The organism is Clostridium tertium (genome assembly GCF_017873245.1).
GTDB lineage: Bacteria > Bacillota > Clostridia > Clostridiales > Clostridiaceae > Clostridium > Clostridium tertium.
Genome location: NZ_JAGGJY010000023.1, coordinates 1 through 42,486 on the forward strand (window position 1 = coordinate 1; position 42,486 = coordinate 42,486).

Consider the following 42,486-nt stretch of genomic DNA (forward strand, 5'->3'; position numbering starts at 1 on the left):
TACGCAATTATCCAATCACTATTCCTTAATGAATTCTTATAGTACCTCAAAAATTTTTAATTAGTCATTTTATAATTAATTACTATTTAATTATTATGTTCTTCTATATTTTTTAATTAATTATCAATATTTTACTACATTTTCAATTAATTTTTTTATTTCAACTTACATATTATTTAATTTTGCTAATTATATAATCAATTTGTTCTTTTGTTAACTCTGGATATACAGGTATAGCAAAAGTTCTATGTGATAGGTATTCAGATACAGGCATATCTCCTTCTTTGTATTCTAAATTCTTATAAACCTTTTGAAGGTGTAATGGCACTGGATAGTATACTCCTGTTGCAATTCCAGCTTCTTTTAACTTAGTTAAAATTTCTTCTCTGTTTTCAGATTGTAAGATATACATATGATATACATGATCATTGTAATCTCTTGCTACTGGAGTTACTAAATCACTATTCTGTAAAGCTTCATTATAAAGCTGAACTATTTCTCTTCTTTTTGCATTCCAGCTATCTATTTCTTTTAATTTTACACTTAATATCGCTGCTTGAATTGCATCTAATCTTGTATTATATCCTATTAAATAGTTATAGTATTTAAGTGGATTATAAACTGTATCATTTGCGCCTTCAGCAGTTTTAATTTCTTCTTCTATATTATTTAAAAGATTATATGCCTTTTGACCATTTTCCCCACTTCCATGAGTTCTTAATGCTCTTGCGATAATAGCTATTTCATCATTATCTGTTACTATCATTCCACCATCGCCAGCACAACCTAAGTTCTTTGTTGGGAAGAATGAGAAGCAAGCAACATCCCCTAATGTGCCTATCTTTCTTCCTTTATATTTTCCACCTACAGCTTGACAAGCATCTTCTATTACATATAAATTATGCTTTTTAGCAATTTCATTTATTTCATCCATATCGGCAGATTGGCCAAATATATGTACAGGCATTATTGCTTTTGTTTTTGAAGTTATTTTTTCTTCTATTTTTGTTACATCTATATTAAAAGTTTCTTTATCTACATCTACAAATACCGGAGTTGCTCCCACTGCTGAAATAGTCTCTGCTGTTGCAAAAAAAGTAAATGGAGTTGTTATTACTTCATCTCCTTCTCCTATTCCCATTGATTTAAGAGCTAATACTAAAGCATCTGTTCCATTTCCTACTGATATTGCATGTTTAACTCCTATGAAGTCTGCAAATTCTTTTTCAAAATCTGTTACTGTTTTTCCCATTATGTAATTAGCTGAAGATAATACTCCTAATGCAGCCTTATCTAAATCTTCTGCTAATGATTCATATTGAGCTTTTAAATCTATTAAAGGTATATTCATTGTTATACGCTCCTTTATATTTTTATTTAAATATAAAACTAATATTAATATTTTACCACATTTATTTATAGATACAAACTTTTTTAATTGAAATTCTTAGACTATTGTGTAACTAAATGTTAAAATTATAATAAATTATTATATTTTTAATTGTAAAAGGAGTTGAAAATTTTGAAGGTTTATCTGAATAAGTTCTATAACATTTTATCAAATAAATTTTATTTTAAGATGCTATATTTATTTGTAGCCCTATCTTTTTCTACAGTATTAAATGATTTCTATGGAATTAAGTTATTAAATAAACTTTGTTTAGCTTGGGGACTTTTACTCATTATCACTAGTATATTTGATATTATCTTTAGAAAAAATAAGGTTTATTATTTTCAGTTTTTTTTATACTTGTTTCTGATATTAACATTAGCTCTTAATCTTTTTAGGTATCCAACATCTGAAAATCTAAAAATTTGGCTAGTAAACTTAATAATACTAGAAAGTATTTTTTCTATTGATACATATAAAAGTAAAAGTGTTCTTATTAAGGAATTAAATATTTTTTCATATTTATACACATTTATTACTTTTATTTTATCTTTTATTTCATTAATTATTATATTTAGTAATAAATCCATAGAAAGAGTTCTAACCTTTAGTAATGGCATTAGTACAACTATAAGTTTTAGTGGACTATTTTCTAATGAAAATTCTCTTGGAATAGCTGCGGGAATGTCTTTTATTATAAGTTTATATATTTTATTAAGTACTCACTCAAATAAGATAAAGATTTTTTATTGCTTCAATGCAATATTGCAGTTAGTAACATTACTTATATCTGGAGGAAGAAGTGCCTTATTATTAGTGTTATCTTTAATATTCATATTGATTTTTGTAAAATTTAAAAATGTATGGATCAGATTATTAATGTTATTTTCTCCAACGCTTCTAATACCATTTTTATTTAAATTGAGTAATACTACATTACATTATATCTTTACTGGTAGAGAATATATATGGCAAGCTGCATGGCCTATAATAAAATTTTTCCCTCTAGTGGGTATTGGAAATTCAAATAAAATATCTACATTAATAGCTAACCAACAGCATGAACTAAGGGGTGTTGAAGCTGGTGGACTTCATAATATTTATATTGAAATTGCTACTGTAAACGGACTAGTTGCAACTGCTTTAATTCTTTTGTTTATATCTTGCACTTTTTTGTTTTTAATTAGAAAGATAGATAAAATAAATTCAAAAACTGAAAAATATTTTTTCTCTGTCTTATTAACTCTTGTTTTTGGAATTCCTGTAATTAATCTTATGGAAAGTAGTTTAGTTTATATAATAAGTTTTATATCTATAATATTCTGGGTTTATACTGGATATCTTGTTGCTATTTTAGATAAGGAATAACTCTATTATAACCTTTTACTATAATTTGTAGTATACATCTTATTTATATTTTAGATGAGAGTAACCACATTTATTACACATTTTGTCATAGAAGTTTCGTTATATAAAGCTTTATCATTACAAACTTCGTCTTAAAAGCTTCATCATATAAAATACTAAGTTCAAAAAAGCTAAGACTTTAAAATATAAATTTATTTTATATTTTAAAGCTTAGCTTTTTATTTTTATATCATAAAATTACTTATTCATTATGTTTTTAACTTCTTTAATTAATTCAATTGCAATATATTCCACATCACTTAATTCTAATGTACTATAAACAGGTAGGGAAATTTCATTTGCATATTGAGCATATGCATTTGGATAATCTTGTATTTTATAGCCTAGATTTCTATAAAGTGTAAACATTGGTAATGGCTTAAAATGAACGTTTGTTGAAATTCCCTTTTCTGCTAATCTTTGAATAAGTACATTTCTCTTTTCTTCATTAAATCCTTTTATTCTTAATGGATATATGTGATATGAACTTTCTGTACCTTCACCATATTCAGTAACTGGAATTATAGAAAAATCTTCTTTTTCTAATATTTTTGTATAAGTATTAAAAATTTCTTTTCTATACTTTAGCATATCTTTATATCTTGTTAATTGAACTCTACCAATGGCTGCATTTATATCTGTCATATTGCATTTAAAACCATCTGTAATTATATCATACTCCCAAGCTCCAGCCTTCATCTTGGATAATGCATCTTTTGATTGTCCATGTAATGAAGTAAATTTAAAGTCTTGAAATAAGTTTTTCCTTCCTTTGAAGTTATTATCATTATATGTTATTGCTCCCCCTTCAGCAGTTGTAAAGTTTTTAACTGCATGAAAAGAGAATGTATGGAAATCACATTGTGCTCCAACTCTTTGACCTTTATATTTTGCTCCAAAGGCATGAGCTGAATCTACAATTATTATTATATCTTCTCTATTTTTTTCTTTTAAAACTTCTTTTATTCTATCATAATCACAAGGTACTCCTGCAAAATCAACAGGCATTATAACCTTTGTTTTTTCTGTTATTAAATCCCCTATTTTATCATAGTCAATAAAGAAAGAATCCTTTGCTACATCACAAAATATAGGTTTTATACCTCTATGAACTGCTACACTTGCTGTTGCTGTATATGTGTAAGGAGTTGTTATTATCTCATCTCCTTCCTTTATATCAAAAACCTTTAATATAAGCTCCATTGCTGCTGTTGCACTATTTAATGCCACAGCTTTATTTGCTTCACAATACTGTGCTAATTCTTCTTCAAATTTAGCAAGAGTTGGTCCCGATGTTATCCATCCTGATCTTAAAACTTCTACTACTGCATTAATTTCTGCTTCAGTTATATCTGGAGGAGAAAACGGTATTTTTTTTACATTATCCATTTTTTTCAATCCTTTCATTCTATATCCCATGTATTGGATACCTTTATCAACTATTTTTAAGTATATCAGCTTTATTTACAATTATATATTTATCTACATTAAAGTTCAAGTTTGTTAAGACTGCTTATTATTATTTGACTATATTAACATATTATTAAATAAATATAAGAACTTATATCGGTATTTCTATAATTTACTTTGAATCTGTATTTTACTTATTTACCTTAAATTACATTTTCATGCTTTACTCTAAATTATATTATTCTAAATATAAAAAAAGCCTTACTATTTTAATATTAAAATAGTAAGGCTTTATACGTTACTCTTAAATCTTTTAATTAATAACTCTTAAAAATATAAATTATCATATTTTATTGAGCTGTAGCTAGTAATTGTCTAAGGCTATTTATTGCAGTCTTAGAAACTACCCCTCCAACTTGTACAATGCTGTTAGCAGTCTTTTTATCCAATACTATTTTTTGAGTACTAGTTAGTTGAGCTTCTGTTATTACTACTGGTGATTCATTAACTCCTGCAACCGGACCCGAAGTCAATGCATCTGCTAATTCTAATCCTTCTGTAACATAAACCTTATTTAGTACATTTCCATAGAATCTTTCTATAACTTTAGCATTTGTCTCATATCTATTTGCTCCGCCTAATCTATTACCAGTAATATCTTGTTTAGTCATTGAATTTATTTGATTTAAAACATTATTACTTAACACTCCAGTTCCACCAATTAAGTATGCATTATTTAACTCTTCTGACTTTAACCAGCTATTTACACTACTTGGAATACTATTTGATTCTACTAATATTATAGGCATCCTATCTCTACCTGATACTGGCGCTATTGATAGTGAATCTGCTTCTCCATATCCATTTGATATAACCACATTTTCTACATCATAAAGATTTTGATCAATGTATTTAGCAACTTGAAGAGCTGTTTCATATCTATTTATTCCACCTAATCTTGTAATTTTAGTAATACCTAAATTACGTAATTGATTTTCAACAGCTGGAGTTACTACCCCTGTTCCACCAACTATTATCACATTTTTTGCTCCAAGTCTTTTTATTTCATTTTGAGTTGCTGATGGAATTGAATTACTTTCAACTAACAACAAAGGTCCCTTATAATATGAAGCAATTGGAGTAGCTGCTAATCCATCTGGTATAGCATAACCATTTGAAATAACTATTGTCTCTGCTGAACTAAATGAACTTTTACTTAATTCCACAGCTGTTGCATATCTGTTTATTCCAGACTTAACTTCAACAGGTGGTAAATATTCATTTGTCATGCTCACATTACTTGCTAAGATATATCCTTTATCATTCCAATTATAACTTCCATGATATTTATTATCAGGTCCACCCAATCCTATTGGAGTATTTCTTTCTGGATATATTTCATAATAAGTTTTACCACTTATAGTTACTTGTTGTAAGTTTGATACTACAAATGGTGTATTTATATAACCACCATATTGATTAGTATCATTAGTTACATTATATAATAATGTTCCATCTTTCTTTATTACTGAAGTATTTGAAGTTGCAACACCAATTTGCTTAGAATTCGTATCTTTTAAGTTGCTATTTCCACCTGAAAGATACTTGTCTATTTCATAAGCAAAGCTTGTTGCTTTTTCTCCCCAGAAGGGATCTGAAGCATACTTAACATTTGTTCCTCTATTTTTATTTCCTAAGAAACCTCCAAAATATCTCCAATCTGCTGGATCTGCATATCCTCTTGAGATATAATTTTTTGTAAAGTCTATTACTGAATCTTTTGGAGTAGCAAAACTATCTGCTGATTCTCCTGGAGCTGAATCATATGCTTTTAATCCAAAAAGATTATTTTTAGTTTGAGCAATTGTTGACATTCCGTAAGCTGATTCATTAATAGAAACACCTAATGCTAATAGTGCATTTACTCCATAAGTACTTTCAGTATCTTTAAAGACTTGTCCTAAATCTTTAAGTTTTGATCCTGCTCTCTTTATGCCATCAATTTCTCCATTAATAAATGCATTTATATATCTATTTAAATCGTTTGCTGAATATACGGTTTGACTTCTAAATGGTAAATTTAAATAGTAAATATAATATGGACTTCCACTATTAATAGAATTAGATCTTACTCCTGATCTATAATCCTTTATTAAAATATCTAGTTTATTTGCTATGTCAGTTTGGCTATTATGATTGTATTGATAGAAGTACTTTCCATCGTAGCTTAGATATCTAACACCTTCTTTTAAGAAAAATGGTGCTTTTCCTAAAATCTTATTATAGCCTGTAACTCCAGTTAAATCATAACTTATGAAATGAACTAGTTCACCATTTTGAACTGTATAATAGCTTGGATTTTTTACTTGGCTTAAAGGCACTACAAGCATATCATATGTACCTGAAGCTTTGTTGTTATTTATCCAACCTTCATATCCATTTATCATTATTTTTGCTGATGTACCACTTACATCTAAAATTGGTGCATCATCCATATACCCTGGATTTACATAAGTAAATGCATTTTGCAAACTAGGTTCTGTATACATATCTACTGTTCCAGAAATCACACTATTGTTACTATATTTTATTACTCTTGCCATTTGATTTGTTGAGTAAACAACTTGTCCAGAATAATTTATTACTGCTGGATCTTGATTTTCTTTTGTAGAAGAATCCAGACTTTTAGCTGCATTAACAGCTTCATCTAAATCATCATAAGCTTCAACAAACTCATAGCTTCCATCAGAATTAGCAATGGTTAACTCGTAATTCTTATCAGTCATTGGCTCTAAAACTTCTAAGTTCTCTAAAGCCTCTTGCTTTAATTTAAACTCTTCTCTCTCTAAATTTTCTGAAGAAATTACAGAGTAACTTCTTAATGCAGGATTTATTACTTTTACTTTCTTATATTTAGTACCTTTTAAAGTATTAGCAGATTCCTTTTTATTAGCTTCTTCTTTAATAGAATCTTCCTTATTTGACGTCTCAGAATTTTCTTTAATTTCTTCTACTTTTTTATTACTTTCAGTTTTACTCTGCTCAACTGAAGTTTTTTCATCTGAAGAATTATTTAAAATACTATTTTGAGCTTCATTATCTTTAGCTGAATCTTTTTCATCAGTTAAAAGCTCTTCTCCATTGCTATTATCCTTCTTTGCATCTTCTTTCTCATTATCTTGAGAAGATTTTGTATTATTAGTTATTGAATCAGTTTTCTTATTGCTACTTTTTTCTTCAATAACTGAGCCTGGATTATTTGTTATTGCTTTTGCACTTATATTTGGGACTATAAATGCTACTATCACTAGTTGCGCCACTATCTTTTTTATTTTTTTAAATGACACCTTCTCACCTCCCCCTCACTTATATAGCTTATCAACTTATGTTATTTATTTCAACCTTTTGCTCTATAAATATACATTTTTATACTTTTTTAATAATATCTTAATATTTGAATGTCAAAACAAAAAGTTTACACTGTATTTTTTTATATTGACATTGATTACTTATTAAAATAATATTGTTTTGAGGTGGTACAATTGTTTACAAATAATAGAATAATTTCTGCAGATATTCTTAGAATTTTATCTGCTTTTCTAGTAGTTATACTACATGTTTCTGGCTTAATATGGACTATAATAGATATCAACTCTGTCAATTGGGCTATAATAAACATTTATAATTCTATTGCTAGATGTTGTGTTCAAATATTTATTATGTTAAGTGGTATGTTTATATTAAGCCCTAAAAAGAATATTACAACTAGAAATATCTATACTAAATACTTACCAAGAATGGTAGTTGCTCTTTTATTTTGGAGTAGCATATATTTAATAAGCTTTCCTTTGAACTTAGAAAATATCAAGTACATTATAATTTCAATTTTGAAAGGACAAACTAATTATCATTTATGGTTTCTTTACATGATAATAGGCTTATATATAATAACCCCAGTTTTGAGGATAATAACATCACATGGAAATAAAAAACAAATAGAGTATTTTTTAATAATTGGAGCTATTATTTCAGTTGTAGTACCAACACTATCTAATTATTTTCCTTTTAACTTTATTTCAGAAAATATAAATAAGATGTATATATTTATGCCACGAGCTTATATATTATATTTCTTGCTGGGCTTTTATTTAACTAATTATGATTTAAAAAAGACAACTAAGAAACTTATTTACTTTTTAGGTCTTTCAGGTCTCTTATTTACTATTGTAGTTACACAATATTCATCATTAAAATATTCAAAACCAATTGATTCATGGCAAGGAATATTTACTATAAATATGTTTTTTTATAGCATAGGAATATTCTTATTCTTAAAGGATATATTTGATAAGATTAAGTTTACTGATAGAAAAATCAAATTTATATCAATATTATCTTCATGCTCATTTGGCGTATTTTTAATGCATGATTTATTTATTAAGTTCTTTACTAGAATAGGTATATTAACAACTTCGATTAAATATCCAGTAATTACAGTCCCCATTGTTTCAATAATAATTTTTATAGTATGCATAATAATTTCATATTTTATAAAGAAAATTCCCGTACTAAAAAAGTATATAATCTGATACTTTTTAACATGTATCATATAAAATAATAAAGTATATATTCAAATAAAATATTTAATTAATTACTTAAATTTTTATATTACTTATATGATTAAATTAATTTTCATATTAATTTATAGGAATCAAAAAAGATGACTAATCCATTTAGCCATCTTTTTTATTTATACCTTATTCATCACTCTTAGCAACGCCAGATAATATTAATCCTTTATTATGATCTAATGCCCAACTAATACCCCAGTCATTTTGGAATATAAGGATATTTCTATCTTTAAAGTCTTTAACTTTCTTTGTATCTGAAGTTAAGTTTAGTTTTTCCATATCTACATCTTTGTTTTCTATCCATCTAACATATCTAAATGGAAGTCTATCCATCTTTATATCAACGTTGTATTCATTTTTTAATCTATATTCTAGAACTTCAAATTGAAGTACACCAACAACTCCAACTATTATTTCTTCCATTCCTATAAATAGTTCTCTAAATACTTGAATTGCTCCTTCTTGAGCTATTTGAGTAACACCTTTTACGAATTGTTTTCTCTTCATTGTATCTACTGGTCTTACTCTTGCAAAATGTTCTGGCGCAAATGTTGGAATACCTTCAAATTTAAATTTATTTGATGGTGAACATAAAGTATCTCCTATTGCGAATATACCTGGGTCAAATACCCCAATTATATCTCCTGCATATGCTTCTTCAACTATTTCTCTATCTTGAGCCATAAATTGTTGTGGTTGAGAAAGTTTAATCTTCTTACCACCTTGCATATGATATACATCTTCACCTTTTTCAAATTTACCTGAACAAATTCTCATAAATGCAATTCTATCTCTATGAGCCTTATTCATATTTGCTTGTATCTTAAATACAAAAGCAGAGAAGTTATCATCAAATGGATCTATTTCTCCTATGCTTGAGTTTCTTGGAAGTGGTGCTGTTGTCATTTCTAAGAAATGCTCTAAGAATGGCTCAACACCAAAGTTTGTTAAAGCTGATCCAAAGAATACTGGTGTTAATTCTCCAGATTTAACTTTTTCTAAATCAAGTTCATCTCCAGCTATATCTAAAAGCTCTATATCTTCCATTAACTTATCATGTAGGGCTGCTCCTAATATTTCTCTAAATTTAGGATCATCTACTGAACCTTCAACAGCATCTACTGCACTTTGACCGTGATTTCCTGCTGAGAATGCTATGATTCTATTGTTATCTCTTTCATAAACGCCTTTAAAATCCTTACCAGAACCTATTGGCCAGTTCATTGGGTATGTCTTTATTCCAAGTTCATTTTCTATTTCTTCTAATAATTCAAATGGATCTTTAGATTCTCTATCCATCTTATTAATAAATGTAAATATAGGCATTTCTCTAAGAGATGCAACATGGAATAGTTTTCTTGTTTGATCTTCTATACCTTTTGCTCCATCCACTACCATAACAGCGCTATCTGCCGCCATAAGAGTTCTATATGTATCTTCTGAGAAATCTTGGTGCCCTGGTGTATCTAATATGTTTATACAGTGGTCTTTATAGTTAAATTGCATTACTGAGGAAGTAACTGAAATCCCTCTTTGCTTTTCTATTTCCATCCAGTCTGATACTGCATGAGTAGAAGCTTTTCTTGCTTTAACTGAACCTGCAAGCCTTATTGCTCCTCCATATAACAAGAACTTTTCTGTTAAAGTTGTTTTACCTGCATCTGGGTGAGATATAATAGCAAAGGTTCTTCTTTTTTCTATTTCATTTATATAATCTGCCAAAGTAGCTTCCTCCTTAAAATTAAATTAAGTTTTATCTCTATTTCTCTAGTTATTCATTATACCCTAAAGTTTAATAATTTAAAATGAAAATTTGTTATTAATTGCAAAGCAATTTACAAATGAAAGAATGGAAAAATTAAAGAATGAAAGAATCGAGGTGGTTTTGCTATGCAAAACTTAAACTATAGGTGCTAATCACTTTCTATTCAAAAACCCCTTAGGGATTTTTTCATTAACTTTTTACTTTTTCCCCTTTCACTCTTCATTAATAATAGCTATCTTATTGTGTTTTAAAAACGTGTTGGTGGAATTTAGTTATTAGCTTTCTACTACATATAATAATTAATTCCTTATATTTATAAGATAAATATTTATAAAACTAAATTTATATTTATCTTCTTTTAGAAATTATACCAACATTATTTTAAAACAGACTCTAATAGTATTATTTCACATAATATACTCTTATTTCATCTTTCTTTTTATTAAATTCATTTCATCAACACGTTTTTAAACAGTTTTCGATAATCTTATTACATATAATATAATATAATATTATTTCGTGTTTCATTTTAAAATTATGTCACCAACATTATTTTAAAACAGATGCTGATAAACCTATTCCATATAATTTAATATTATTTCACATTTCTTTTAGTAATTATAGTACCAACACGTTTTTAAAACAGATCTATATGCTTTACTACATTATATACAGCACTCATTTAAATTCTTAAAGTTAAATAAAAAATCCATACACATAGACATTAGTCTAGTGCATGGATTTTATTTATTTTATACTTCTAAACTTGTTTCTTTTTTCTAATAAACATAGCCCCACCAATAGCAACTATTCCTATTGCTAAAACTAATACTATTGTGCTAGATACTCTTGAACCTGTTTCAGGTAACTCTGGAACATCAGAAGGATTACCAAGCTCCTTATTCATTAACTTTGTAATATTAATAAGAGAATTTAAAGCATTATCTACTTCTTCTTGTGTTGCATCTTTATCATTAATAACTTTATCTGCTATTTTTAATGCATCCTGATATTTTTTCCAGTTTTCTTTTGAATGGTTTGTTTCTTTATAATATTCTAGGATTTCTTTGTAGAATTTTTCTAACTTAGATTTATCTACCTTAGAAGCTCCTGGTTCTTCTGTTTCCACTTCTACTAGATTACCTTTAGCTGTCTTTAATGCTGATAGAGCATTATCTATTTCTATTTGTGTTGATGCTTTATCATATGCATCTTTTGCTGCTTTCAATGCATTTATAAATGCATCTTTCTCTGCTCCATCTTTATATTTATCTAAGTCAATCTTTTCATATTCTGCAATTACAATTCCTAATTCACTTCTATCAACGTTTTCTTCTCCTGGCAATTCTATTAAATTACCTTTAGCTGTCTTTAATTCTGATAGAGCATTATCTACTTCTATTTGTGTTGATGCTTTATCATATGCATCTTTTGCTGCTTTCAATGCATTTATAAATGCATCTTTCTCTGCTCCATCTTTATATTTATCTAAGTCAATCTTTTCGTATTCTGCAATCACATTGCCTAATTCACTTCTATCTACATCTTCTACATCTAGTAATTTTAATGCTGATTGCGCTTCTGTAAGAGCTTTTACTGCATTATCAATTTCATCTTGTGAAGCTGCATTATCTAGTAAAGCTTTTGCATATTCTAATGCTGCTACAAATTCATCTTTCTCTGCTCCATCTTGATATTTACTTAAATCAAGCTTTTCTGAATTTTTAATAGTCTTTTCTAATTCAGTATAGTCTAGTTTCTTCTTTTCAACAGTTACTGTAGCTTCTGCCATTAGGCCTGCTGCATTTGTTATTTTAACCTTAGCAGTTCCTGAATTTACTGCTGTTAAAAGACCATTTTGATTTACTTTTACTATCTTTTCGTCAGAAGAGCTCCATACAATACCTTTTAAAACAGTATTTTCTGCATGCTTTGGAATTAATGTAACTTTTCCACCTATATTCATTGTTACATCTTCTAAGCTTACCGTGTCTGCAACCTTGTGTAAAATAATTGGTGCAACTTCTGATATTGCTGCAAAATTACCTTGACCTTTTTCTACATAAATCTTAATTGCTTTTGCATTACGTGTTTCTTTAAATTTAGCTGTTACCCATGCTCCGCCTTGCATCTCTGAAACTAAAGCAGTAATAGAATCTGAAGTTTCTAGAACATTTCCTTCTGAATCTAATACTTCATATTTGAATTGTTGTACAATACCATTATTTGCACTTGGTCTTTGTTGGAATTTAAATCCGCCAATTTTCATTTCTTTACCTAAATCTACAGTTAGAATTGCTGGATTCTCTTTACTTACTCCACCACTCCAATTTGAGTGCCAATAAGTAGAAGAGTTTCCATCTGCAGCTGCAGAAGCTACTCCACTTCCTGCTGGCTCTCCTGATACTTGTTCAGTATTTGCACTAGAACTTATTCCACTGAATTCTTCTCTTGGAATATCTATTACAACATCGTCTATGATATTCATTTCAAATACAACTTCTTTTCCATCTGGAAGTGTTGCTGTAATAGTTGAATGTCCTGCTGATAATGCTTTTACAACATTTGCATCTTTATCTACAACTGCTACCTTTTCATCACTTGAATTCCATTCGATTTTATCTAGACCACTTCCATATATTGTAGCAGTCTCACCCTTATAAAGATTTGTACTTGATAATGTAACTGCAATAGCATCTTTATCTTCTTTAATCACAAGGTTATCTAGAACAAAATCTGTTTGTCCCATAGCACCACTGCCTGCTTTACTTGCATTTTGATAAAGACCAATCCAAGTTTGTCCACTTCCATTACCAATTACCTGCATTTTTACATGCTTTGTCTCTCCACGAGCTGCTTCAAGATATTGTTCTCCTGAAGCAGCTGTATAATTTGTTCCATCTCCAATAACCATAGCATATGCTTTATCCGGTCCTGATTGATAATCAAATTCAACATTGTATACTTTACCTGCTTCAAATCGGAAATTTTGTGGAATTGTTTGATAAATTATTCCTGTATTTGCACTATGATGTTTTAGTGACCAGTTTCCTGAAATTACATCACTAATTACTCTTCCATTCCATCCAGCTTGTGTATATGGTTCATTTAATTGTGATAAATGTGTTCCTGGATCTGATATTCCTTGTGCAGAACTTAATACAAATGGATATAATCCTTGTACTACTGTTTCAAAATCCTGATTAAATGTTCCATCTTTTTGGAAGTTATTTAGTGTTTTTTCTACTATACGAATATCATCCATATAAGTAGAGCCTTCTCCAGCTGCTCTAGCTAAAGTTAATTCAGCTGTCTCATTTTTGGCTGTGAATGAAATTTGCATACGTTGCATTTTACTTCCATTCTTTTGGTCAGATTTTACATAGTTATTTAAAATAGAACGTTCAGTGTAATTAGAAACTGTTTCTTTTCCTGTATTTACTTCTATAGTTGCCTTTTCATCACTGTTATTTTCTACATATACTTCTGCTACATAGTTTGTATTCTTTTTTAATCCTGTAATAGTTGTAGTTACAGATACATCTTCAGAAGGATTGTTAAACGCTAGTCTTTGATCTCCTGTATTTGCCTTTTCTATTACAACTGATTCATCTTCAATATCTCCTGACCACTCATTAGAAGATAATTTTTCTCCTTCAGCATATCCATTGAATCCTGGATCTACTACATAATCTGCTTCACCAAAATCATTTTTTAGTTCTTTAATTTCTGAACCTTTTGCTAATACATATGCTGTTGCTGCTTTAGCTTCTAAAGTTATAGCACCATTAGTTACAGGAACACTTATTTCATTTATACGTCCTTGGTCAGATAATTCATACATTACAACATTTCCAAGGCCTTCCCATCCTTTTGGAAGTTCCCATGTTGTTTCTCCTCCATCTAAATTCCAATGATATAATTTTTCTGTTCCATCTTCTTCTGTCCATGGCAATAAATATGTCACATCATCTAATACTACTTTTCCATTTAAAGTAATTGTACGCTCAATGTTATCATCACTTCTTTGTTCTTCATTTCTTGTTACAACAACTTCATCTCCTGCATCATTTCTCAATTTAATTTCTTTTTCATGATTTCCTACAGGTGATTGTCCTTTTTCGTAATTTTCCCAATCGGTTACAATATAATGTTGTAAGAACTTAGTAGGTAGGTTTTGATTAAATGTTTGTAAGATGTAGTTATTATAATCTTTATCTCCACCCCATCCTTCAAATCCATACAATCTGTAACCTCCAAGTAATGGATTATCTGCTGTTCCTCCAAATGCAGGATAATTTAACACTTGAGAATCTCTATGGTCATTTCTGATGAAACGGATAATATCACTATTAAATCCCTTTGAAGTTGCACCACCATAAACTGCATCTGTTGACCAGTGTTGCCATGTTGAGTCATACTCACCTTGTGCACTAAATTCTGTTGTGAATCTCCAGCCAAGAGAATTAATTTCTTTTGCAATATTTCTTGTTTCCCATGCATCTTGATACCATACATCAAGATAAATAAAGTCCATATTATTTTCACGACTTTCAGCATCTGCTTTAATTTCTTCTTTAGTCGCAGTTACTTCGCCTTCAGAATTTCCTACTGCTAATGGCCATTCTCTATTATAGAAGCTTGTTTCATTTATACGGTCATAGAATTGTACAAGACGTTTCCATCTTGCTTCACTTGATAAATCCCAAAGCTTATCAATTACATGAGATTGATCTAACCAGCCCCATCCATTTGTTAATGGCTTTTGTAACATATTTTCATTAAATGAAGGTGCTTCTGGATATATTTCTTGGGCATTAACGTGAACACCAATTTCTGTGTTATAATCGTGTGCAATTTTAATTAAATCTTGGAAATCTTCTACTCCACCTTCACGCTCTGCAATATCTGCATATTCTGAATTGGCAGAATCATGGCCTTCATTTCCATATCCTTTTAACATAACTGATTGTGGAAGTCCATCTGTTGCAAGATATACTTTCTTAATATTATCAGCTGTTGTTAAGTAAGGGTTAGATGCCATACTTGCAAAGTTCATAACAATACGATAGTTAACCATATCCTTAATTACTTCTGATCCATAAGGAATATTCATAATATCACGGAATGCAAGGGCTCCATCATTCCAATCAATATCTCCATCTCCATTTTTATCTGCTGCAATAGCAACTTTTGTACATGGTAAATCACTTACTGGATATTCTTCATATTTTGCTGCCGCCTTTTGTCCGTTTTTATCTCCTAATTCATAGTACCATGGTGCACTTGTAAGACTCATTGTATCTGCACCATTGTTCCTTACAACACGCTTATCTCCTTCAGCTTCTGAATTACTGAAAAGACCTGCGCTTAACTTGCTATTTGTAAGGAATCCATATAAATAAGAATCTGTTTTTGATGGAACAAATCCATTTTCAAAATCAATAAATACATCACCACTTGATGTTGTAGTCGTAGATGTTTGTGCTCCTGCAAAATTAGCACCTTCTTCTACAGCATCTACTGTTAAAAGATTTAATTGTGGAACATCAATAGTTGCAATCTTTGCAGATCCTTCAGCCTTATTAAGCTCTGTTACTTCCCATGTTAAATTATTTCCTTCTACACTTACTTTTATTTTCATATCTAAATTTATGTTGTTTTCAGTGTTTTCAACATGCATTGAATATACTCTAAAATCTTTTCCTTCTTCTGCAACTGTAACAGTTGGTTCAATTTTTATACCATTGATTGCTACAGTATTAAGTTTAGTTTCGTTACCACGGAAATATTGGTCTTTAACCTCTCCCCCATCTTTAAGAATTTGATATCTAGCCACAACTGGGAATGTTTTTCCAATATATACTTTCATTGTTTCTGATGCAATACTATCATATTGTGTTAAATCCAATCCAGCCTTTTCTTCTAATATAATATCTATTACATTGTTTTTATCTTCAATATTTATAACTTTAGAATATGCCTCATAACCTGGCTTTGTAACAGCCATATTATGTTCTCCAATTTCTAAGCCATCGAACTGATACCTTCCATTTACATCACTATTAGATGAGTTTGCTCCTATGCGTATAACTGCTTCAGGGATTGGATTCCCATCTTTATTTAAAACAATTCCTGATACAGGAACAAGCTTTGAATACTCTTCTTCCACTTTTTGCCCTTGACGTTCTGCTGCAAATCCCCACTTATCTTCCATAGTGTTTGTATCATTATATTTCATATCTGCAAAAGAAATTGATGTTGCTCCATTTGTTTTTACACCAAATCTTCCTTTTCCGGAAGTCTTTTCAGCAAATGAAATTAAAGCTTGATTAGTAACTCTAACTGTAGTTCCATTAACAGTTACTGATAATGTCTCACGATTTAAGGATACAGACATTTGTAATTCTTGACCCTCTACAGGCTCTGGGAGACCTGAAATCTTTGGGTAAGATTCACTACCATTTAACTTATATTGATAATACCACTTACTACTTGAATCATGTCCTATATACAGCCAATTGTTATCGTCTACATAACTGTAAAACACTCCCCAGTTATTACTTGGTTTTAATTTTAGAGAAAGTTCCCCTGCCTCTTCCATTTTTCTACTATTATTAAGTAATAAAACTGGTGCTGCTGCAGCTGGATTACCATAAGCATGTCCACCGCCATTGTTAGATCCACCTGTCAACTTAAACCACTTTTCACCTTGTTCAGATGGTTCTTCTGGATCTTCTTTATCTGTAACTACTACTGATGGTTCCCATACTTGACCTGCAAGGTTATCTTTATATAATGTCCAAGCATTGTAATTTGTATACTTATCGCTTCCAACTGTTACATCTGAAAAATAGATATCAGTGTAAGCAGTTCCATATGCAGCTGCACCAAATCCAATCTTTCCTGCTTCATTTTTTAAACTAATAAAATCAGCTGTATTAATTAGTACTTCTCCACTCTCACCACTTATCTCATTCTCTACTTTTAATTTAAGTCCATTTTCCACATATACTGCACTAATGTTTACGATATCATTTTGATTTAATCCTGGGAGCCCTGTAATTCCTGGATATCCTCCTTTATTACCATTCTTATATTCTATAAACCATCCAGTTGCTCCGTCATATGCAACATATCCCCAATGATTATCATCTACATATTTTGTTACAAAACGAAATCTTGTATCTTTTTTTTCACTTCCAACTTTCATCTGAAAGCTAATTGACTCATCTCTAATGTCCTTTTTATCTGATAATACAAATAATTCTGGGTTTGCACTCCCAAAATGCCCATTACCATTACCACTTCCAGCCTTTATATGTGCCATTGTTTTTGGTGCTGCTAAAACATGTAAAGATGGAAATATACATGTACAAAATACAGCAATGGCTATTACTCCAGCTCCAAGTCTTTTCTTACTTCCTTTTAGGATATTAACCATAAATACACCCTTCCCTTCTATTAAATTTGTAATTATTACTCTTCACCCTTCTTTTTATATTTTTACCACCTCATTACATTTTTCTTTTATTTTTTGTAATATGTAAAAACATACCATATTTGTATGTTTTTATATAAAGTATAAATCCATTATATATTAGTTTTTAATGAATATATATTAGTATCTTGCTAATTTATCTATCTATTTTGAGAACTTTGGTTCATTATTTAACATTAAAAATAGCTCTGATTGAACATAAAGCAAGTAAGTTCATGTCCAATTAGAGCTATTTTTTTAATTATCTATTACTTTATTTTAATTTATTTCTCTTACATTCCACTTAACAAACATCACAAGTACAATATTTGCTATTGCTGTTATAAGTAATATTAAGCCTATCGGCATTCCAGTATCTATTATTTGTCCATATAGCAATTGTCCTGGTGCTACACTTATTGTTGCTACTGCTGTTGAAAAAGCTGAAACTCTTCCTAGCATTTCTAGTGGTACTTCTTTTTGTATAAATGTTAGTGTTAATACATTTGATAATGAAAGTGACATCATTATTGCAAGTCCACCAATTGCAAATAGGAACGCTATTGTGTAGTTATTTGCTTTTATTCCACCTAATGTTGACATTAATATAACACCTGCAACCATTGGCAAATATGTATAGTGAACCTTTTTTATTTTAAACATATTTGGTTTTACACTTATCCAGAATCCACCTAATATCATTCCCAAGACACATATACCTTCTACTATTCCATATATTTCTGAAGGTAGCCCTAAGAAAATGTTTATGAAGTATGGTGCTAGAATTGTTAATACTGGAACTAAAAATATATTACATAATGCATATGAAGCTATGATTCCAAGAACAACTTTTTTCTCTTTTGATAAATACTTGAAAGTTTTACCCATATCTATAAATGAATTTTTTATAAACTCAATTGATAGTATCTTTTCTTCCATCTTTGCAGTTCCCTTTATATTTTCAGATGCCATTGTTGCTTTTTTATTTTCTTTTATGACTTCAGATGCTATTGCTACTTCTTTCTTTCCTCTTATATCTTCTTTTACTTTTTCAGATATAACTGTAACTTTTGCACTTTCTTTAATATCTAAGGTTGATACTGCTACTTCTGTAGTTACTATATTTTTCTCTAAAGTAACTACATCATTTAATCTTACTTTTGATTCTACTTCTGTAGGTACTGCATTTTTTTCTAAAGTAACTACATTATTTGATTCTACTTTTGATTGTAGTTTTGATTCTACATCTTCGTTTACCACTAAATCTGGAATATCTAAGAATAATTCCATTATTGCAGATGCAAAAAAGCTTATAGCATTTATTATAACTATTGCTTTTATTCCAACTATTCCATAAAGAACACCTGCAAGTATTGGTCCTGCAAAGTTTACTATTGACCCTACTTGATTTATTACACCATTAGCACTTGTTAACTTATCTTCTTCAACTATTTGAGGAATTGATGATGTAACTGCTGGTCCATATAAAGTAAAACATATAGATAGCATAAACATCACTATAGCAACAATTACTTCATGGTCTCTACCATTAAGTAGTATTATTGCATATCCTCCAATTAAGAATGAGCAGAAAAAGTCTAAGTAAACCATTATCTTTTTCTTATTTACATGATCTGATAACATTCCAGCAATAGGTGCAAATAAAATATATGGTATCGTTGATATTGCTAATATATTTGCAAAGGTAGCTGTACTACCTGTAAATTCTAGTAGATATAGAGACATACTAAATCTTTGAATTGCATTACCAAATAAAGATATAATTTGCCCTATAACTATTATTATAAAGTTTTTATTTTTCATAGTCACCCCTTAGAAGTTCATATTCCATACATATTGGGTATTCACCATTTTCACTAACTTGAAGATGTGCTTCTACCCCATATATTTCTTTCAATGATTCTTTTGTTATTACATCTATTGGTCTTCCTTCACAAATAACTTTTCCTTTTTTAAGACCAATTATATTATTTGCAAATCTACAAGCATTGTTAAGCTCATGAAGAACTATTACTACTGTAATTTGCTTTTCTTTATTTAATTTTTCTAATACTTCTAATACCTCAAGTTGATATGACATATCTAAATATGTAGTTGGCTCATCTAACATGATAATTTCTGTTTCTTGAGCCAAAGTCATGGCTATCCATGCTCTTTGTCTTTGTCCTCCAGATAAGTTTTCAACTTCTCTATCTGCAAATTCTGAAAGTCCTGTTTCTTCTATTGCCCAGTCGATAACTTCTTTATCATGTGAGTTTAATCCACCTATCATTTTTTGATGTGGAAATCTTCCATATGCTACAAGTTCTCTTACTGTAAGACCACTTGGACATACTGGTCCTTGAGGAAGAAATGCCACTTCTCTTGCTATGTCTTTTTCTTTTACCTTCTTTATATTTTTATTGTTTATAAAGATATCCCCGTTCTTTAGCTTGTTTATTCTTGCTATAGTTTTTAGAAGTGTGGATTTTCCACATCCATTTGCTCCAATTATAATACTGATTTTTCCTTTTGGGATACAAAGATTCATATTTTCAATTATTACATTGCTTTCATATGCAACACTTAAGTTCTTTACACTAATAGCTTCCATAATTATTTCTCCTTCATCATTAAATAAATAAAATATGGTACTCCAAATATTGATACTGTAATCCCAACTGGAATTTCAATTGGAGAAAATAGATTTCTTGAAACCGCATCTGCAAGAAGAATTATAATAGTACTTATAATTGCTGATATTGCAATAAAATTCTTATGATATGGTCCAACTAGCTTCCTTGCAATATGAGGTGAAACAAGACCTAAGAAACCAATGTTTCCTGAAAATGCTGTTGCAGTTCCTGCTAATATAACTACATAAGTTAAAAATTTCTTTCTTTCCTTTTCTATGTTTAATCCAAGTGATATTGATAGCTCATCAGAAAGATTTAAAACATCTAACTTTTTATAATTTAATAAAACTATTATAAATAACACTGTTATTATTGGAATTATCACTTTTGCATAACTCCAGCTTGAACCCCATAAACTTCCTGATGTCCAAACTAATACTCTATTATAATCTCCAGCACCACCTCTAAATGTAACGAAAGTTATAAATGCATTAAGTGCTACATTCATTCCTATACCAATTAAAAGAAGTCTATTCGGCTTTATTCCATTTTTGCTAGATAGCATATATAGTAAAATTGCTGATATTGCAGCTCCAACTATAGCCATAAATGGAAGTACAAATATAGAAAGTGATCCAAGTTCACTATAGTAATTTGCTGTTTTAAATGAAATAAATATTACTGCGGCAACTGCAGCTCCTGCATTTATTCCTATTATTCCAGTATCAGCTAAATCATTTTTAGTTATTGTTTGAAGTATACATCCTGCTGTTGATAATCCTATGGCAACAAATATTCCAACAAGCATTCTTGGAAGTCTTAAAGTTAAAACTGCTGTATTTTGAAGTTTTGTTCCATTACCAAGTATCGTATTTATTACTTCTAATGGAGTTACCTTATATGTACCCCAGCACAATGTAATTAAAAAGGAGACAAGTAATAATGCTATTAAAATTACTAAAACTATTTTAAATCTTTTTTTCTTCATTATCCTCTCTCCTTTCTAACTAATGATATGAAAAATGGTATTCCTATAAGTGCTGTAAATACTCCAATTGGAGTTTCATAAGGATCTAAAAGCATTCTTGCTGCTATATCTGCATATGTTAAAAGTACTGCACCAACTAAAAATGAGCATGGTATGTTTTTTCTATAATCCTCTCCTAGTATTTTTCTAACTATTTGAGGAACTATAAGCCCAACAAAGGCTATGTTTTTTCCTACTGCAACTGCTGCTGCACACATTGGTATCATAACCATAAGTGTTGCAAATCTTATTTTTTCTGGATTTTCACCAAGTCCAATTGCAACATCATCTCCAAGATTTAAAATATTTATCTTTGATGATAATAAAATTGCTATAATAAGTCCTATAACTCCAACAAAAAATACTAATTTAAAATCTGCCCATCCTGCATTTCTAAATCCTCCAGATACCCAAAATCCTATCATTTGTGATTGATTAGATAAAAGTCCAACTATTGTTGTTAATGAAATGAAGAATGTGCTTAAGGCTGTTCCTGCTAAAAGTATCTTTGCAATTGAATTATTATTTGCTTTTTTTGATATAAAAGCTAAAACTATAAGACCTGTTATAAGTGCTCCAATAAAAGATGCTATCATAACATTTCTTGTACTTATTGTTATTCCTAGTGCATAGAAAATTGCTATTACTAAAGTTGCTCCTTGGCTTACTCCTAATATTGATGGTTCTGCTATAGGATTTCTAGTAACCCCTTGTATCATTGCACCTGTTACCCCTAATATTCCCCCTGTAAATAATACTGATAATGCTCTTGGGATTCTTACATCTCTAACTAACATAAGTTCTAATGTTTCACTATAATTAAAGATACTATCCCAAATGTCTGAAAAGGAAATATGGACGGATCCTAACCTTACGGCTAGAACCAGTCCTATTACTAAGAGTAACATACTAATTATTGTAAAAATTACTGTATGTCTCTTATTTTGTTTCATTTAACATTTCACCTATTTCATCTACTAATAATTCTCTACCTATTGAGCTATATCCTTGGTTAAAGTATGGTGATGAATCTAAAACAACTACTTTACCTGCTTTAACTGCTGGTAGGTTGTTCCAAATAGCATTGCTTTGTAATTGAGCTAAATCTTCTTTTGTTGCTATTAAGAATATATAATCTGATTTTATTGCTGCTAAACCTTCGTATGTAACAACTGGTAAGCTTATATCACTTTGTGCTGGCATTCCTTCTGGTTTCTTAAGTCCCATATCTTCATATAATACGCTACCAAATCCTGCACCATCAAATATGAAGAACTGTCCACCACTAGCTAAGAATGAAAGATATGATGTATCTTCGCCATATTCTGCTTTAATCTTATCGCCTGCTTCCTTAGCCTTTGCTTCATAATCTGCAAGCCACTTATTTGCTTCTGCTTCTTTATCAAATACCTTTGCAAATGCCTTAACATCATCTTTCCAGTTTAATGCTTCTAATTGAATCATAACTGTTGGAGCAATTTCACTTAATTGATCATACATTTTTTCTTGAACTGTTGATATAACTATTAAATCTGGATTTAAGTTCATTATAGCTTCAACATCCATTGTATCTTGCATGCTATATCCTAAGATTTCAGCACCCTTTAATGTTTCTTCTAAATATGAAGGGAACTTAGTGTAATCATAAGCATCACTATTTGCAGTTCCTATTACCTTATATCCTAATATTGATAAAATATCACTGTTTCCGCTTAAATCTACTATTCTTTGAGGTTCTGCCGGAATTTCAACTTCTCCTCTAACATCTGTTACTGTTACTTTTTTATCTTCTGACTTATTTTCAGCTGTAGCACCATTTCCGCATCCTACAAGCATAAATGCAGTAACACAAGAAACTACTAATGTTTTTAATAAATTCTTCTTCATAACTTACCTCCATATATTTTAAGATTTATTAAATCATTATCTTATGATAATTTAAGAAACCTTATTATTATTTTGTTTTGTAAATCTTATTATTGCTTTTTACTACTTTTTTATTACCTTTTTGATTAGTCTTATTGATTGCTTTGATTAATTAATCTTATTTATTACATTGCCAATTGTATATGAGATTCATTCTCAATACAAGGTTTGCAACTAATTTAATAATTTTATCATCTAATAGAATAATTTTTATATAAAAATAAGCAGATTTTCTGCTATAATAATTATGAACTCTTTTAAGCTTTACGGAATACAACACCCTTAACTTTTTGCTATAAATTTTCGCTTTTAACTATAAATTACTTTTAAATTTTCACTAAATAAATTCTTTGAAAATTTATTTATATTATTACCTAAAGAAAAAGTTTTATGAAAAATTTATTTACTTTTAAATATACAAATATAACTAGGGGGATGAAAAACAAATGATATCAAAATCTACTCATGAATTTCAAAATATGGTATTAAATACTATGACCTTTTCTTCATACCCTATGAGTAACTACACTATATACAAAAATGAGGACAGGCCTGAACTTGGATATTTTATTAAATATAGTCGTGAAGGATATTATGACTTTGGAATTGGTGATTATACTATTGCTCAAGATTTTTCTCTTTCTTTTGATCATCAAGATGAGATAATTAGGCTTGGAACTGTTTATACAGGAGTGACAAAATTCAAAATAGAGAATAATCCCGTTTCATCATTTACTCCATCTTCATTTTTTGTTGTAGAAAAAAATTTGAAAGGAACTCAAGCTTGGAAGAAAGGCCAACACTTTCATGGAGCAGAAATAACAATTTATAAAAAATACTTTGATGAAGTTCTTAAACCTAATTTTTCTAATATTATTGATTTTAATAACTTTATTTTCAATTATACATATAGATATCTTCCGCTTGAAATTGCAACCATTATTCAGCAGTTAAGAAGCTTAGCCCAAGCTGATGAACTAACTCCAATATATTTAGAGAGCAAAATTTTAGAATCTATTGCATTAATATCAAAGGAAGTTCACTCTTCTCCAGAAAATGCTTTTACAAATCAATTAAATTATGGGGAAATCATTATAGGAAAAAATAGAAAAGTTACTCTAACTGCTTCAGATGCTAATGCAATACAAAGAGCTTACGAAATTTTGACAATGGAAGCTTTCAATCCTCCTACTATAAAAAGCTTAAGTAAGATGGTATTTTTAAATGAACAAAAATTAAAAGCAGGATTTTCAGCAAAATACCATATGTCAATTAGCCAATACACTAACTCAATTAGAATGACAATTGCCGAAAATTTATTATCTACAACAGATTTAAGTATTGAAGAGATTTCCAAAATGATAGGATATAATTATTGCGGAAACTTTGTAAAAATGTTTAAAAAAGTTCATGGGAAAACACCACTGGCCTTTAGAAAAATAAGAGAGCAATAAATTATAATTTGTTGCTCTCTTAGCTTCTTAAATAAGATTATTCATTTTCTTCCTCATTGTATGAGATGTGTGAAAATACATCAAGATATTCTTAACCTTACTATTATCATTTTATTTTTTATCCCAAGTATTAAGTTAAGTATATCTCTACATTTAAGTTTTTAAATCATATATAATTTTATCTTATTCTTTTTTAAAGATTATAGTTTCCTAAATTTTTATTGCATACTATTCTGTTTTAAAAACATGTTGATGATTATATTTTCATAATATATCTTCCTGTTTTAAAAGATTGTTTGTGAAATTATTTAATTAGATTTAAATTCATTAAATTCCTTTTTTGCATATTCATGATGTTTCATGCAAGCAACTAATGGCATTTCGTAACCATCTTCTGTAAAGTTTATCTCCGTAAGGCTTGTCTGCTTTATAAATGGTGGATCCCATAAAGTGTCTATATCTCTTTTTTCTAGCTCACATAAATATGACTTTAAAGTGATAGTATGAGTTACGATTAAAATATTTTTTCCTTTTTCTTTTTCTAATATTTCATTAATTGACTTGAAAGCTCTTTCTTTAACTTCATAAAAACTTTCTCCATCTCCTGTTGGAATATATTTTGATGGAACATTCCAAAAGTTATAGTAGTTATCTTCACTTAGGCTTTTCATTTCTTCTTGATTTAGGCCTTCCCATCCACCTATTCTAATTTCTTTTAAACCATCATTAGCTTTAAGAGGTATGTTTCTATCTCCTTTAACTATTTTTGCAGTATTAAAGGCCCTTCCTATTGGGCTAGCATATATAACATCTATATGTGTATCCTTCATTCTATCTCTCAGCCATTCAGCTTGTTTAATTCCAAGCTCTGTTAAAGGAGAATCTCCCCAACCTTGCATTATTCCTTTTTCATTCCATTCTGTTTCTCCATGTCTTGTTAAATATAGTTTAGTCATATACCCTCCATAAATTTTTATAACTTTATTTATATAGAAAATTTTGATTCTATCTTATTCTTATTCTCAAAAATCTGAAAATTATCAACAATTAATATTAATTTACTCACAATTTTCAGTTTATAATTTTTATTTTTCTGTTAATAACTTCTGGATAATTTATACTTGTACAATAATTTCTAGATTTTCTAGTATGGCCTTTAGCCATTACAACTATATGCTTGTCTTACTATTATATAGTAATATGATTAAAAGTAAAGGAGCTAATTTTTCATTAGCTCCTATCTGATAAATTTGTATTATTAATCTATATTACTATTGCTACTTCAAAGCCTTCATTAACTGCATGTTTAACCTTACGTGGTGCTAGTGCATCTCCTATAACTCTTATATCTTTTATTTTCCCTTCAAGTTCAGCTTTAATATTTTCTTGAGATCTGAAACCTAAAGCAATAACTACAGAATCGCAAACAATATTTTCTATAGTACCATCTACTTTTTCAACAATAACTTCATTGTCCTTTATTTCAACTAATTTTGTGCTAGCTAAAATATTAATTCCAATTTCTGCTACCATTGAACTTAAAGCTAGTAAATTATTGAATGGCATAGGCTCTTCTAAAATACGCTCTTTCATTTCAATAATAGTTACTTCTTTGCCTTGCTCTGCTAAATGTACAGCAGTTTCACAGCCAACAAATCCACCGCCTGCAATAATAACATTTTCTCCTAGATTAATATTATTTGAAAGTACATCTATAGCTGCATGTACATTGCTACCATTTATACCTGGAAGTCTTGGTACTAAAGGAGTACTTCCAGTTCCAAGGATTACTACATCTGTATTTTCTTCAAGTATTTCATTAGAAGTACTATTTTTTTCAGTAACTACATTAACTCCAAGCTTATCCATTTGTATTTCATAATACCTAATCAATCTCTTTAAGTCATCTTTAAATTTTGGTACAGATGCTGGTATTAAATTACCGCCAAGTTTTTCTCCTTTTTCCCATAGAGTAACCTTATGTCCTCTTTTAGCTGCAACTATTGCTGCTTCCAATCCTCCTGGCCCGCCTCCAACAATAAGTACAGATTTTTTAACTTCAGCCTCAGATAACTTTTCCCCTTCTCTTCCGCATCTTGGATTAACACCACAGGATACTGGCTCACCAGAAAGTATTGAAAACATACATTCATTACATCCAATACATGGCACAATATCTTCTGATCTGTTTTCTTTCACTTTATTAACCCACTCAGGATCAGCTAGTAAATAATGCCCTAATGCTACAAAATCTGCTATACCCTTAGATACTATTCTCTCTGCTACTTCAGGGTATCCCATCTTTCCATGTCCAATAACAGGGATACTAACTTCCTTTTTTACAGCTTGTATATATTTTTCATGTAACGCTGGTTCTTGATATATTGTTGGGATTGCATTTTGCCAGCAAGCATGACATCCTATATCTACATGAAGAGCAGAAACTCCTAAATTTTCAAGTAATTTTGCCATCTTAATTCCTTCTTCAGGTTCTCTTCCACCTCTTATAAGATGAGTTGGTGAAAACTTATAAATTATAGGATAATCTTCTCCACAACTTTTTTTAACTGCTTCAATTATTTCTAGAGATATTCTCATTCTTCCTTCAAAGCTACCACCATATTCGTCTTCTCTAGAATTCCATAATTCTGTTTGGAATTGATCAATTAAATATCCACCATACCCATGAACTTCAATAGCATCCACTCCAGCTCTTTTAGCTAAAGCTGCTGCTCTTCCAAAAGCTTCTACTTGCTTATGTATTTCTTCTATTGAAAATGGAGGATTATTTTTACCTACATATCCTATATTTCCAGCTCCTAAAGAAAGTTGAATACATAGTTTTGAACCAAAAGAATGTATTTTATCTGCTAATTTTTTTATTCTATCTATTTTATCCTCATTGTCTAACAAGAACATACTATTAGGTTTTTGGAATTCACTTGTAACTAAAGTAGCTCCAGTCATGATTAAGCCTGTCCCACCTTCTGCTCTAGCTACATAATAATCAATTGATCTTTCAGAGAATCCGAAATCCTCATCAACATAATCAATTCCCATTGGAGCCATTACAATTCTGTTCTTTAATGTTAAATTCCCAATTTTTCCGTGCTCTAAAATCATCATTATTAACACACCAACCCTTATTAAGTTATATTTTTAACAATATTTGATAAAAAATTTTTCATTACTTATTATTTAATTGTTTACATACATATTATTTGCATATTATATGCACAAAATCATTATAGATTATTTAACAATTTAAATCAATACGTTTAATACATTTTGTTTTAACATCTAGTTTAATAAACAAAAAAGACTACTATTTAAGTAGCCATTAAACATTTTTATAAATTCGAAAAATCTGAAAATTATCAACAATTATCTTTTATTTATTAACAGTTTTTGGTTTATAAATTTTATTTTCTTGTTAATATTTTTTAATAAATACTACTTGTATAATAATTTAGATTTTCTAGTATGTCCGTTACTTTTTTACCATGTGCTTGTCTTATTATTATATAGTATTTTAATTAAAAGTAAAGGACCTCACGTTTAGTTAGGTCCTTTGCCTTAATTTATATATTAATTACTTTTTATTTCTTTTTTTGTTCAAAACAAATCCTAAAGCAGTCATTGCTAAACCTAGAGCCCCTGTTGCTATTGGTGTAACTACAACTCCTGTGTTTGGTAACTTGCCTCCATTATTATTATTTGTTTCTGGTTTATTCGTATCTTCTGGCTTTTCTTCATTCCCTGGCTTATTGCCATCATCCGGCTTATTTTCTTCATTCCCTGGTTTATTTTCTTCTTCTGGAGCTTCTACTTTTATAATATTAATATATCTATTTTCCAATGTTGTATTAAATGTTCTGTCTTTTGAATCTACAATTTCTACAGAATGAATAATATTAACATCTTGCCCTTCTTCTGCAATTGCTTTTAATGTCACTACTAAACTTGTTTGTGACTCAATGGATTTTTCTATAGATTTATCACTTAAGGATATATTTATTTCAGAATCTTTTACTTCTACCTTTTTCACTTCAACCTTTTCATCAGCTGATTTTACTGATACTACTTCAAAAGCATCACTATTAAAGTTTATTTTTTCTAAGTAATTTTCTGATTTTAAGCCTTCTATTTCATTTACATTAACTTTTACTTCTATTTCTTCACCTGATTTAACTTCTGCTGGTGCTTCAATTGTAGTTGTTCCTACCGATATTAAATTCGTTATACCATATCCATATTCAAAAGCATTTACATCTAAGTTAGCTACTCCATTTTCATTAACTGTTGGAATACTAACTGGTAATGTTCCTCTTGCTTCTGATCCTCCAAAGACAACTTCTATTGCTGCTGGGATATTGGGTCCAAAAGCTTGTACTGGTGATAATCCTCCATCTGCTTCCGTTGGATCCATGCCTTTATATCCATAAGCTATTACTTCTGCTTTTGCATTTTTATGTGCAGCTACATCATACGGCTTACCAATACTTACAACTACTGAATCTTTATTTAATTCATTTGCATAAGAAGTTACTGCATTTGGTATTGCTGTTATCCAATGGGTACTATTTAAATGTGTGTAATTTCCCATTTCTGATAAAACTATTACGTAATCTGCTTCATCAATTTTACTTTTTAATTCATCTGTTATTTCATTCTCTTTCAAATAGCAATAGGTATCTAATTCGACTGAATCAACTTTTCCTTCTTTCATAAGTCTATTTAATCCAAATTTCATACCTGGTAATTCATTATCATATGGAGCTACAAGTAAAACTTTTTCTCCTTCTTTAGGATTTAGAGGTAACACATTATTTTCATTTTTAACTACAGTTATAGCTTCTGCTGAAACTCGTCTTTCAACATCTCTATTTTCCTTGGAACCAACCACACTTTTTGCATTTTCAATTTTTTCTTCGGCTGTTCTATTATCATTTTCAACGTTAATTATTCCTCTATCTATTTTTAGCTTAACTACTCTAGCTGCTGATTCATTTATTCTTTCTTCTGATATTTCTCCTTTAGCAACAGCTTCCTTAACTCCTTCAACTATTGCTCTAAGCTTTGGAACATCCGCTTTACTTCTTAAAATAGTTGGCATTAAAGCTATATCAACACCAGCATCAAATGCAATTTTTACAGTTTCAACTTCTCCAAAATTTTCTGAAATTGCAGCCATATTCAGAGCATCTGTTATAATAACACCGTCAAAATTCATGTCTTCTCTTAGCAATCCTGTTAATATGTCATCTGATAAAGTTGCTGGAATCTGTATCTCTTGTCCATCCTTTATAGACGTATAGGTATCTTTTTCAATTTGTGGAAATTGAATATGAGCTGTCATTATCATATCAACACCATTATCTATAGCGGCTTGAAATGGTTTTAACTCAGCTTCTTTTAATTCTTCAAGCGATTTGTCAACTTTTGGTAAACCATAATGAGAATCTGTTGCTGTATCTCCATGCCCTGGGAAGTGTTTAGCTGCTACTGATACACCATTTTCTTGAATTCCTTTTATCATTTTAACTCCAAGCTTTGCAACTAAATCCGGATTGCTCGAAAATGATCTTAGTCCTATAACAGGATTTAATGGATTATTATTAATATCTACTGATGGAGCAAAATTAACATTTATTCCTAATGAATTTAATTCTCTTCCTATTACTAATCCTGTGTCATAAGAACTTTGTTCATTTTTAGTTGCACCTATAGCCATGTTTCCTGGAAAATTTGTTCCTGTTCCTAATCTTGTAACAATTCCTCCTTCTTGGTCTATTGTTGTTAATAATGGTAGATTCCCATCTTGATCATTTATTGCAACTTGCTGCATGTCATGAATTAATTTAGTTGTTTGCTCCGTTGTTTTTACGTTTTGAGCAAATAATATAACTCCACCTAGGTCAAATTCATCTATAATTTCTGCCACTTCATCATTCATTTCTGTCAGATCTTGAACCGTGGCTTGTCCTTCTTGTTTCCATTGTCTAAAATCAGGCATTAACATTTGCCCTATTTTTTCCTCTAAGGTCATTTGACTTACAATTTTCTCTGCCTCAGCTTTTGAATTTAAAGTATTTGCATGTACCATCTTAATATTCCCTAATACTAAAGTGCTTGTAACAGCTAAGGCACTCAAAATTGCTACTATTTTTTTCTTTTTCATACTACTTTCTCATCCCCCTTAACAAGTGAAATTTCATTTCACCTTTTACATAAATTATACCAATCCCCCTTATCATTTCAACCGTTTTCATATTTGTTTTTACGACATCTTTTTTATTAAAAAGCTTTATTGCATAAAAATATTGTATATTTGCTAAGATTTTAAATATTACCTTAAACAACAATATTCTTGAATTTTCATTTCATAAACTTATATTTCAAATTCTATTTTCAAATAATCTAATTGTTTTTGCGCCAAAAAAAAAGATCCCTCTAAGAGGAATCTTTTACTTCGCCATATCTAGATTTATTTCCTGAGAAATTCCCACAATATCTAATATTTTTTCTGCTCTTTCTTTTGTTGATCCTGTTATTTCCGTATACCTAACATTTTCTGCTTCTAAAAAGCTTAAGATAGCCTTGTCCACTGCTTGTGCTAATTCTTCATCCTGCCATCTTACTCCATCTTTTGAATAACCAAATTCTCTTGGCACAAAGAATATGTGATCATACTTTGGTAAATCTCTTAAAGCTAACACATAAAGATCTTTTAATATTTCTATTTCTTTTGTTGTTCTTTTCTTATCACCAAGCATAAATCTAGCATATATGTATGGTACAAATGTTGCATAGTCTGTTAATGCATAATCGAAGTCATTTAAGCTCTCTTCTAAATGAAGTTGTCCTAAATAAATTCCATATTGCTCAGCTATGTTTTCTATCATACCTTTATCTCTTAGGTAATCTGTACTATACTCTGTTGCTACACCTACATTTAAATCTCTAATTTTCATATCCACATAAAGTTGTTGTATTAATGTAGTTTTCCCACATCTTGGTCCACCTAAAATGGCAATTCTCTTTGGCATTGCAAACCCTCCAAAAATTTCTATATAAAACTAAATAATTTTTCAAAATAGATTTTAATTATATCAACAATCGACATAAATTTCAATGTATATTGAAGGTAATATTCATGTTTTATAATTAGTAATAATTGTGAAACCTAAATTTCGTTATCTTTTTATAAAAAAAGAATCCCACCTTGAAGCGGAATTCTTTCACTTTTTCACTATTACCTCTTCCCTATTCAATCAGCCCTTCTGATTTTAAGAATTCTATAGCAACAGTTTTTACGTCTCTTTTATTTATATCGACTTCATAGTTTAATTTTCTCATTTTTTCTTCTGTTAATTTTCCATCTAGCTTTCCTAATATATCCTTTAATTCTGGAAACTCCTTTAAAGTATCCTCTCTTATAATTGGAACTGCATCATATGGTGGAAAGAATTCTTTATCATCTTCTAACACAACTAATTGAAATTTGTCAATTAAACCATCTGTTGTAAATGCATCTATAACTTGTGTTTCATTATTTACTAAAGCTGTATATCTTAAACCTCCATCAACAGGTTTAACTTGCTTGAACTTCATATTATAAGCCTTTTCTAAACCTATTAAACCATCTTCCCTATTAGGGAATTCTATTGTTGGCCCTATTACTAAGTCTCCTGCAACCTTTGCTAAATCTGAAACTGTCTTTAAGTTATACTTTTCTGCTGTTTCTTTTGTAATTGCCATTGCATATGTGTTATTAAAACCTAATGGGTTTAATAATTCTATATTATAATCATTCTTAAATCTTTCTTGAACTATATTATAAACTTCTTCTCTATTTGAATTTGGTTCTGAAATATTAAGTATATTTACATAACCAGTTCCTAAATATTCTACATATACATCTGCTGCTCCTGATTTTAATGCATTAAAGGTTACTTGGCTTCCACCTAAGTTAAACTTTTCTTCTACTTTTATATCTGTATTTGCTTTAACTAACTCTGATAATATATTTCCTACAATAAGTTGCTCTGTATAATTTTTAGATGCTATTGTTATTTTCTTTTCATTTCTATTTATAATACTTGTACCTATTACTCCACCTATAACAATCACTGCTAAAACTGAAGCTATAATTATATTTCTCTTTTTATTTTTATTTGAACTATTTCTTTTTACCTTCATAGTTCCATCTGATTTTCTAATTCCATTTGGCATTGTAGCTGCTTCTATTTTTCCTGTTATCCAGTCTATTACTAAAGCTAAAATAGCTGCTGGAATCGCACCAAATAGTATAAGGTTATTATCTACTGTTTGGATACCTGAGAATACTAAATATCCAAGACCACCTGCCCCTACAAAGGCTGCTATTGTCATAAGTCCAACAGCCGTAACTGCTGCCATTCTTATACCTGCCATCATAACTGGCATTGCTAGAGGAATCTTTATAAGCTTAAGAGTTTGTCCACTAGTCATACCTAAACCTTTTGCTGCTTCTAGCATATCTGGATTTATATTTGTAATACCTGTATAAGTATTTTTTATTATAGGTAACATTGAATATAGCACTACCATTGTTATAGCTGGTGCTGATCCTATACCTATAACAGGTATCAAGAAACCTAATATAGCTAAACTTGGTATAGCTTGAGTTAAATTTGCAAATCCAATTACGCCACTAGCTAGCTTTTTATTCTTAGTTATAAATATACCTAAAGGTACACCAATTACTACTGCTATTAAAACTGCTATAACTGTAAGCTGTACGTGCTCTAATAAAAGAGATAGAATTTCCGATTTCTTTGTCATTAATTGTTCCATAAAAGTACTCATTAATTATCGCCTCCCATCTCAATGTATTGACTACTTAAAACTGATATTAAACTACTTCTTGTTACTAATCCTAACAATCTATAAGCTTCATCACAAACTGGTAAGTATCCTTTCTTTAAATTATTGAATACTTCTAATAACTCTGGTAAGCTAGTATCTCCTGAAACCAATATAGGCTCTTTATTCATAACTTCTTCAACTAATTTATTTTTTTCTTCTATCTTTTGAATATTTTCCAATGTAATATATCCTAATAATGTTCCTAGTTTATTTATTACAAGTAAACTATCTACTTTCTTTTCTCTCATTATTTCTCTTGCTTGAAGCAAGTTTCTCTTTGGACTAACTGTTACTGGTTTTGATATCATAACATCTTCTGCTTTAATCATTTCTGGTTTTGTCCAAATCTTATTTTTACCAACAAATTCTTCAACATATTCTCCTGCTGGATTTTTTAATATATTTTCCGGAGTATCATATTGAAGTATTTTTCCTTCTTTTAATATACATATCTTATCTGCTAAATTTATAGCTTCATCCATATCATGAGTTACGAAAACTATAGTCTTCCTATATTCCTTTTGAATATTAAATAACTCTTCTTGAAGCTCCGCTCTTGTTATTGGATCTAATGCACTAAAAGGCTCGTCCATTAGTATTATTTCAGCATCTGCTGCAAAAGCTCTTGCAACTCCAACTCTTTGCTGTTGTCCACCACTTAATTCTACTGGATACCTATCACTATACTTTTCCGGCTCTAATCCAACCATATTTAATAAATCTATTGTCTTTTGATCAATTTCCTCTTGAGTTTTTCCCATAAGCTTAGGTATTATTTCTATATTTTCTTTTACTGTCATGTGTGGAAATAAACCTGTTTGTTGAATTACATAACCAATACTTCTTCTAAGTAATATTGGATCCATTTCTTTTATATTTTTCCCATTAACTAATATTTCTCCTGAAGTAGATTCTATTAATCTATTTATCATTTTTAATAAAGTAGTTTTACCACAACCACTTGATCCTATTAAAACTACTAGATTTCCATCCTCTATATTTAAATTAAAATCTTCTAATATAACGTTATTCTTATAGCTTTTTTTAACATTTCTAAATTCAATCATAAATTACCTCCTAAACTCAGTAACAACCTTATACTAACACTAAGTTGTCAGATTGTCAAATTATTTTCTGAATATTTGGTATTTATTTCATCTTTTAAATTGTTGATTTTATCAATCCATTTCTTATACAAAGCTAGTTATATTCTAGTTTAACGCAAATGGATTCTTTAAATTTAAAATATTTTATCCCCAAATATTTCTTTACTATATATTACTTTTATATAATAAGCAAACGTACTTAACTTTGCTTATTTTACCTCTCGTATATTTATTAAAATTAATGCAATCTTGCATATATATGTTCACTTAAAAAACGAAAGAATAAAATTATAAAAAGACTAACTAAAATTTAAATTCTAATTAGTCTTTTTATAAATCTACTTATATATTTCTTCTATTATCTTACTTTTAATATTCATTTTTAATAGTTTTATCTATTCATTAGTAGTTATAAACTTAACTATATTCTCACAAATTTCATGTGTTCTTACAGAATCACTTATTGATGGATTTGGAATAGATTTATTTTTTACTGATTCTATAAAATGATCTATTATATCTTCAAAGCCTCTTTTATATAATGTTGTATCCCAACCTCCAAAGCTAGTCTTTGTTCTACCACTATTGTTTACTTCTATAGTATCAACTAAATCTTCAACAATATATTTATTTCCTTTTATCATATATTCAATATTTTCTTCAGTTATCCCTGCAGTTCTATTCATTATTCCAACTGCAGTTGTATCATTACCTTTTAATGTTACCACTACATTATGAAGATCATTTCTATCCTTTAGATAATTAACATCAATATTTTTAACTTCTTCATCCATTAAAAATCTTAATGTATCCACAACATGTATAAAATCTTCCACAATAAACCTTCTTATATCACCAGGTGGATATTCCCTATTTTTTTGCATTACAATTATATCTGCTTTTCCTCTGCCCTTAAGTTCTTTAACTTTAGGACAAAATCTTCTATTGAATCCAACCATAGCAATAACATTGCGTTCTTTTGCTAAACTCTCTATCTCTTTGGCTTCTTCAAAATTAAAACTAATAGGCTTATCTATATATACACTAATACCTTGCTTTATTAATTTTTTAGCTATTTCATAGTGTCCATCTGCATGTGTTGAAATTATTGCTGCATCTATATCTTCTTTTAATAAATTTTCAATATTAGTATATGCTCTATCTATGTTATACTTATTTGATATTTCTTCTAACACAGCCTTATTTCTAGTGGAAATTAAAAGTTCCACATCTTCTTTTACTGTTAAAATGGGTAAATAAGCTTTTTTAGCTATTGCCCCTAAACCAATTATTGCAAGTCTCATAAAATCCCTCCATATATAGCATAATAATTTGTATAATATTACTATTTATTATACATTATAATTCTTCTATGATAACTTAAATCTAAATAATATTTGATATAATTTCATTGGTAATATAATTAAGCCTAGATAATATAACTATATAATTAATCTTATTTATCAAATTCTATATAATATACATTTTGTTTATATTAATTCTAATTTCTTTAATCCCTTTGCTATACCTTCATTTTCAACATCCTCTGTAAAATCAAAGGCATGCTCCTCTAACCCCTTATGATATCCTCCCATAGCTATACCATGCTTTACAACCTGGAACATTTCTATATCATTTTCTCCATCTCCAAAGGCATAAGCATTTTCTCTATCTATTCCTAGCTTTTCTAGTAGATGATCAACTCCATAACCTTTTGTGTATTTTGATACATATATTTCAAATGTATCACCAAATTGATTTGCCATAAATGCAAGGCCTTCATCTTTGTATTTATCACAAACTAACTTATAAGAGTTTATATCTTTTCCTATAGCTATTATTTTGCTTGTTTTTACAGTATCTTTTTCCCAATCTTCTGTAAAGTTTTCTATTCCAAGATTAGCTTTAATTACAAGATCTCTAACTTTTTCATTATTTATATCTAATACATAATTATTTTCTTGTCCCTCTAAAATGTATACTATATCATTCTCTTCAAGAAAACTTAGTATATCCTCAAGCTTTTTATTATTTATACATTCATTAAATATTAATTCATTTTCAATTTCTGCATAAGCTCCATTAGATGCTATATAACCATTTAAACCTAAATCAACTATTTCATTAGTAATAGAACTCTTAGGTCTTCCTGTTGCTAAAACAGTTAAATAACCATTTGCCTTTAATTTATTTATAGCTTCCTTTGTAGCATTTGTTGGAGCATATATACTTTTTGTCCAATCTATTAAAGTTCCATCTACATCAAAAAAAACTATTCCCTTGTTATTCATCATTCTTCCCCCTTGTAATTATGTCGCCAAATAAATTTATATAGCTATTAATTTATATAAAGTCCTGTTTCATTTACTATGTAACTATATATTATTTAAAACTTAAATTTCAATTTGCGTATTCTTCAATTTTTTATTAACTTATATCTTAACTTTTTAGTATATAATATCATATACTTATTTACTTTAAAAGTTTTCTTATATTTGCTCTCAAGTATGCCTAAAATTAAATTTTATTACATATTTTAATTTTTAACGCTTGCTTAATATATCTATATAATCTAATAATTTATCATAATAATCCTTATATTTCTTACAGATCTTTATCTTCTAATTATTATAAAATACTTATCATACATGATATCTCTAACCTTTCCTACTTATTGCAACTTATAAAAATATTAATAAAAAATCCCTAGGGTATTATCCTAGAGATTTCACTTCCATTTATGTATCATATATCAGTTATTTATTAACATATTCTTTTCTAATTAAATATTTCTAACTTCTCAAAATCGCTTATATTTGTAGGACGTCCATACAAATATCCTTGTACAATTTCACAACCTAAATTTTTTAGGACTTGTGCTTGCTCAAAGTATTCTACTCCTTCAGCAACAACTTCTAAGCCTAACCTATTGGCCATATTAATAATACTTTCTATAACTATTTTCCCTTTTTCTGATATATCTTTCTTATCTAAAAATAATTTATCTAGTTTTATTGTATCTATTGGAAGATTTTTTAGTATAGTTAATGATGAGTATCCATACCCAAAATCATCTAAAGATACCTTTATTCCTAAATCCTTTATTTCTTTTATAACAGAAATTATCTTGTTTGTATCTTTGAGCATTACTCTTTCCGTTACTTCTATTTCTAAAAATCTAGTATCTATATTATAATTATTTATAATATCATTTAATTTTGTTATGAAGGTATCATCTTCAATTAAAGTTACTCTCGATATATTTACTGATATAGGAACTAATTTAAACTTATTATCTGACCATCTATTAATAATTTTGCAAGCTTCTTCTAAAATATAAAGATCAAGCTCTATTATGGACTTATCTTTTTCTAATATGCAAATAAACCTTTCTGTGTTAATCACCCTTTTATTTTTACTATTCACTCTAACTAAACATTCAGCTCCAACTATAGATTCACTTTTCAAACTATATTTTGGTTGAATATATATATCAAATTCATTATTTCTTAAAGCACTATGTAAATAAATTTCCCTTTTATAATATTTTTTAAAAATATCTCTATAAATATAACTAATAAATAATACTATAACTAATATTAGCAAGAAGATTATAACAAATTCAACCAACCATATCACCTTTTTTCATCTATAATATTATATCAATAAATTTTCCTTTTTCTTTATCAGTATTATTTTTATTATTAATATCATTTTCATATGAAGTTATCTCTAAGGTATTCTTATAATTACTCATTTGCTTTTGTTTTCTTCTTCCAAATAGTTCTATTTGATTTATATTAGAATCTTTTAATTTATTAATATAATCACTTGAAACTTTTACTTTTTCATATTCGTATTTGTCTAACAATTCTTTTAGATTTATATTAATATCTAACTTCTTTATATCTTTATCTATTATTCTAATAAAATCATCATAATTCATTATTACTTTTCTTTTAATTATAATTTCTATTATAAATAGCATTAAGCTTATTAATAATGTTACAATAAATAAACATGAAATTATAAATATTATAACTCCCTCATGCATTTTATCACCTCAACGACAAATTTTCTGTAATACATTTATATATTTCAATAAATATCTTAAACTAGAATATTTATAGTAAAGCTTTAATTATGCCTTCTCTACTTATCGGTTTTGAAGTATACCAATTCATCCCTGACTTTATGGCTTCTTCTTTATCTTCTTTAAAATCATTAGCAGACATAGCTATTATTTTTATTGATTTTGAATCTTCTCTTTCAAAACTTCTTATTATTTTAGTTGCCTTATATCCATCAATAATGGGAATTTTAATATCCATTAGTATATAGCTATAATAATTAACTTCTGATTTATAAAACATTCCTATTGCTTCTTCCCCATTTGTAGCACACTTTACATTTAACCCTAACTCTGTCAAAATCTCCTTTGTTATCATTCGATTTATCTCATTGTCTTCTACTAATAGAATATTCTTATCTTTTAATAACTTTTCATCAATATCTTGTATATTATCTTCTTCTTGTTCATTCATATATTGCTTAAATTCTAAGTTAAATGTAAATATACTTCCATATCCCAATTTACTTTCTACTATCAGTTCTCCCCCCATTGCCTCTATAAACTCCTTGCATATGGATAGCCCTAATCCACTTCCACCAAATTGTCTGCTATTGGAATTATCTTCTTGCGCAAATGGTAAAAACATTTTATCCATAAATTCTTCACTCATACCAATACCATTATCACTTACCTTAAACATAATTTTTACATTTCCATCTAAGTCTTTACTTATTAGTTTTATGAATAATGATATAGTACCTTCATTGGAAGTATATTTAATTGCATTTATTAATAAATTTAGTATAATCTGCTTAAGCTTCAGTTCATCTCCTATTATAGTTAGATCATCTATCCCCTCTGTGACTATTTTATAATTTTGATTTTTTTCATCTATTTTATCTTTGATAATGACATTAATATCACTCAAAATATTATTAATCTTTACTTTTTGTTTTTCTATTCTTATTACCCTTGCTTCTATCTTAGAAATATCTATAACATCATTAAGTAAACTTAATAAATGATTTGATAATACATCTATTTTTTTAAGATATTCTTTAACCTTTAAATTACTATCACTTAATTTTATTGTAGCCGAAGTCAATCCCATTATTCCATACAATGGAGTCCTAATCTCATGGCTTATATTAGCTAAAAATATTCTTTTAGCTAAGTTAGCTTCTTCTAATTGAGCATATTTTTGATTATATCTTATTAATAAAATAAATGCTGATATAGTTACAATCATTATTGCTACAACTAACAATATACTAGATATTAATATTTTATTTGAGTTTGCTAATACTGAGTTTCTAGATAAAGAAACTACTACATATAAATCCATTGAATTTTCTATTTTTGAATATCCCAAATAATATTTTTGATTTTTATGGCTAACAATTTCTATACCATCTTCGCCATAATCCATATCGCTAATTATTTCCTCAGCCACATCTATATTATTTTGTTCTAAAAGCGTATTAAACATATTTTCATTTTTAAGAAACACAGCATCATTATTTGTAACTAGAATATCTCCCTTAGAATCAACTACATATGTTGATACTTGCCCAAAATAATTTTCTATATTAGATAAATTAATTAAATTTTCTATACTATCTGTTGCAAATAAAATACCTTTTATAGCTCCATTATTAATTATTGGCATTGTACTAATAACAACTATGCTATTATCAATTTTATCTCTTGTTTTATAGTAAACAGGACCTTTTCCCGACATTACTTCTTTAAAATCCCATCTATCCTTAATAGAATACCGCTTATCATCTGTAGTAATTGCGTTACCATCTATATCTGATATACCTATCCTTTTGAACCCTCTTAGTGTGGCTTCATCTTTCAATAAAACTGCCAGTTCTTCTTTATTATTATTATAATCACTTAATATATCTGAATTCGATATTAATATTGATTTTAATATTTCTTTTCTTATATTAAATAAATTAGATATAGAGCTAGACTCTTTTACTGATGTAGTTTTTACAAACCTATACGCATCTTCAATTAATATACTTTTTATGTAATTAATATAGATCCTTATAAGTATAATTAAAATTATTATTATTATTAATATTGAAAATTTTATTATATTCTTTTTATAAAATTCTTTTCCTATCTTTTTAAAATTCATCATTATTATCCTTTAAGTAATAATTTACTTCAGTTAAATATAATTAAACTTCCCTATTACTTAATTAGTCTATTAAATAATTATAGTATTTCTAAAATCGAATTTGTAGGAGCTGTAATATATTTATTATGGATGAAATAACTGGTTTGTTTTATTTTAGGGAAATTAAATTTATACAACTCCTATACAGATTAATTATATCATGTATATAATTTAAGAACATAATCAGAACATAAAAAGATATTTTTTTGATGTGAAATGTAAAAAAAGATAAAAAGCTTTAATACTTTTTATCCTTTCTACAACATACACTTAATTGTAAATTTATAATTTTCCTTGTTATAATTTATTATAGCTTTTAATTCTTTTGCTTTTTGATCTAATTCATTTACTATTTTGCTTTCTAATTCACTATATTCATTAGTAAAAGTAGATAATTTTATATAAAAACAATATTGCCTCTCTACACTCTTTAATTGACACTCTATTTTTTTTTCATAATCTCCATTTTCTATTAAATTAATACATATATACATAGTCTTCATTAATAAATCAGCTAAATCTATTATTTTATTACTATTATCTATACTTCCTTCAAAAACTAATTTAATAGATTTTACCTTACATATTTCTTCAATGTTATGTAAAATAGAATCTATAACTAAGTTATTTGTATAATATATCTTATTTATATTACTTAGATTTCCTTCTAAACTTTCTATGTATTTTTCAATACTATTATAATCTTTTCTAGTAAGTAATATCTTTATTGATAATAAATGATTTTTTATATCATGCTTAAAAACTTTATATTTATTATATCTATTTATATATATTTCATAATATTTTTTTTGCATTAAATGATTAGTTTCTAATAGCATATTTTTTTCTTCCAATATAGCAATATTATATAAATCTCTTAACTTAAATAAATTTATGTACATAATAAATAAGCATAATAATATTATATAAATTAATCCTTCATTAGCTATTAAATTCTCATATAAATATATCTTTATTATAATATCTAATGATAAACTTATACTTAATAATATAAAGATTTGTCTGCTATTTTTTATATTATTAAATATTTTGATAATTATATATTTATAAGATCGGA

The 42,486-nt window shown here is 28.5% G+C and carries 25 protein-coding genes; 3 read left to right on the forward strand and 22 right to left on the reverse strand.

Going from position 1 to position 42,486, the window contains the following annotated elements:
* Positions 1 to 172: 172 nt before the first annotated feature.
* A complete protein-coding gene (locus J2Z25_RS17425) occupies positions 173 to 1,351 on the reverse strand; it encodes a DegT/DnrJ/EryC1/StrS family aminotransferase (RefSeq protein WP_209741472.1) in 1,179 nt (392 codons plus the stop codon).
* A gap of 399 nt (positions 1,352 to 1,750) precedes the next feature.
* Between J2Z25_RS17425 and J2Z25_RS17430 the strand changes: the two genes are divergently transcribed.
* Positions 1,751 to 2,758 (forward strand): O-antigen ligase family protein, encoded by a 1,008-nt coding sequence (locus J2Z25_RS17430; protein WP_209741473.1) that lies wholly within the window; start codon positions 1,751 to 1,753, stop codon positions 2,756 to 2,758.
* Positions 2,759 to 2,995: 237 nt separating this feature from the next.
* Here J2Z25_RS17430 and J2Z25_RS17435 read toward each other — a convergent pair whose 3' ends face one another.
* Both J2Z25_RS17435 and J2Z25_RS17440 read right to left on the reverse strand, forming a co-directional pair.
* Positions 2,996 to 4,186 (reverse strand): DegT/DnrJ/EryC1/StrS family aminotransferase, encoded by a 1,191-nt coding sequence (locus J2Z25_RS17435; protein ID WP_209741474.1) that lies wholly within the window; start codon positions 4,184 to 4,186, stop codon positions 2,996 to 2,998.
* A 371-nt stretch (positions 4,187 to 4,557) separates the two neighbouring features.
* Positions 4,558 to 7,554: a cell wall-binding repeat-containing protein gene (locus tag J2Z25_RS17440; protein WP_209741475.1), complete on the reverse strand. Its 2,997-nt coding sequence runs from the start codon at positions 7,552 to 7,554 to the stop codon at positions 4,558 to 4,560.
* A 195-nt stretch (positions 7,555 to 7,749) separates the two neighbouring features.
* Here J2Z25_RS17440 and J2Z25_RS17445 point away from each other — a divergent pair, with 195 nt between their 5' ends.
* Complete coding sequence (locus J2Z25_RS17445; RefSeq protein ID WP_209741476.1) at positions 7,750 to 8,796, forward strand: acyltransferase; 1,047 nt, start codon at positions 7,750 to 7,752, stop codon at positions 8,794 to 8,796.
* A gap of 168 nt (positions 8,797 to 8,964) precedes the next feature.
* Here J2Z25_RS17445 and J2Z25_RS17450 read toward each other — a convergent pair whose 3' ends face one another.
* The 7 genes from J2Z25_RS17450 to J2Z25_RS17480 form a co-directional block, all read right to left on the reverse strand.
* Positions 8,965 to 10,560 (reverse strand): peptide chain release factor 3, encoded by a 1,596-nt coding sequence (locus J2Z25_RS17450; protein WP_209741477.1) that lies wholly within the window; start codon positions 10,558 to 10,560, stop codon positions 8,965 to 8,967.
* Positions 10,561 to 11,363: 803 nt separating this feature from the next.
* Positions 11,364 to 18,047, reverse strand: a complete 6,684-nt coding sequence (locus tag J2Z25_RS17455) for an endo-alpha-N-acetylgalactosaminidase family protein (RefSeq protein WP_209741478.1) — start codon at positions 18,045 to 18,047, stop codon at positions 11,364 to 11,366.
* 315 nt (positions 18,048 to 18,362) lie between these two features.
* A complete protein-coding gene (locus tag J2Z25_RS17460) occupies positions 18,363 to 19,907 on the reverse strand; it encodes an MFS transporter (protein WP_209741479.1) in 1,545 nt (514 codons plus the stop codon).
* Positions 19,897 to 20,697 (reverse strand): ABC transporter ATP-binding protein, encoded by an 801-nt coding sequence (locus J2Z25_RS17465; RefSeq protein WP_008680711.1) that lies wholly within the window; start codon positions 20,695 to 20,697, stop codon positions 19,897 to 19,899. The genes J2Z25_RS17460 and J2Z25_RS17465 overlap by 11 nt, the downstream gene beginning before the upstream one ends.
* Before the next feature lie 2 nt (positions 20,698 to 20,699).
* A complete protein-coding gene (locus tag J2Z25_RS17470; protein ID WP_209741480.1) occupies positions 20,700 to 21,707 on the reverse strand; it encodes a FecCD family ABC transporter permease in 1,008 nt (335 codons plus the stop codon).
* Positions 21,707 to 22,699, reverse strand: a complete 993-nt coding sequence (locus J2Z25_RS17475) for a FecCD family ABC transporter permease (protein ID WP_008680714.1) — start codon at positions 22,697 to 22,699, stop codon at positions 21,707 to 21,709. Before J2Z25_RS17475 ends, J2Z25_RS17470 begins: the two co-directional genes overlap by 1 nt.
* Positions 22,686 to 23,633, reverse strand: coding sequence for an iron-hydroxamate ABC transporter substrate-binding protein (locus J2Z25_RS17480; protein WP_209741481.1), 948 nt, complete (start codon positions 23,631 to 23,633; stop codon positions 22,686 to 22,688). The genes J2Z25_RS17475 and J2Z25_RS17480 overlap by 14 nt, the downstream gene beginning before the upstream one ends.
* Before the next feature lie 485 nt (positions 23,634 to 24,118).
* Here J2Z25_RS17480 and J2Z25_RS17485 point away from each other — a divergent pair, with 485 nt between their 5' ends.
* On the forward strand, positions 24,119 to 25,126 hold the full coding sequence (locus J2Z25_RS17485; RefSeq protein ID WP_209741482.1) for a helix-turn-helix domain-containing protein: 1,008 nt from the start codon (positions 24,119 to 24,121) through the stop codon (positions 25,124 to 25,126).
* Positions 25,127 to 25,434: 308 nt separating this feature from the next.
* Here the strand turns inward: J2Z25_RS17485 and J2Z25_RS17490 are convergent, their stop codons facing one another.
* The 12 genes from J2Z25_RS17490 to J2Z25_RS17545 all read right to left on the reverse strand — a co-directional run.
* The gene (locus tag J2Z25_RS17490) at positions 25,435 to 26,082 is read right to left on the reverse strand and encodes a histidine phosphatase family protein (RefSeq protein ID WP_209741483.1); all 648 of its coding nucleotides are present in this window, start codon (positions 26,080 to 26,082) and stop codon (positions 25,435 to 25,437) included.
* A 307-nt stretch (positions 26,083 to 26,389) separates the two neighbouring features.
* Positions 26,390 to 28,252, reverse strand: coding sequence for an oxidoreductase (locus J2Z25_RS17495; RefSeq protein WP_209741484.1), 1,863 nt, complete (start codon positions 28,250 to 28,252; stop codon positions 26,390 to 26,392).
* A gap of 466 nt (positions 28,253 to 28,718) precedes the next feature.
* Positions 28,719 to 31,307 (reverse strand): glycoside hydrolase family 3 N-terminal domain-containing protein, encoded by a 2,589-nt coding sequence (locus tag J2Z25_RS17500; protein ID WP_209741485.1) that lies wholly within the window; start codon positions 31,305 to 31,307, stop codon positions 28,719 to 28,721.
* Positions 31,308 to 31,593: 286 nt separating this feature from the next.
* Positions 31,594 to 32,175 (reverse strand): AAA family ATPase, encoded by a 582-nt coding sequence (locus J2Z25_RS17505; protein ID WP_209741486.1) that lies wholly within the window; start codon positions 32,173 to 32,175, stop codon positions 31,594 to 31,596.
* Between the two features lie 217 nt (positions 32,176 to 32,392).
* On the reverse strand, positions 32,393 to 33,976 hold the full coding sequence (locus tag J2Z25_RS17510; protein ID WP_209741487.1) for an ABC transporter permease/substrate-binding protein: 1,584 nt from the start codon (positions 33,974 to 33,976) through the stop codon (positions 32,393 to 32,395).
* Positions 33,976 to 35,103, reverse strand: coding sequence for an ABC transporter ATP-binding protein (locus J2Z25_RS17515; RefSeq protein WP_209741488.1), 1,128 nt, complete (start codon positions 35,101 to 35,103; stop codon positions 33,976 to 33,978). Before J2Z25_RS17515 ends, J2Z25_RS17510 begins: the two co-directional genes overlap by 1 nt.
* A gap of 434 nt (positions 35,104 to 35,537) precedes the next feature.
* Positions 35,538 to 36,446, reverse strand: coding sequence for a Gfo/Idh/MocA family protein (locus J2Z25_RS17520; RefSeq protein ID WP_209741489.1), 909 nt, complete (start codon positions 36,444 to 36,446; stop codon positions 35,538 to 35,540).
* Positions 36,447 to 36,632: 186 nt separating this feature from the next.
* Entirely contained in the window at positions 36,633 to 37,436 is an 804-nt protein-coding gene (locus J2Z25_RS17525; RefSeq protein WP_245173486.1) for an HAD family hydrolase, read from the reverse strand.
* A gap of 484 nt (positions 37,437 to 37,920) precedes the next feature.
* Positions 37,921 to 38,781, reverse strand: coding sequence for an EAL domain-containing protein (locus J2Z25_RS17530; RefSeq protein WP_271833226.1), 861 nt, complete (start codon positions 38,779 to 38,781; stop codon positions 37,921 to 37,923).
* A 10-nt stretch (positions 38,782 to 38,791) separates the two neighbouring features.
* Complete coding sequence (locus J2Z25_RS17535) at positions 38,792 to 39,196, reverse strand: hypothetical protein (RefSeq protein ID WP_209741491.1); 405 nt, start codon at positions 39,194 to 39,196, stop codon at positions 38,792 to 38,794.
* Positions 39,197 to 39,266: 70 nt separating this feature from the next.
* Positions 39,267 to 41,366 (reverse strand): hybrid sensor histidine kinase/response regulator, encoded by a 2,100-nt coding sequence (locus tag J2Z25_RS17540; protein WP_209741492.1) that lies wholly within the window; start codon positions 41,364 to 41,366, stop codon positions 39,267 to 39,269.
* A 299-nt stretch (positions 41,367 to 41,665) separates the two neighbouring features.
* Positions 41,666 to 42,486, reverse strand: an 821-nt coding sequence (locus J2Z25_RS17545; RefSeq protein WP_209741493.1) for a hypothetical protein, incomplete at its 5' end; no start/stop codon positions are given.

Coding starts and splice junctions, on each gene's coding strand:
- J2Z25_RS17425 (WP_209741472.1), bottom strand. CDS start 1,351: ATGAATATACCTTTAATAGATTTAAAAGCTCAATATGAATCATTAGCA.
- J2Z25_RS17435 (WP_209741474.1), bottom strand. CDS start 4,186: ATGGATAATGTAAAAAAAATACCGTTTTCTCCTCCAGATATAACTGAA.
- J2Z25_RS17455 (WP_209741478.1), bottom strand. CDS start 18,047: ATGGTTAATATCCTAAAAGGAAGTAAGAAAAGACTTGGAGCTGGAGTA.
- J2Z25_RS17460 (WP_209741479.1), bottom strand. CDS start 19,907: ATGAAAAATAAAAACTTTATAATAATAGTTATAGGGCAAATTATATCT.
- J2Z25_RS17465 (WP_008680711.1), bottom strand. CDS start 20,697: ATGGAAGCTATTAGTGTAAAGAACTTAAGTGTTGCATATGAAAGCAAT.
- J2Z25_RS17470 (WP_209741480.1), bottom strand. CDS start 21,707: ATGAAGAAAAAAAGATTTAAAATAGTTTTAGTAATTTTAATAGCATTA.
- J2Z25_RS17475 (WP_008680714.1), bottom strand. CDS start 22,699: ATGAAACAAAATAAGAGACATACAGTAATTTTTACAATAATTAGTATG.
- J2Z25_RS17480 (WP_209741481.1), bottom strand. CDS start 23,633: ATGAAGAAGAATTTATTAAAAACATTAGTAGTTTCTTGTGTTACTGCA.
- J2Z25_RS17485 (WP_209741482.1), top strand. CDS start 24,119: ATGATATCAAAATCTACTCATGAATTTCAAAATATGGTATTAAATACT.
- J2Z25_RS17490 (WP_209741483.1), bottom strand. CDS start 26,082: ATGACTAAACTATATTTAACAAGACATGGAGAAACAGAATGGAATGAA.
- J2Z25_RS17495 (WP_209741484.1), bottom strand. CDS start 28,252: ATGATGATTTTAGAGCACGGAAAAATTGGGAATTTAACATTAAAGAAC.
- J2Z25_RS17500 (WP_209741485.1), bottom strand. CDS start 31,307: ATGAAAAAGAAAAAAATAGTAGCAATTTTGAGTGCCTTAGCTGTTACA.
- J2Z25_RS17505 (WP_209741486.1), bottom strand. CDS start 32,175: ATGCCAAAGAGAATTGCCATTTTAGGTGGACCAAGATGTGGGAAAACT.
- J2Z25_RS17510 (WP_209741487.1), bottom strand. CDS start 33,976: ATGAGTACTTTTATGGAACAATTAATGACAAAGAAATCGGAAATTCTA.
- J2Z25_RS17515 (WP_209741488.1), bottom strand. CDS start 35,103: ATGATTGAATTTAGAAATGTTAAAAAAAGCTATAAGAATAACGTTATA.
- J2Z25_RS17520 (WP_209741489.1), bottom strand. CDS start 36,446: ATGAGACTTGCAATAATTGGTTTAGGGGCAATAGCTAAAAAAGCTTAT.
- J2Z25_RS17525 (WP_245173486.1), bottom strand. CDS start 37,436: ATGATGAATAACAAGGGAATAGTTTTTTTTGATGTAGATGGAACTTTA.
- J2Z25_RS17535 (WP_209741491.1), bottom strand. CDS start 39,196: ATGCATGAGGGAGTTATAATATTTATAATTTCATGTTTATTTATTGTA.
- J2Z25_RS17540 (WP_209741492.1), bottom strand. CDS start 41,366: ATGAATTTTAAAAAGATAGGAAAAGAATTTTATAAAAAGAATATAATA.